Below are 57,671 nucleotides of genomic sequence, written 5' to 3'. Positions count from 1 at the left end.
ATGACAGCGAACTGGCATCGATTAAGCAGCGTTTAGGCATCAATACCGACACCGACAATAACGCGGCGGTGGCTGAGGCCGATGTGGTGGTACTCGCGGTGAAGCCGCAGATCATGCGCAACGTATGCGAAGCGTTGCGCGACAGCGTTCAGCGACAGAAGCCGTTGGTTATCTCGATTGCCGCTGGCCTGGATGCCGACACGATTGACCAGTGGCTAGGCGGCCAAAACGCCATGGTTCGCTGCATGCCCAATACGCCCTCGCTGGTCGGTTATGGCGCCAGCGGCCTCTACGCCAATGCCAAGGTCAGCGACGCTCAGCGCGACGTGGCGACCCAATTAATGGAAGCGGTCGGCATTGTCGAGTGGGTGGAAGAAGAAACTTTATTAGATGCTGTTACTGCCGTTTCGGGCAGTGCCCCAGCCTACTTCTTTCTGATGTTCGAAGCCATGGAAGAAGCCGCAGTTAAACTCGGCCTGCCTGCCGCCACCGCGCGCCGTCTGGCTATTCAAACCGCGCTGGGTGCCGCCACCATGGCACAGCAGAGCGATAAAGACCCGGCCACGCTGAAACAGAATGTCATGTCACCGGGGGGCACCACCGAACGTGCCATTCAGCATATGGAAGAGGCACAATTGCGCACCACCATTGCCGACGCCATGCAGGCCTGTGCCGATCGCGCCCAGGCCATGGCCAAGGAACTGAGCGGCCGTTAATACAGCTATTCGGCTAGCACCATCGTTCGGCTAACGCAGCCTTCCAGCAACGGATCATCAAGGAGACACACTAATGGGCAATGCAGGGTTAATGCTGATCAATACGCTGATCAATATTTATCTATTTTTACTGATGCTGCGTTTTTTGCTGCAGGCATCGCGAGCAGATTACTACAACCCGTTAAGCCAGTCGGTGGTCAAAATCACCCAGCCGGTGGTAGGGCTGTTCCAAAGCTTTTTAGGCCCCGTTGCCGGCCGTTTTGATCTTGCCACCCTGGCGGCAGGCTTTGTACTCAAAGTTGCCAGTATTATTGCTATCTTCATGATCTTTGGTTACGGCATGCCGCCCGTTCCGGGGTTACTCATCGCAGGTGTGGCTGCCTTGGCGAATGCGATTTTAAAGATCTACTTCTTCGCCCTGATTGTGATGATCATTTTGAGCTGGGTCGCGCCCAATGCCAGCCACCCGGGCGCGCTACTGGTGATGCAACTGGTAGAGCCGATTATGGCCCCGGTTAGAAAAGTCATTCCACCGCTGGGCATGATCGACCTGTCGCCAATCGTTCTGTTTATTGCTATTAACATCATTGACGGCCTGGTAGTGGGCGCCATGATTCGTGCTGCGGGCATGCCCGGCGCGCTGGTCGGTCTTTAATGCGCATTGCCAATCACTTGTTCCAGTGGATCGATTTAGCCAGATTCATTCAGCAGGACTCTTTCAGCCGGATTAGCAACTTCAATGCCTGATACAGATACGCTTGCGTTTGCAGACCGGCCGACGGACTCCGTCGGACTGGTGACGCCGCACGTGGCACGCTTCGACACACCGCTTTCCCTTGCCTGCGGTAAAGTGCTGCCTGCCTACGAATTGATTTACGAAACTTACGGTACTTTAAACGCTGAGCGCAGCAATGCGGTACTGATTTGCCATGCGCTCTCGGGCCACCATCATGCCGCTGGCTATCACAGCGAGGAAGACCGCAAACCCGGCTGGTGGGATGCCCATATCGGTCCCGGCAAAGCGATCGACACCAACCGTTTTTTTGTGGTGTCGCTAAACAATCTGGGCGGCTGTCACGGCAGTACCGGCCCGATTAACCACAACCCTGACACCGGCCGCCAGTGGGGCCCCGATTTCCCCATGGTGACCGTCAGCGATTGGGTTGCCAGCCAGGCGCGGCTTGCCGACCACCTGGGGATTGAACGCTGGGCTGTGGCAGTAGGCGGCAGTCTCGGCGGCATGCAGGTAATGCAGTGGACAATGACCTATCCGGAGCGGGTGGCTAATGCGGTGGTCATTGCCGCCACCCCTCGGCTATCGGCACAAAACATCGCCTTTAACGAAGTGGCCCGCCAGGCGATTCGCTCCGACCCTGAGTTCTTTGATGGCTGGTACGCCGAGCACGACACCGTGCCCAAGCGGGGGCTTAAGCTCGCGCGCATGGTGGGGCATATCACCTACCTGTCAGAAGACGCCATGGGCAGCAAGTTTGGCCGTGACCTGCGCAGCAATGATCTCAACTTCGGCTTCGATGTTGAGTTTCAGGTAGAGTCCTACCTGCGCTACCAGGGCGATACGTTCTCCACCGCTTTTGATGCCAACACCTACCTGCTGATGACCAAGGCGCTGGACTACTTTGATCCGGCGGCCACTCAGGGGGGCGATTTTGCCAAAGCCTTGGCGCCAGCTCAGTGCCCGTTTTTGATTGTCAGCTTTACCACCGACTGGCGATTTCCGCCCTCGCGCTCCCGCGAGCTGGTCGATGCGCTAACCCGCGCTGGCAAGGCAGTCAGCTATGCCAACATTGAGTCACCCCATGGGCACGATGCTTTCCTACTCTCGAACCCACGCTACGATGCCATCGTCAGCGCCTTTATGAATCGCGCTGCCCGCGAGCTTGATCTTGTTGAACCGGGCCTTGTTAAATTGGGCATAGAGGAGACGCCATGATGCGCGCCGACCTTGAATTAATTTACGACTGGGTGCCCGAAGGCGCGCACGTGCTCGACCTTGCCTGCGGCGACGGCGAACTGCTTGAGACGCTGGCGCGCAATAAGGCGGTGACCGGTTATGGCTTAGAGATCGACCATGACGGCATTAATGCCTGCGTGGAACGTGGCGTTAGCGTTATTGAGCACAATCTGGATGACGGCTTAAGCAGCTTTTGCGACAACAGCTACGATCAGGTGATCATGACCCAGGCCCTGCAGGCGCTGCGCCGTCCGGACAAGATGCTCGATGAAATGCTGCGTGTTGCCGAAGAGGGCATCATTACTTTCCCCAATTTCGCCTATTGGCGCCATCGCGTACATTTGGGTCTGCGCGGCTATATGCCAGTCTCCAAGTCGCTGCCCCACGCCTGGTACGACACGCCCAACATCCACCTCTCCACGTTCAACGACTTTGAGCACCTGTGCCGCGAAAAAGGCTTGGTCATTGTTGATCGTGCGGTGGGTGTGGGCGATCATCAAGGTCACTGGAAATCGCGGCTATGGCCCAACTTATTCGGTGAAATTGCCATTTTCCGCGTTCGCCGCCGCTAGTTTTTCGTTGCGTTTAAACGTAACCCAAGGAGTCACGCCATGTTACGCAGATTAATGATCAGCGCCGCCCTTATTGGCACGCTCTTAGCCTCTGCTGCTACCAACGCGGAACAGTTCGACCGGGTTGGCGATTACGAGATTCACTACAGTGCGGTGAACAGCAGTTTTTTAACGCCGGAAGTGGCCCAAGCCAACAACATTCAGCGCAGCGCCAACCGCGGCCTGATCAATGTAAGCGTGCGCGAGCGCCAGGAGGACGGCAGCACTCGTTCAGTTAACGCCAGCGTGCAAGGCCACGTTAGCGGCTTGACGGGCGCCCAGGAGTCGCTCAGCTTTCGCACCGTGCATGACGGCGATGCCACTTACCACCTAGCCCCTTTTACCCTACGCGACGACGAAAGCATGCGCTTTGAGTTAAGGGTGCGCTACGACCGCAACGCCGCCCCCGAACCGGTGAGCTTTATTCAGCGTTTTTATATTGATCGCTAAGCGCTATTTATATAAAGCTCGTGTGCCGCACAGGCAAATTGCGGGTTAACCGTACGCCAATGGGGCGTTCCTGCTCTCGCTCTACTGTCATACCATAGGCCAGCACTTCCACCCCGCTAGCCGATGCGTCGGCGAGGGCAGCCGCGTAAATCGCGTCAATATGCGCAGCGGCAGCTACGTCAGCAATGCCTTCGTGGGCGACACAAAACAGCAGCACCGCCCGTTCGCCCTGCTCTGCCAGCACTCGCAGCGAATGCAGGTGCTTGGTACCGCGCACGCTTACTGAGTCCGGGAAGTAGCCGTGGCCGTCCTGCTCTTTGAGGGTGACCTGCTTCACCTCGATATACGCCCGCCCCCGTTCGGGGTCGTCGAGCCTAAAATCGAGGCGGGCATCGGCCACTTTCACCTCTCGGCGCAGGGTGGCGTAGCCTGCCAACGGTGCCAACGCTCCCGCCTCCAGCGCCGCTTCCACGATGCGGTTAGCGCGGCCGGTATGCACCGAGGCGAGCGCCACCTGTCCATCCGCCTGGGGCAGCTCGATAAACTCCCACGTCCAAGCCAGCTTGCGCTTGGGGTTATCGCTAGGTGACAGCCACACTCGGCACCCGGGCACGTTCACTGCCTTCATTGAACCGGTATTGGGGCAGTGGGCGACGACTTCGCGGCCATCATCCAAACGCACATCGGCGAGAAAGCGCTTGTAGCGCTTGATCAGCGTGCCCGGCACCAGCGCCGGATAGACTAGCATCACAGCCTGCCCACAAAGCGTGTAATCCGTGCCACTGCCTCTTCCAGCCGGGCCACATCATTGGTGAAAGCAATGCGCACGTGGTGTTCGCCGCCACGCACGGCAAAATCAATGCCGGGGGTAATCGCCACGTTCTCCTCCTGCAATAAGCGTTCGCAGAAGGCCTGGCTATCACGGCTGTAGCGGGAGATATCCAGCCACAGATAAAACGCCCCTTGGGGCGGGAGATCCGGCGCCAGCCCCAAGCCTGCAAGGCCCTCAAGCAGCACCTGGCGGCGCTCTTTCAGGGTTTCACGGCGCTTTTCAAGAATACCCCGGCACTCAGGTGTAAACGCCGCCAGGGCGGCATGCTGCGACGGCGTCGCCGCGGCCAGAAACATGTTCTGCGCCAGCCGCGTTAATGGCTCCACGGCATGCTCTGGCGCCACCAGCCAGCCCAAGCGCCAGCCGGTCATGCCAAAGTATTTTGAGAAGCTGTTGACCACAAAGGCGTTGGCGGAGAGCGAAGTCGCCGACAGCGGCGCATCGTCGTAATTGAGGCCCTGATAAATCTCATCGACGATGACCTCGCCTTCGTGCTCAGCGACCGCTGCCAGCACGGCAGAGAGCTGTTGCGCGCTCAAGGTGTGCCCGGTGGGGTTAGAGGGCGACGCCAACATCGCAAGCCTCATGCCAATGCCGGGCGACCAGGGCAGCATCCAACTGCCAGCCGCTCTCGCGCCCCACAGAGATCGCATCTATCTCAGCGCCCGCCAGAGCCATAAAGTGGCGATTGCAGGGGTAGTTGGGGTCAGCCATCAGCACCCGCGAGCCGGATTCAACTAATAGTTGGCTGGCCAGCAGCAGTGCCCCCGACGCCCCTGGGGTTACCAAAATGCGCGCTGGGTCCACCGTAGCGTTAAAATGCTCTGCGTAATGCCCGGCGATTGCCTCGCGCAGCGCGGGGAGTCCCGCTGCGGGCGTATAACGAGTATGGCCACTGGCCAGCGCCTGCTGCCCGGCAGCGACAATCGGTGCTGGGGTAGCAAAGTCCGGCTCACCCACTTCCAGATGGATCACATCGTGACCGGCGGCTTCACGCGCTTGGGCCATCTCCAGCAAATGCATGACCCGAAAAGGGGCAACGTGATCGACACGCGAATTCCAGGCCATAATGGCTCCCTCATCTAATTCATTCTTGAAACTGGGTAAATATTGAAAAACTAACTAAAACATGGCGCTAGTCATATTTAAGGCCAAACAATCGTCGAAAGCGCACCATTATGCTTGCAACTCAGTCATTTTTCAGCTAAACAAGCATCCCTTTGGCGTGAGATCGTGACAATCGCTCATGGTCGATCAGTAGTCACATATGGAAGGGGGCAGTCCCATGCCAGTAGCAGAAAAGAAACCGGAAGCGTCCAAGTCCTTCACCCCCTATGAGCCAGCACCGGGTGAAGAGTATATGAACGATCAGCAGCTAGCGCACTTCCGACAGCTGCTGTTGGATTGGAAACAGGATCTCATGGAAGAGGTGGATCGTACCGTACGCCACCTGCAAGAAGATGCGAACAACTACGCCGACCCCGCCGACCGAGCTACCCAGGAAGAGGGCTTCAGCCTGGAACTGCGTACTCGTGATCGCGAGCGTAAGTTGCTCAAGAAAATTAACGAAACCATCGATAAAATCGATGATGATGACTATGGTTTCTGCGAAGCCTGCGGCGTTGAAATCGGCATTCGTCGCTTAGAAGCTCGCCCCACCGCCACACTCTGCGTGGACTGCAAAACCTTAGCGGAACTTAAAGAGAAACAGCTCGGCGGCTGAGTACTCGCAGCACGTTCGACTTGAACGCGGGCACCTTAGGGTGCCCGTTTTTGTTGACAGCGCTTGCCTGAACCACTGAGGACGACGCGACGATGAACGACTCTGTTGGCTACCGCGGACGCTTTGCGCCGACGCCCTCCGGCCCACTGCACTTTGGCTCTTTGGTCGCCGCCTTAGGCAGTTATTTAGATGCTCGCGCGGCTGGTGGGCAGTGGTTGGTACGCATTGAGGATATCGACCCACCCCGCTGTCCCGAAGGCACAGCGAGCACCATCCTGCGCCAGCTGGAGACCTTTGGCCTAGAGTGGGATGGCAGTGTCATGTGGCAGCACACCCGCGGCGTGGCTTACCAACACGCTTTAGACCAGCTTATTCAGCTAGACCTCGCCTACCCTTGCAGCTGTTCCCGCAAGCAGTGGCAAGGCTATGACATCTATCCCGGCTGGTGCCGCGATGGTGTTTGCGAGCCCCATAAACCGGTGGCTTGGCGGCTGCGCAGCGACCGTGGCGAGCGCCCCATCCGCTGGCAAGACCGGCTGTTTGGCGCGCAGCAATTTGACCCGGCTGAACTGGGCGATGTGGTATTAAAGCGCAAAGATGGCCTGTGGGCGTATCAACTAGCGGTGGTGGTTGACGACGCCGAGCAGCATATTACCGATGTGGTACGCGGGCTCGATTTGCTCGATAACACCCCCTGGCAGCGCCAGCTACAGAACGCCCTTCAGCTACCCCAACCGCGCTACCTGCACTTGCCGCTCATCGTCACCGCCGAAGGCCAGAAGTTGTCTAAGCAGAACCTGGCCCCATCCCTGGCGGAAGATGAGCGAGAAGTACGCCAGCAGCTCTTTCAGGCGCTGGCGGCGCTGGATCAAGCACCGCCTCAAGAACTTGCCTCAGAGCCCCCAGCGATTCAGCTACACTGGGCGGTAACCAACTGGTCGTTGGCGCGTTTAAGCCCAACAGCACACCGTTTAACCCCCTCTTTACCTCCAGCAGGAGACTGATATGTACGTCTATCGCATCATGCTGTTTTTGGTGTTTGGCGGCTACCTGCTCTCTCCGCTGCTGATGAACGGCTGGAGCGACCCCGAGGCCGCCTGGTACCGGCCGTTTGCGATTTGGGGCGGCTTGATAGCGCTAACCCTCTGGCTAGAGCAGAAGAGAAAGCTTGATGAGCGTTGAGATAATCGGGGTACTGTTGCTGGGGTTAGGCTACTTGGCGCTGCTGTTTGGCTGCGGTTTTGCCGTTGAGCGGGGCTGGGTGCCGGTGCGCATTACCCGCCACCCAATTGTCTATACCTTAGCGCTTGGGGTTTACGCCAGCGCCTGGGCAATTTACGGCAGCGTGGAAATGGCTGCCCACGCAGGGTTTGGCTACCTCGCTTACTACCTGGGCGCAGCAGGGGCCTTCTTGCTTGCTCCCGTACTACTGGTGCCCATCCAACGTATTACCCGCACCTATCAGTTAACGTCGCTGGCGGATCTGTTTGCCTTTCGCTTCCGCTCCCGTTGGGCGGGTACGCTGGTCACCCTGGTTAGCCTGCTGGCGGTGCTGCCGCTGCTCGGCATTCAAGTCCAAACCCTGAGCGAAGCCATCAATATCATCACCGCCAGCCAAGCGGGGTCCAGCGTTGCGCTGGTTTTTTGCGCCGTGATTGCCGCCTTTGCGGTCATTTTCGGCGCACGGCACAGCCAAACCTACGGCCGTCACGATACCCTGCTCAGCGCCATCGCGTTTGAATCTATCGTCAAGCTACTGGCCATGCTAGGGCTCGGCGCAGTCGCCATGTGGATGGTGTTTGATGGCCCTGGCGACCTGCAGCAGTGGCTGGAAGGGCCCGGCGCGGCCCTCCAGCAACAGACCCCAAAGCTGGACCCAGCCCAGTGGCGAACCCTGCTGCTACTGTTTTTCGCCGCCGCCTTTATGATGCCGCATCTGTTTCATATCAGCTTCGCGGAAAGCCTATCGCGGCATACGTTGCTGCAAGCGAGTTGGGCGCTTCCGCTGTTTCTGCTGTTGATGGCGCTGCCTGTGCCGTTGATTTGGTGGGCGGCTCAATCCGCCGCGCCGAATATTCCCCTCACGGCTTATGCCGCCTACCTGATGACCGAACACTGGTGGGTAGGGGCGCTGGCGTTTATCGGGGGGCTCGCCGCCGCCAGCGGCACCATGATTATGATTGCGCTGGCGCTCTCGGGCATGGTGCTCAATCATATTGTGCTGGTTGCCAGGCCCCCCGAGGCACGCAGCAACCTTTATGGCTGGCTACTCTGGCTGCGCCGTGGCTTAGTGGTCGCTGTGATTATCGGCGGCTGGGTATTTTATCAGTGGGTAGGGCGCCACCATGGTCTCATCGGCTTGGGGTTAGCCGCGTTTGTCGGCATGGCCCAGTGCCTGCCCGGCATGCTAGCGCTGCTCTACTGGCCGGGTGCTAACCGTAAAGGCATGATTATTGGCCTTAGCGCAGGCGTCGGCGTATGGCTATGGGGGCTATGGCTGCCGCTAATGCTCTCCCTACCCGTACCGACGCTGCCTTTTACACCGCTAACCGATACCGGTGCGCCAGTGTGGTACAACGTCACGCTGCTGTCGTTAGCGGTCAATATCCTGCTGTTGATTGTGGTATCGCTATTTACGCGTATCTCCGAAGGAGAAAAAACGGCCGCGGAAGCCTGTTCAGTCGATGCGGTGATTCGCTCCAAACGTTTTCCACTGGAAGCCGCCACAGCGAGCGATTTTTCTACTCACTTAGCCCACGCCCTTGGCGATGAGGCGGCAAGCCGTGAAGTGAACCGGGCCCTACAGGCGCTCAACTTAACGCCCCAGGAACGTCGCCCCTACGCGCTACGCAGGCTGCGCGACCGAATCCAGGCAAACCTCTCCGGTTTAATGGGTCCATCGGTGGCGCGGGACATCGTTGATCGCTACCTGCCCTATCGCCACGACGACGCCCCGGAAACCGACGACATTCACTTTGTTGAGAGCCGCTTGGAAGCCTACCGCTCGCGGCTAACGGGGCTGGCCCGTGAACTCGATGGCTTACGCCGCCATCACCGCCAGACCCTGGCTTATTTACCGGTTGGGCTTTGCGTTCTGGGCGATGATGATGAGTTGTTAATGTGGAATCAGGCGCTCTCTCAACTCTCGGGTATTAGTGGTGACAGCGTGATCGGCTCGCGCCGCGATAGCCTTCCCGCTCCCTGGCCAAGCCTATTGGGCAGCGTGCTAGACGCAACATCTGGCCCGCTCTACAAGCAAGCGGTGTCGTTGCACGGTAAAGACTACTTTCTGACCCTACACAAAGCCATTCTCAGCGGCCATGACAGCCGGGGCGGCAGCGTTATCCTGATTGAAGACCACACCGAAATGAAATGGCTAGAAGACGAACTGGTGCATGCTGCGCGCCTTGCCTCTATCGGCCAGCTAGCGGCAGGGGTCGCCCACGAAATCGGCAATCCGATGACCGGCATCTCATCACTGGCGCAAAACCTGCGCTACGACACCAACGATCCAGCGCTGTTGGAGACCGCCGATCAAATTCAACAGTTGACCCAGCGAGTGACTAAAATCGTCAATTCATTGGTCGGCTTTGCCCATGGCGGACGCCAGGCGGTAGCGCTGCCGGCCTCTCCCGTGTCACTTTCAGCTATTAGCGAAGACGCGCTGCACTTGATCCACCTAGCCCGATCGGGCGAGGATGTTAGTTTAACCAACGCGGTGCCCGCCGACCTGACCGTTCGCGGCGATGCCCAGCGGCTAACCCAAGTGATGGTCAACCTACTGAGCAATGCCCGCGACGCCTGCAACCAAGGCGGGCAAGTCCAGATTAGCGCAGGATGTCACGGGGAGCTTGCCTGGTGGCGAATAAGCGATAACGGCCCAGGGATTGACCCACGGGTGCGCGACCACTTGTTCGAGCCCTTTACCACCACCAAGCCCGCAGGCGAAGGTACTGGTTTAGGCCTTTCGCTGGCCTATCAGATTATCAATGAGCATCAGGGCAAAATAGACGTGGCCTCACCACCGCCCGGACAGCCTCGCGGCACTGCCATTACCCTCTGGCTGCCGCTTTACCAACAGGATGATCAGCCACCTTATGCCTAGCATTCTGATTGTTGAAGACGAAACGATTATTCGCAGCGCCTTAAAGCGCCTACTGGAACGCCATGACTATGCGGTTAGCGAAGCCGCCAGCGCGGAGGAAGCCAGCCAGCTTGAGCTCAGAGGGTTCGACCTGATCATTAGCGACCTGCGCCTGCCGGGCGAACCTGGCACAGCCCTGATTGCTGCTGCAGCGCCGGTGCCTGTCTTGATCATGACCAGCTACGCGAGCATGCGCTCCGCAGTGGAATCGCTCAAACAGGGCGCAGTGGACTATGTCGCCAAGCCCTTCGACCACGCCGAACTACTCGAAACCGTTGCACACATTCTGCAAAAACAGACGACGCCGCAAAGCCCACCGCCGGCTATTACCGATGCCGGAGGCAGCCGACAAACCATGATCGGCAACTGCGCTGCCATGCAGCAGGTTTACACACGCATTCGCAAAACTGCGCCGGCGGATGTCACCTTACTGGTACTGGGTGAGTCGGGCACTGGTAAAGAGCTTGTGGCGCGCGCGATTCACCAGCAAAGCAAGCGTGCCAACGCACCGCTGATTTGCGTTAACTGTGCGGCAATTCCTGAAACACTGATTGAGTCAGAGCTGTTTGGCCATGAGAAAGGCGCTTTTACCGGCGCCAGCGCTGCACGCACCGGCTTAGTTGAAGCTGCCGATGGCGGCACGCTATTTTTGGATGAGATTGGCGAACTGCCACTGGATGCCCAGGCGCGCCTGTTGCGCGTTCTTCAAGAGGGCGAAATCCGTAAAATTGGTTCGGTGGAAACTCGTCACGTGAATGTTCGCCTGATTGCAGCAACCCATCGTGACCTGCTTGCACTGTCAAAAACCGGCGAGTTCCGCCTCGACCTTTACTACCGGCTAAACGTGATGCAGATCGAACTGCCGCCTCTGCGCGAGCGTGAAGATGACGTACTTGAAATCGCCGATATTCTGCTCGACAAGGCGTGTAAACGCCACGAACGTACGGGGCTGCGCCTCTCCCGCGCGGCCCGCCAAGACCTGCGCGACTACCCTTGGCCAGGCAACGTGCGTGAACTAGAAAATGCCCTGGAACGCGGCGTCATCCTTGCCGAAGGGCATTTGATCCACCCGGATGATTTGGGCTTAGCACCCACCCCCGCTCGTGCCCATGCTGCACCCAACGCGACGACGCCAACCGCGAATGCCAGCCTGGATAAAGGCGCTGAAGAGAATGACGACGACCTTTCATTAGAAGATTACTTTCAGCACTTTGTGCTTGAGCACCAAGACCAAATGAGCGAGACCGAGTTGGCACAAAAACTCGGCATTAGCCGTAAAAACCTCTGGGAGCGGCGCCAGCGTCTAGGCATACCGCGTAAAAAAACGGCACGGCGCCCAGGTTAAGCGTCTGGGCATGCCTGGCCATTAGGCCTATCGCTTGCATCGCCTACGACCATTGTCTAATACACTGATTTAAATAAGAAATATCCCTACCTTTTGCCACTCATGCACTGTTACCTTCCCACACAAGCAAGCGCACAATCGGGCGCAAAAGCGGTAACACTTCTTGCAATGCCAAATTCCTCAACGCCACTAAAAACGCCAACCATCTGAAATTTATAAATTATCGAATAGATGGCACAGCGTCTGCAGTATTACTGGGTAAGAAAAACAAAATGGGCATAGCGGTAGGTCACCAACAAAAACAACATGACCTCGCCACAACCTGAGCCACAACAAAAACAATGGGGCCAGGTAGAGACAATGTACTAATAACAACAACAGGCTTGAGTCTCATGACTTGCTTGCGCAAGCGGTACAGGCGCAATCAACAAAAATAAAACAAGCAAGTAGCCCGAAAAGGACGCGACGTACGCCAGCAGCTTTGCATCCTAACAACAACAATAGCAGTCAGCGTGTACACCCCGGCGCCAACAACAATTCCCCGGGGGAGAAAAAGTTCGCGGTTGGATTATTGTTTTGAATACGAGGCGGTCGGAACTATCTTGATCCTCACGCCTACCGACTGCGGTGCGTATTCAGGGCGATGTGCCATCATGAAGAAAAAATAGCAGCACGGACGCTGATTTATTGCTTTATAGGGGAGGCTCTCTTAGCCTCCCCTTTCCGTGTTTGGTCACTTGAGTTCGCGCTAACCAGCGGCAAATGCTTTGCAAGCCTTAGGGTGTCGGATACACTCAGGTATTAACTGTCCATGTTAGGTACACATTTGTCCTGCTTTTACATAGACACGTTACCTATTTATAGGCTTTTTTTATGTACCCTGCGAGTTGAAATCGTCGCATGTTTAAAGGATTTACCCGTTTCCTACACAGCCCGGGAGAGCAATTGAAAACCTTGCTCGATCCCCAAGAGAGCACCACCCGCGCCCTCTCTCCGCGTAACATCCCTCGGTCAGAGCACCCTGTTTCTCGCCAGCATATTAGCGATGCCGCTTTAAAAGTGCTTTATCGCCTTAGCGGCGCAGGCTATGACGCCTATTTGGTGGGCGGCTGTATCCGTGATGCACTGCTTGGCAAAATGCCCAAAGACTTCGATGTAGCCACCGACGCTACTCCCGAGCAGGTGCGAGACCTATTTCGTAATTCGCGCCTGATCGGCCGCCGCTTTCGGATTGTACACGTGCGCTTTGGTCGCGAGGTCATTGAGGTCACCACCTTTCGTGGCAAGCCCCAGGACGAGCATGGCGATCATATTGCCCACCAGTCCGACGCTGGGCTGCTGCTCCGCGATAATGTCTGGGGCAATATCGAAGAGGACGCGCTGCGGCGCGACTTTACCATCAACGCGCTCTACTACAATATTGCCGACTTCAGCATTACCGACTTTGCTAATGGCGCCAGCGATATCCAGACGCGTACGCTGCGACTGATTGGCGACCCGGCCACGCGTTATCGCGAAGATCCAGTGAGGATGCTGCGGGCGGTGCGTTTTGCGGCGAAGCTCGACTTCACGATAGATCCCGCCACCGAAGCGCCGATGTACGACCAAGCCCCGCTGCTGTTGCAGATTCCGCCAGCGCGGCTATTCGACGAGGTGCTTAAGCTGTTTATGTCGGGCTATGGGCTAGTCACCTTCCGGCTGCTCAGCCACTACGGCCTGTTTGGCATGCTGTTCCCCGAAGCCGAAGAAGCCATGGCCGACGCTGCCTGGGCCGAAGAGCTAATCGAGCAAGCGCTGACCAACACCGACAAGCGCATCGCCGAAGAGCGCCCGGTCACCCCGGCCTTTTTGCTGGCAGCCTTCCTATGGGCGCCGGTCAAACAGCGCCAGGAAGTGCTGGAGCAGGAAGGCATGCCGCCCATTCCCGCCCTGCAAGCAGCCGCGCAGCAGGTGGTCTCGCGGCAGTTAGAGCACATCTCGATCCCCAAGCGCTTTGGTATTCCCATGCGCGAAATTTGGGAGCTACAGCAGCGCTTGCCCCAGCGGCGTGGTAAAAAAGCCTTTCAAACCCGCGAACATTCGCGTTTCCGGGCGGGCTATGACCTACTGCTGCTGCGTGAACAGGCGGGCGAAATACCGCGAGGGTTAGGCGACTGGTGGACCGCGTTTCAGCGCGGTGATGAGCACGAACAGCGTCGTCTACTGCAAAAAGTCGGCGGCGACCCCGCCAGCCAGGGCGATCGCCGTCGCAAACGGCGGCGTAAACCACCCAGCCCAGATTCAGAGTAGTCTTTAATGCCGATTCAAATCGCCTATATCGGCTTAGGCAGCAATCTTGAGTCGCCTATTGAGCAGGTTAGCGAGGCTCTTGATGAGCTGGCCACGCTGCCACTAACCCGGTTAGTGGCAGCGTCATCGCTTTACGCCAGCCGTCCGGTGGGGCCGCAGGATCAGCCTGACTTTATCAACGCGGTAGCCACGTTGGAGACCCGGCTCTCGCCGCTGGCGCTACTCGACCAGCTTCAGGCGTTAGAGCAGCAGCATCGCCGCCTCCGCCAGCGCCACTGGGGGCCCCGCACGCTCGACCTTGACCTGCTGCTCTACGCTAGCGACCACATCGACTCGCCGCGGTTACGCGTACCGCACCCGCAAATGACTGCCCGGGCCTTTGTACTGCTCCCCCTCGCAGAGGTCGCCCCCTCTCTCGATCTTCTCCAACAGCCGCTATCCATCTGGCTTGAACGTGTTGAAAACCAAGGCTTGGAACGCTTACCTAACGCCTAGTGTGCGGCTAACGCTACCATTTGACACAAATCTCGACACCGACACCCCATTCAGGTAACAATTGCCGGTTACGCCACTTCGCGCCTGCAGGGAAGCAGCATTAATAATGGTCGGCTGCCTATGTCGCAGCGGCCTCAAGTAAAACATGAGAGCACGCCATGAAAACCGTCACCCTAAGCACGCTGCAGGCCTATAAGCAGGCTGGCGAGACGTTCAGTTGTCTAACCGCTTACGACGCCTCCTTTGCCCATGCGGCAAGCCAAGCAGGCATTGATGTCCTGCTGGTCGGTGATTCGCTAGGCATGGTGCTGCAAGGCCATAACAGCACCCTACCCGTCACCATTGACGATATCGTTTACCACACCCGATGCTCGGCGCGTGGTAAAGGGCATAGCCTGCTGATGGTGGATCTGCCGTTTATGAGCAACGCCACCACCGAGCGCCTGCTGGAAGATGCCGGTGCCGTAATGCGCGCGGGCGCGGAGCTGGTCAAACTGGAAGGCGAAGCGTGGATGGCCGATGGCATCCGTGAACTCACCCGCCGCGGCGTACCGGTATGTGCCCACTTGGGCTTAACCCCGCAAACCGTGCATCAGCTAGGTGGCTATAAAGTTCAAGGGCGCGACGCCGCTCAAGCGGAACGCATCATTAATGACGCAAAAGTACTTGTCGAAGCGGGCGCCTCGGTGATTCTGCTTGAGTGCGTCCCTGCCAGCCTGGGCAAAGCGGTCACAGAAGCGCTGGATGTGCCGGTGATTGGCATTGGCGCTGGGCCGGATACCGATGGCCAGATACTGGTGATGCACGATGTGCTCGGCATTACCCACGGCCGCACACCCCGCTTTGTCAAAAACTTTATGGTCGAGGCGGACAGCATTCAAACCGCTTTCCAGAACTACCATGAAGCAGTTAAAACCCGTACCTTCCCGGCTCAAGAGCACTGTTTTTAAACCCCATTTTTGTTATCGACACGAAACGACTATGCGCACTTTGCGAGACATTGATCAGCTTCGCAGCACGCTGCGAGATTACCGCCAACGCGGCCAGCGTATTGCCCTGGTACCCACTATGGGCAACCTGCATGAAGGGCATTTAGCGTTGGTCGACTGCGCCCGCCAGCACGCCGATATCGTGGTGGCCAGCCTCTTTGTCAATCCTATGCAGTTTGGCCCTGGTGAAGACTTAGACGGCTACCCACGAACATTTAACGCCGACCAGACGCAGCTGGTCGAGGCTGGCTGCGATGTACTGTTTGCACCCACGGTAAGCACGCTTTATCCCAACGGCTTAGACGCCCAGACCCGCGTTCACGTGCCCATGGTAGGTGAAGGTTTATGTGGTGGCTCCCGACCCGGCCATTTTGATGGCGTCTCTACCGTGGTCAGCATGCTGTTTAATCTGGTACAGCCAGACGTCGCCTGCTTCGGCGAAAAGGATTACCAGCAGCTGGCGGTAATTCGTAAGTTGGTAGGCGACCTGCACATGCCCATCGAGATTATCGGCGTGCCCATCGTGCGCGCTGAAGATGGCCTGGCTCTGTCATCACGCAACGGCTATTTAAGTAGCGAGGAGCGTGCAATCGCCCCTGCGCTTTATCGCACGCTGTGTACGCTTCGCGATGCGCTGGAGCGCGGAGAACCTATCGAAAAGGTACTACATCAGGGCCACACCGCGCTGTATGATGCGGGCTTTACGCTGGACTACCTGGAACTGCGCGATGCGACGCTAGGCCCCGTTACCCTAGCGACCCGCCATGCGGTACTGCTCGCCGCCGTCAAGCTGGGCCCGGCGCGATTAATCGACAACCTCACTGTTCAACTCCCGGCCAGCGCTGCCACTACTGGCAGAGAATAAACAAACAACGGGCAAAAATAGGAACTCACATGCATACCATCATGCTCAAAGCCAAGCTGCACATGGCTCGCGTCACTCACGCGGTACTCAACTATGAAGGCTCCTGCGCCATCGACGGCGACCTGCTGGATATGGCGGGTATTCGCGAAAATGAGCAAATTCAGATTTATAATGTCGAGAACGGCGAACGCTTCACTACCTACGCCATTCGCGGCGAGGAAGGCTCCAAGTTAATCTCAATCAACGGTGCGGCGGCGCATCTGGCCGCGCCGGGCCACCGCATCATTATCTGCAGCTACGCTCACTACTCGGAGGCCGAATTGGACAACCACCAGCCCGCGCTGGTGTATCTCCAGGAAGGCAACCATGTTAGCCATACCAGCCATATTATCCCGGTGCAGCTGGCTTAGGCTGAGACCGTCTTGCCACTTTTTTTGCTAACGGGCCATTATGTGGCCCGTGTTTATTTGCCTATAAAGGTTTATTGCCGCAAAGCACTACCATCCCCTATGCTGAAGGGACAGCTGACAGAACACGAATAAAAGAGTACAGCTGCAGTACGCCTATCGGGCATCTGGCATCAGACTGTCTGTTAATTACTTCAGGAGTCATTTTATGCAAGAAGTAGTCATTGTTGCGGCACGCCGCACCGCTGTGGGCACTTTTGGCGGTTCACTGGCAGGTATTCCAGCGAGCGACCTCGGCGCTTTGGTGATCAAGGATATTCTCGCCTCCACCGGCGTTTCTCCCGATCAAGTGGACGAAGTACTACTGGGCCAAGTGCTTACCGCAGGCGCTGGCCAGAACCCGGCGCGCCAGGCATCCATTAAGGCAGGCCTTCCTGAGGCCGTACCGGCCATGACCATCAACAAAGTATGCGGTTCGGGCCTTAAAGCGCTGCACCTTGCCACCCAGGCAATTCGCTGCGGCGATGCCGAGCTTATTCTGGCTGGCGGTCAGGAGAACATGTCCGCCTCTCCCCACGTCCTGCCCAACTCGCGCACCGGTCAACGCATGGGGGACTGGAAAGCCATTGACTCAATGGTGCACGACGGCCTGTGGGATGCCTTCAATAACTACCACATGGGTATTACCGCGGAGAACTTAGCCGAAAAATACGGCATCACCCGCGAAGAAATGGATGAATTTGCCGCCGCGTCGCAGCAAAAAGCCGCTGCGGCGATTAAAGAGGGTAAATTCAAAAGCCAGATCGTGCCGGTGGAAGTTCCCCAGCGTAAAGGCGACCCAGTGGTGTTCGACACCGATGAAAACCCACGCGAAGTGACGGCGGAAAAACTCGGCGGTATGCGCGCTGCGTTCAAGAAAGATGGCACTGTGACGGCGGGTAACGCCTCAGGGCTCAACGACGGCGCCGCCGTGGTGATGATCTGCTCGGCAGAAAAGGCCAAGCAACTCGGCCTTGAGCCGTTGGCGCGTATTGCCGCCTACGCTAATGCAGGCGTTGACCCGGCGATTATGGGCATTGGCCCGGCTCCGGCCACCCGCCGCTGCCTGGAAAAAGCCGGCTGGAGCCTGGACGACCTTGACTTGGTAGAGGCCAACGAAGCCTTCGCAGCTCAAGCGCTTTCGGTTAATAAAGAGCTCGGCTGGGATGTCAGCAAGGTCAATGTCAACGGCGGCGCGATCGCCCTCGGCCACCCGATTGGCGCCTCTGGCTGTCGCGTGTTCGTAACGCTGCTCCACGAAATGATCGCCCGCGATTCGAAGAAAGGCCTGGCGACGCTGTGTATCGGCGGCGGCCAGGGTGTGGCGCTAGCGATCGAGCGTCCGTAAGCAACCCTACCGCTTGTTTAACTATTTGTAGAAAATTAGCAGAAAGCCCTCGTCAATTGACGAGGGCTTTGTCATTTTAGGAGATGCGCGCAGTAGACGAGTAGCAAATTTATCAGTACTCATAACAGGGTTACCTCACACCACGCAAAACTAATGTGCCAATACACAGGCGCGGTGACGACTGACCGGTGTTTTATAGCAAATTGCCATTCATAGCAATTTGCTATAAAATGAGATTAGAATTAAAGGGTTTCATTAAATGCACGTAATTACCCAAAAGCGAATATGGGAAGCTAAGGGAAGATATCCAGATACTGATACCGCACTTGACGCATGGTATCGCCTAATGAAGTCCAATGATCCAAAGGACTTCGCTGCCATGAAAAAAATTTTTCCCGCCACCGATAAGGTCGGGAATGTCCATGTTTTCGACATAGGTGGCAACAAGTTAAGGCTAATTGCTGTAGTTCAGTATCAAGCCAAGAAGGTTTATATCCGCCACATTCTTAATCACACAGAATATGACAAGGGTAAGTGGAGAAAGGAGTGATTATGCACGCTCTCGTTGAACAAGCTACAGAACACTGGGCCTTTATTTCCCCCCTGCTAAGCGACCCGACTACCGAAGCCGAATACGATATTCGAGTTGAGGCGCTGGATGAAATACTCGACCTAATTGGGGATGACGAAACCCACCCTCTCGCAAGCCTTGCGGGGCGCCTGGGTGATGTCATCGAGGCCTATGATGAGCAGCACCGGCCAATGCCAGACGTACCGCCAGCGGACGTTCTTCGCTACTTAATGCAGGAACACCAAATTTCGCAGAGCACACTACCGGAAATTGGCGCCCAATCGGTTGTTTCTGAAGTATTAAATGGCCGTCGCCACCTGAACTGGCGCCAAATTTGCGAGCTTTCAGAGCGTTTCGGAATCTCCACCGACACGTTTAAAGAGCCCCGGAAAAGGCTCAAAATCATAAGCTAATCAAAAGCCCGCTTGCGGGCTCTAACCTGCTGATAATGAAGTTCTCTTTTAAGCACTTACGTCAAAGATGATCGCTTTCATTAACCTCTCTTGTTTTAAGGTTACGATCAGCCCCAATAGCATCATGGCGATCAGCAGAATGATCCAGCGGTAACGGGTGTGGTTAGCCATCAGCATGGCAGTACTCATGAGATAGCCTCGCTTTATTTCATATTCTCTGAGCCCGTATATAACCATTACCTCTTTTACCGCTTTTATCAATTTGCAGCTCGGGTGTAACTAGTCAAGTCCGGCGCAGAACGCCTCCAACAGCGCCCAGCCATGGGGCCACTCCCTTAACTGACTAGCGGCATTGATATGTCCGCAGTTACCGACGTTAATAAAGCCTGCTTGCCAAGCCTGAGCCATTTCTTTAGCGGAGACAGTAGTGGCATAGGGGTCATCGCTGCTGGCAACGACCAATGCTGGAAACGGTAGTGGCCCTGCTGGAACGCATCGGAAGCTGCTCGCCTCAGGTGGAAAAGCATCTGAGGCAGGGTCTGGCGCAGCGACCAAAAACGCACCGCGGACTTTTGCCAATCGACGCGCCTTTTTATCGTCACATTCGGTCGCCAGCGCCCAATGTGCCACCAGCAGGCATGACAAACTGTGAGCAACGAGCAACATCGCCTCTCCTGCCTCATCAATGGCGGCGTCTAATGCCTTCAGCCAATCACTCAACATCGGGCTATCCCAGGAGCTAGGCTCAAAGCACCTGCTGGCCGGCAGCCGCTTTCGCCATAGCGTCTGTCAGTGGTCAGCATCAGAGTTACCCAGGCCGGGAAGAAACAGCAGGCGAGTAGCATTGTTATCAGCGCTCATAACAGAGTTCCTTAAGTGGTCGATGGCACAAGAAAGGCATAAGTATAGTTTACCTTTATCTTAGCGACGCCTCTCCCCCACAATGCGCGACTGTGTCCGCCATACCAGCATTGCCCCCAGCAGGAATAATCCCGATGCGGCCCACATGGCAATGGGCAGACTAGTGCCATCGACGATACGGCCACCCAACATGGCGCCAAGGCCAATGGACATATTGAAGGTAAACGCCATTAACGCCGTGGCGGCTTCGGTATTGGGTGCTGTGCGTAAAATCCAGGTTTGAATGCTGACCGATACGCTGCCAAACACCGCGCCCCACGCCATGAGCAACATGACACCGCTGCTAGGCTGAACACCTAACAGCGGGAAGCTGGCGACGACGATGAGCAGCAGGCTGGGAATCGCCAGCACTGCGCGGTAAGGGTGACGACCGGCAAACATGCCTGCCGCAATATTGCCCACAATGCCTGCCGCCCCGTAAAGCAGCAGCAGGCTGCTCACATGGCGCTGAGAAATACCGCTGATCTCTTGCAGGATGGGGCTAATAAAGGTGTAGGCGGCAAAGTGGCCCACCACCACAAAAGCCGTGGTTAAGACCGCGACTCGCACGCCACGATTACTAAACTGCTGCGCGAGTACCCGCAGGCGAACAGGCTCCCTCGGTGGTAGCGGCGGAAGCCAGCACCACAGCGCCACTGCCGTTAACAGGCTTAAACCACCCAGCGCCCCAAAGGCGACTCGCCAGTTGCTCAGATCCCCCAGCAGTGTGCCCAGTGGCACTCCAAGTACCGAGGCCGCCGCGACGCCACCAAAAATCATCGTCATCGCTTTTGGCACCTGCGCCTCCGGCACAAGGCGCGGGGCAATACTGCCCGCCACCGCCCAAAATCCACCAATACTAAGCCCTACCAGCACGCGGGCGGCGAGCAGTAGAATAAAGCTGCTGGCCATTGCCGAGAGCACGCTTCCCGCAACCATTACGCCCATCAATACCGTGAGCATAATGCGTCTGTCCAAGCGCCCCACGGCAACCGGTAACAGCGGGGCTGAGAAGGCAGCGACTACGCCCGGCACGGTGACCATAAGGCCTGCCGTGCCAGGCGTCACGTCCATGCTCGAGGCCACCTGCGACAGCAGGCCAATCGGCAGTTGTTCAGCGGTCACCAACAAAAAAATGCCGATCATCACGGCGACTACCGCCCACCAGCGCGGCGCTTGATCCTGCTCCATCTGTTGCTCCCTGGCTGACAAACTTACCGCTAAAAAAACGTCACCTAATAAACAACACCGCCCCCGCAGCCGAGGGCTACGAGGGCGGTGGCAGAAACCTTAACGAGCGACTTAAATCACACGCTTTAAATCGTTGTTTCGGTTTCAGCTTCTTCTGCGGCGAAAGCAGCTTTCTCTTCTTCGGTAATCTCTTTCATCGACAGCTTCACGCGGTTGCGGTTATCGATATCCAGCACCTTCACAATCACGTCATCGCCTTCGTTCAAGAAGTCGCGCACGTTGTTGACGCGCTCGGCAACGATCTGCGAGATGTGAACCAGGCCATCGGTACCCGGCATGATGTTAACGAACGCGCCGAAGTCGGCAATCCGCACGACCTTGCCTTTGTAAAGTTTGCCAATTTCCGCTTCAGCAGTAATCGCCAACACGGTATCAATCGCGCGCTTGGCAGCGGCTTTATCTTCCGCGTAGATGCGCACGGTGCCGTCGTCATCAAGATCGATAGAGGCACCGGTATCTTCGCAAATTTTACGAATTGTCGCGCCGCCTTTACCAATCACGTCACGGATCTTATCGGAATCGATTTTGATCGTCGCCATCGACGGCGCGTTGTCGGAGACATCGCTACGGCTCTGGCTGATCACGGTATTCATTTGCTCAAGAATACTCAGCCGCGCCGTTAGTGCTTGCTGAAGCGCGAGCTCCATAATCTCTTCATTGATGCCTTCGATCTTGATGTCCATCTGCAGAGCGGTGATGCCCTCTTCAGAACCGGCGACTTTAAAGTCCATATCGCCGAGGTGATCTTCATCACCCAGGATATCGGTCAATACCGCGAAGCCATCAGCATCTTTCACTAGACCCATGGCAATACCAGCGACCGGAGCCTTCAGTGGCACACCCGCATCCATCAAGGCCAACGAAGAGCCACATACAGAAGCCATTGAGCTGGAACCGTTGGATTCGGTAATCTCAGACACTACACGAATGGTATACGGGAAAGCGTCTTCAGCTGGCAACATGGCCTGTACGCCACGACGTGCCAAGCGACCATGACCGATTTCACGCCGCTTCGGACCGCCCATAAAGCCGGCTTCACCGACTGAATAGGGAGGGAAGTTGTAGTGCAGCATAAAGCGATCTTTACGCTCACCTTCCAGTGATTCGATGAGCTGTGAATCACGCAGCGTGCCCAGCGTTGCTATTGCAATCGCTTGGGTTTCACCACGTGTAAAGATCGCAGAACCGTGAGCTTTCGGCAGCACACCGACTTCGATGTCCAGCGGACGAACGGTCTGATTATCACGACCGTCGATGCGCGGCTCGCCTTTTACCACCCGCGAACGCACAACGCGCTTTTCCAAACCGGCAAAGGCACCTTTCACTTCGTCACGGCTAAATTTACCGTCGGTTTCTTCGCCTTCAGCGGCGGCCAGTTGCTCAATCGCCTGGCCTTTCAGCTCGGCCAGTGCATCCTGGCGCTGCATCTTATCGGTGATACGGTAAGCGTCGCCCACTTTAGCTTCAAAGGCATCGGCCATGGCGGCTTTAAGTATGGCGTTTTCTTCGGCTGCCTGCCATTCCCAGCGCGGCTTGCCTGCTTCAGCGACCAGCTCATTAATCGCGCTGATCGCGACCTGCATCTCTTCGTGCGCAAAGAGCACGGCGCCGAGCATTTCGTCTTCGAGCAGTTCTTTGGCTTCGGATTCAACCATCAGCACGGCTTTTTCGGTGCCGGCGACAACCATATCCAGCTCAGAGCTGGCGAGCTCTTCCACGGTGGGGTTGAGGAAGTAACCCTTCTCTTCGTTAAAACCAACGCGGGCAGCGCCAATCGGGCCACTGAACGGCACGCCGGAAATGCTTAACGCCGCGGAGGTGCCGAGCAGTGCGGCGATATCCGGATCGTGGTTACGATCAGTCGAAAGAACGGTACACACGACCTGTACTTCGTTCATAAAGCCCTTGGGAAAGAGCGGACGAATCGGGCGATCAATCAACCGCGAGGTCAGCGTTTCTTTCTCAGTGGGGCGCCCTTCGCGCTTGAAGAAGCCACCGGGAATCTTGCCGACTGCGTAGGTTTTCTCTTGGTAGTGTACCGAGAGTGGGAAAAAGGGTTGGCTCGGGTTCGCCTCTTTACGAGCCACCACGGTGCACAGCACAACGGTGTCATCCATTGTGACCATGACAGCGCCGGTGGCCTGACGAGCAATACGCCCGGTTTCGAGCGTGACGGTGCTACGACCGTACTGGAATGTTTTCTTTACCGGATTCACAGCGACTTCCTTCAGCATTTTCAATATCTACTTGTCTATTCGTTTAGGTCGTTTTTGACTCGTTACTATTCTAGGCGCTGGAGCGCGATAGGGCTACCAGTTCCCTCTCGCCGCGGACATGTACCATAAAAAAAACGGGCAGCCTTTGGGGCTGCCCGTTTTACATCGTTACTGCTAACGCTTAGCGACGCAGACTTAAACGCTGAATCAAAGACTGATAGCGTTCGAAATCTTTACGCTTTAGGTAGTCCAGCAGTTTACGACGCTGGTTAACCATGCGGATCAGACCACGACGCGAGTGGTGATCCTGTTTGTTGGTCTTGAAGTGGTCCTGCAGGCCATTGATGTTGGCGCTCAGCAGAGCAACCTGCACTTCAGGGGAACCGGTATCGTTATCGCCGCGGCCGTATTCAGTGACGATCTCGGCCTTCTTCTCAGCGGTTAAAGCCATCTGTCTCTCCAGTAAGCAATATGCCTAAAAATGAATGGGTGAGACCACGCATATTTGCAGTCTCAAGCTGCTATGTTCGACTAGCTAGTTTCCGATAGCCATCTTCTACTGACTATTTTCTCGCAGACGGCTGCATCCTTGCAACGCTGTTTTACGAGATAGCGACGGTGCTTAACAGCCGCTTAGGCGCTACTTCCTGGGCGCCTTTCACTACGCCAAGGCCAATAAACGTCTCGGCGTAGTAAAGTCTGGCCAGCTCATCCGGCGCTAACGTGCCAGTGGCTAGATGGGCAGGCTGACCATGGGCCAAACGGGCGTGGGCGGTGTCGTCGACCGTCAATAACGGCAAATGATCCACCAGCACATCCACAGGCATTAGCTCAGCCTCCAGTGCCGCTTGGTCAGCCAGTGCTTCCAAGGCCTCTAGCGTCCACATCGCATCGGCTAAAAAGGGCCCGGTTTTGAGCCTTCTTAGTTGACTGATGTGTGCACCGCAGCCAAGCGCCTTGCCAATATCTTCGGCTAACGTGCGGATGTAAGTGCCTTTACTGCAGCTTACTTCCAGCTCAAAAGCCGTGCCTTCAAACGACAGCAGGCGCGCATCATACACGCTTACGCGCCTTGCTGCACGCTCTACGTGCTTGCCTTCGCGGGCCAGCTCGTAAAGTTTTTTGCCTTGGTGCTTTAAGGCCGAATACATGGGCGGCACTTGGTCAATCTCACCGCGAAAGCGAGTGAGCACAGCTTCCACATCATCGACGCTTAAACTAGGAACCTCGTACTGCTCCATCACCGAGCCTTCCGCATCGCCGGTATCGGTAATCACACCCAATTCTACGCGGGTACGATACACCTTGTCGGCTTCCAGCAAGTGCGACGAGAACTTGGTCGCTTCGCCTAAGCAAATCGGCAATAAGCCGGTGGCCATCGGGTCTAGCGTGCCGGTGTGCCCGGCTTTTTGAGCTTGAAACAAGCGGCGGACTCGCTGCAGCGCATGGTTGCTGGAAACGCCCTTGGGCTTATCCAGTAGCAATACACCATCGACCGGCAAACCACGACGTTGACGCGCCACTAGCGAGTTTCCTCACTTTGCTCGGCGTCGGTGTCATCCTCATGGTCTTGATTACGTGCCCGATCAGTCGTCACGGCTTCTTCGATTAACGATGAGAGCTGCTGACCGCGTACTACACTTTCATCGAAATGAAAGCGTAGTTCCGGCACGTGACGCAGCTTGATACGCTTAGCAATCTGACTGCGTAGAAAACCGGCCGCACGCTTAAGTACTTGCAGATTCTCTTTAATACGCTCGGGCTCTTGCTCACCCAACAAGGTGACGTACACGTCGGCGTAGCCCAAATCACGGCTAACGGTGACACCACTAACCGTGACCATGCCCAGCCGGGGGTCTTTCACTTCTCGTTGGATCAACACCGCCAGCTCCTTTTGGAGCTGGTCGGCTACCCGGTCGGTACGCTTAAATTCGCGCATGTTTGTCTCCTCGCGGCCTTAAAGGCTGCGCTCGACCTTCACTTGGTCGAAGACTTCAATCTTGTCGCCGACTTGGACATCGTTATAGTTCTTCACGCCGATGCCACACTCCATGCCGTTGCGCACTTCCTGCACATCGTCTTTGAAGCGGCGTAGCGATTCGAGCTCGCCTTCGTAGATCACAACGTCATCACGCAACACGCGGATCTTCTTGTTACGATGCACGCTGCCTTCAACCACCATACAGCCGGCAATCGCACCAATCTTCGGCGCTCGGAAGACGTCGCGTACTTCGGCAATCCCAACGATCTCTTCTTTCCACTCCGGGGCGAGCCTACCGCTCATCGCCTGCTTGACCTCGTCGATCAGCTGGTAGATAACGCTGTAGTAGCGCAGATCCAAGCCTTCACGTTCGATAATCTCACGGGCGGCGGCATCAGCGCGGACGTTAAAGCCGACCACGATGGCTTCAGAAGCCAGTGCCAAGTTGGCATCGGTACCGGTGATACCACCGACACCCGAAGACACCACGGCCACTTCCACTTCATCGGTGGAAAGCTCTTCCAGGGCGCCTTTAATCGCTTCCAGTGAGCCTTGAACGTCAACTTTGAGGACGATATTGACCTTAGCCACTTCGTCTTGGCCCATCTGGCTGAACATGTTCTCCAGTTTGGCCTTCTGCTGACGCGCCAAGCGCACTTCACGGTATTTGCCCTGACGGAAGTTAGCCACTTCGCGGGCTTTCTTCTCGTCGGCGACGACCATGAAGTCATCACCGGCATCCGGTGTGCCGCCCAAGCCTTGAATCTCGACCGGCATGGCCGGGCCAGCCTCGTCGACTTGCTGGGCAAGTTCGTTGGTCAGCGCACGCACACGACCGTAGTGCAAGCCTGCCAGGACGATATCGCCCTTTTTCAGCGTACCGTTCTGAACCAGCACGGTAGCCACAGGACCACGACCCTTATCAAGACGAGATTCAACCACCACGCCTTTACCTGGCGCAGAAGGAACCGCTTTAAGTTCGAGTACTTCAGAGGCCAGCTGGATCGCTTCCAGCAGATCTTCCATACCTTCACCGGTCTTGGCAGACACGTGAACAAACTGAGTATCACCGCCCCACTCTTCGGAGATCACGCCATGCTGCGAAAGCTCATTTTTGAGGCGGTCAAGATCGATACCATCTTTATCGATCTTGTTGACCGCCACGACCATCGGCACTTCGGCGGCCTTGGAGTGTTCGATCGCTTCAACAGTCTGCGGCATCACGCCGTCGTCCGCTGCAACAACCAGAATGACCACGTCGGTCGCCTTGGCACCGCGGGCACGCATGGCAGTAAACGCCGCGTGGCCTGGGGTATCCAGGAAGGTGACACCGCCGTGGTTATCTTCCACGTGGTAAGCACCAATATGTTGAGTGATACCGCCGGCTTCACCGGTCGCTACTTTGGCTTTACGGATGTAATCCAGCAGCGAGGTTTTACCGTGGTCAACGTGACCCATAACGGTGACGACGGGCGAACGAGTGATTTCGTCACCTTCGTAGGAAATGCCTTCGAGCATTTCTGTTTCCAGCGCGTCATCTTTGACCAGCTTGACTGTATGGCCCATCTCTTCCACCACGATCGCAGCCGTATCCTGATCGATGGTTTGGTTGATGGTGACCGCTGCGCCCATGTTAAACATGGCCTTGATCACTTCGTTGGCTTTGATCGACATTTTGTCGGCCAATTCCGCCACGCTAATCGACTCTGGGATCGCTACTTCACGCACGATCGGCTGGGTCGGCTTCTGGAAGGCGTGCTTGCCGTTGCCGGCCTGGCTGCCACCGCGACGACCACCGCGACGCTGCTCGGCACGTTTGACCTTCTTACCGCCATTGCCACGCTTACGCTCTTCGCGATCACCACGATCTTCATCGTCACGCCGCCCTTTGGCCTTCGCCGCCACCTTTTTAGGGGGTGCGGTACGACGGTCAGTGCGGCCTTCTTTCGGCGGCGCTGGCGGCATATCATCACCTGAAGGCGCTTCTTCAACTTCAAGATTAGGCACTTCAAGGCTCGGCTTAGCCGGCGCTTTCGGGGTTGAAGGGGCGTGCGGCTTGGCTTCAGTTTCTTGCTTGTTAGCAGCCTCTTTCTGGCTAGCTGCTTCTTCAGCCGCTTTAGCCGCCTTTTCAGCCGCTCTAGCTTTCTGCGCCGCGGCTTTCTCTTCGGCTTCACGCGCATCAGACACTTTGCGCTCAGCTTCGGCTTCCGCCATGTCGCCGACTAGCTGGCGCGGGCCGGTATAGCTAGGCTCCGGCGCTTTCGGCTTCTCATCTTCAGCGCTTTTGACGTAGGTTTTTTTCTTACGTACCTGCACTTCAATGGTTTTGCCGCGCTCGCCGGTGTTGATACGGCTGCGGGTTTTGCGCGTCAGCGTGATGCGGTTCTTGCCTGCCTCAGCTGCTTCGCTACCGCCATGACTCTTCTTAAGAAAACTCAACAGCGTTTGCTTGTCTTCTTCAGACACTGCATCTTTTTCAGACGCGTGCTTTAAGCCCGCTTCTTTCATTTGCTCTAGTAGGCGGGGCACATCTCGGCCCACCTTTACTGCGAAATCTTTAACTGTCATATCTGACATATTGACCCTCCTCAGCCCGTGACCTGTTTACTGTGTGTTTGAATCCGGTATGTCTTCGTCTTCAAACCAGGGCGCACGGGCAGTCATGATCAGTGCCGCTGCGCGCGCTTCGTCCAACTCCTCGATATCGACCAGATCGTCGACAGACTGCTCGGCGAGATCTTCCATGGTGACAATGCCGCGACTGGCCAGAATGAAGGCCAGATGGCGCTCCATGCCATCCATTTCCAGCAGATCAGCGGCTGGTTGGGCACCGTCTAGCGCTTCTTCCGAGGCAATGGCCATCGTCAGCAGCTCGTCTTTCGCACGTGCGCGTAGCTGCTCTACCAAATCTTCATCAAACTCTTCGATTTCGAGCATTTCTTCCATCGGCACGTAGGCGACTTCTTCCAGCGTTGTGAACCCCTCTTCCACCAACAGGCGGGCAACGTCTTCATCCACTTCAAGGTGCTGGATGAAAGAGTCCACCAGGCTATCAATTTCTTGATCGCGCTTAGACTCGGCTTCCTCTTCGGTCATGACGTTAATCCGCCAGCCGGTGAGCTCCGAGGCCAAACGCACGTTCTGACCGCTGCGACCAATGGCTTGCGCCAAGTTATCTTGCGCCACCGCGACATCCATCGCATGGGCGTCTTCGTCCACTAGAATAGACCCCACATCGGCAGGCGCCATGGCGTTGATCACCAGCTGGGCAGGATTGTCGTCCCACAGCACGATATCAACGCGTTCGTTTTGCAGTTCCGAAGAAACTGCTTGAACGCGCGAACCGCGCATCCCCACACAGGCGCCCACTGGATCAATGCGTCGATCGTTCGTTTTTACCGCAATTTTAGCCCGCGAACCGGGGTCCCGGGCGGCACCTTTAATCTCAATCAACTGCTCAGCGATTTCAGGCACTTCAATTTTAAACAGCTCGATGATCAGCTCGGGGCACGTCCGCGATAGCTGAAGCTGGGCACCGCGAGCCTCGGGATCCACTTTGACCAACAGAGCGCGCACCCGCTCGTTCATGCGGTAACGCTCACCGTGAATCATTTCATTGCGCGGCAAAAACGCTTCCGCGTTATCGCCCAGGTCGATGATCAGGCCATCACGAGTGGTTTTTTTAACGATACCCGCTACTAATTCGCCTTCGCGATCAGCGTATTGGCGCACGACTTCAGCACGCTCAGCCTCGCGCACTTTTTGCACGATAACTTGCTTAGCAGTTTGCGCGGCAATACGGCCAAACGACGCATTTTCAATGCGTGTTTCAACCACATCACCCAGCTTTAATGGCGGGTCGCGCTGCTCGGCGATGCTCTGTTTAATTTCATAATCTGGCGTTTCGAATTCATCATCTTCTACGACTGTCCAGAAGCGGAAGGTTTCGTATTCACCAGTGCGGCGGTCAATATGCACGCGCACATTGGCTTCTTCTTGTTCAAAACGCTTGCGTGACGCGCTCGCGAGAGCGGCTTCAACCGCCTCGAAGATGACATCCCGGGGGACGCCCTTCTCATTGGAGATCGCGTCAACGACCATTAAAATCTCTTTACTCATGCGTATGCCTCGCCAGAAAACCTATCCTTATGTGCATCACCCCGGCAGCCTGCCGGCAGCGCCGCTACCCGGTTAATCGTCGAACTGCGGTACGATATGGGCAGAATCGATGCTCTCAATGGGAAAGCAGTACTCTTCGCCATCCATTTGTAGCAGCACCTCATCCCCCTCAACACCGACCAAGAGCCCTTGATACTTGCGCCGCCCGTCAAAGGCAGTGCGCAGCTTGAGCGCGACGTGATGACCTTGAAAGCGGGTAAACTGATCCAGGGAATACAAAGGGCGCGCCATGCCAGGTGAAGAGACTTCCAAGCGATATTCACCGGCAATGGGGTCTTCTACATCCATAACAGCACTAACTTGGCGGCTAATATCTGCGCAGTCTTCCACGCTGACACCACTTTCGCGCTCAATATAGATCACCAGCCGCGAATTTTTGCCCTGGGAAAGATGATCGATACCCCATAGCTCAAAACCCATGGAGGCAACGATAGGTTCTATCAGCGCGTGAAGCGCAGCGTGTTTAGTGGCCACAGACAAAGCTCCTATAGCCGTTGCATCAGGCACCTGGCCAGGAGTCATTAGTAAAGCTAGGTGGCTGATTGGCGTTACTCGGAAATGTGCCTCCGGCTTTCCGGTCGGCATCCGCTATTTAGATATTTGCATTAGCCAAAAGCAGGCATGACACATGCTCTTGCTAACCAAAAGCTGCTAACAAAAAGCCCCTTCACTGGAAGGGGCTTTTTGAAATAAACCTTAAGTACCATCTATCCTAGCAACACGTAACAGGCTTTACTTTAATAAGCCATTGTTTTCCGAACTCATTACCTGAAAAACAACTTAGTTACATGCTTACAAAAAATGGTAGCGGGGACCGGATTTGAACCGATGACCTTCGGGTTATGAGCCCGACGAGCTACCAGACTGCTCCACCCCGCATCAATCTAGGTCGACGATAATAGACACTTATGCTATTAACGTCAAGTACTTCTTGCTTCAAGAACGGCTTTTTTCGATTGCCCTCTACTTAAAGCTGTCTTTTTAACGTTAGTCACCAAACCTAGCTTTCTGGTAACAAAAAAGACATTCTGACAAGCTGGCGAGCCAGCCAAACAGATGGTGCCGAAGGCGGGACTTGAACCCGCACGACCATACGGTCACTACCCCCTCAAGATAGCGTGTCTACCAATTCCACCACTTCGGCAACAGGGGAGACTAAAGAACATCACAGCATCTAAATCATTAACTACTTAGTCGCTAACCACTTAGTCGCTGCTTTCCTCTAGCACTGGCGCGGCATTATCCACGTCTGCTGGGCCGTCGTCAAGCGTTGGAACGCTTTGCTGCTGCTCGATCAGGCGTGAATCCGGAATACCGGCTTCGGGGGCTTGGCCAGCCTGAGTGGCAAAATAAGCCAATGCCATAGAAGTGGCGAAAAAGCCCGCCGCCAAAATAGCCGTAGTACGCGACAGAAAATTACCGCTGCCTCGCGACCCAAACACCGTTTGCGAGGCGCCGCCACCGAAAGCCGCACCGGCTTCGGCACCTTTACCCTGCTGAAGCAGAATGAGTACCACCAGGGCGATCGCAATCACCACGTGAATCATAAGAATTGCAACTTGCATGGCGTTATCCTGCTGACTGACAAATGGTATAAAAATCATCGATCTTGAGTGAGGCTCCGCCCACTAGACCGCCGTCGATATCCGGCTGAGCGAGCAGCTCAGCCGCATTGCTTGCATTCATGCTGCCGCCATAAAGCAGACGCAGCTTTTCGGCGAGCTGTTTATCAAAGCCCGCCTGATAGGCACGAATACCAGCCATCACCTCTTGAGCCTGCTCAGGGCTAGCCGTGCGTCCTGTGCCAATCGCCCATACGGGCTCGTAGGCAATAACCACCTGCTGGCGCTGGTCTGGGTCTAAACGTGACATCACATAGCCCACTTGGCGAAGCACCACTTCCATGGTACGGCCTGCATCACGCTCCTCTAAAGACTCGCCCACACACAGAATCGGTTTGATCTCGACACTCAGGGCTGCCAAAAGACGCGCAAATATCTGTTCGTCGCTCTCGTTATACAGCTGACGCCGCTCCGAGTGCCCCACCAATACGTGGGAAACCGCAAACTCCTTAAGCATGCGGCCACTGACTTCACCGGTATGCGCGCCTGAGTGAATGGGGTTCAGCGTTTGCGCGCCAATTGACAGCACGGTTCCTTCAAACGCCTGGCGCGCCGCATCCAGATAGGGAAATGGTGGAATAATAACCACTTCCACACTGGTTGGCGATACGTCAGCTGCGAATGCCTGACCGAAATCATTAATCAACGCTACGGAACCGTTCATTTTCCAGTTGCCGGCAATTAAAGGCGTGCGCATCGACTGTCCTCACTCTAAGGTGGAGCGAAATGGTATAGGAGCGGCCTTGTCAAGACAACCGCTGTTGTAAACACTGTCTGGTTTGTTGAGCAAGCCTAGCTGAGCAGGGTAGTCACTTGCCCCGCCAAGGTACGCGCCAATTGATCCACGTCCAAATGGGCGCGCCCTTCCACCATTACTCGAATTAACGGCTCGGTGCCTGACGGCCTTAGCAGTACTCGACCATTATCGCCTAGCTCATGCTCCAAAGCAGCCACGGCTTTTTTGAGAGGCGCGGATTCCATCAACTCTTTGGCATTGGCGCCTGCGGGCAATCGCACATTGATGAGCACCTGCGGCACTTTTTCCAGCTCTTTAAGCAGAGTCGGTAGGCTTTTTTGCTCGCGCATCATCAAGGCCAATACCTGCAATGCCGAAACGATTCCGTCGCCGGTACTCTGAACATGGCCGCACACAATGTGCCCAGACGACTCGCCCCCCAGTTCCCAACCATTGGCGGCCATACGTTCAATCACAAAGCGGTCGCCCACTTTGGCTCGCTCAAAGGGAATGCCCAGCTTATCAAGTGCCATGGCGAGACCCAAATTAGACATCACCGTGCCTACTACGCCGCCTTCAAGCAAACCGCGCTCAAGGCGGTCGCGGGCAATCAAATAGAGGATGTCATCGCCATCCACCTCACGGCCATCGCCATCTACCATTAGCACACGATCGCCATCGCCGTCGAAGGCAATGCCTAAATCGGCTTTTTGCTGAATCACGGCAGCACGCAGCGCGGCGGGATGCGTTGAACCTACCTCCTGGTTAATGTTTAACCCATCGGGAGAAGCGCCAAGCGTAGTGACATAAGCCCCCAGTTCGCGAAATACGTTAGGTGCAATGTGGTAGGTGGCGCCGTGAGCACAATCCAATACGATGTTGAGGCCATGCAGGCTAAGCCGATCAGGCAGGGTCGATTTACAAAACTCAATGTAACGGCCGGCAGCGTCGTCGATGCGGGTCGCCTTGCCCAACTGCGCAGCTTCAGCCGTGGTGAGCGGTTCATCTAGCATCGCCTCAATCCGGCCTTCGATATCGTCGGGCAGCTTTTTGCCTTCGGCGGAAAAGAATTTGATGCCATTATCGTCATAAGGATTGTGTGACGCCGAAATAACAATCCCCGCATCAGCACGAAACGTTCGCGTTAGGTAAGCAATACCTGGGGTCGGCATGGGCCCGAGCAGCGACACATCAACGCCCGCGGCCGACAACCCTGCCTCTAAAGCGGACTCAAACATATAGCCTGAAATGCGTGTGTCTTTGCCAATCAGCACCCGCGTTCGACCACGGTCGCGGCGCAGCACTTGTCCAGTCGCCCAGCCCAATTTGAGCATAAAATCGGCGGTAATCGGTGACTGGCCGACCGTTCCACGAATACCATCCGTCCCAAAATAGCGCCTTGTCATGCACCTCACTCCTCAATGTAGCGGCGGCTCGCCACCTTCTTGTAGTACTGCCCAGGTCATATTGACGGCATCGATCGTTGCAGCGACATCGTGAACGCGCAAAATATTCGCCCCCCGCTCCACCGCCATCGCGGTGAGCGCTAACCCCCCCGAGAGGCGCTCCTCCACCGGGCGACCCAATACTTTACCAATCATACTTTTGCGTGACATACCGACCAGCAGCGGCAGCGACAGCGTTTGTAGCGACTGCATGTACTTCAGTAAGCGTAGATTGTGTTCGACGCTTTTGCCGAAACCAAAGCCAGGGTCAATTAACAAACGGTTTCGGCGTAGCCCCGCCGCTTCACACGCGGCGATCCGACGCGCTAAATAGTCAGCGACCACCTCTTCAACCGGCTGCTGATAGCTAGGCGCCTGCTGCATATTTTGCGGCTCACCCTGGCGATGCATCAAGCAGACGGGTAGGCCGCTACCGGCCGCTGCCAACAATGCCCCTTCGCGCTCTAAAGCGCGCACATCGTTAATCATCCCGGCCCCTAACCCACCCGCCTCGCGCATCACCGCCGGGCAGCTGGTATCCACCGAGACCAGCGCATCCAACTCGCGCACCAAGGCTTCCACCACCGGCGCCACGCGATCCAGCTCCTGCTGAGAGCTGACAGGGGTCGCGCCCGGGCGTGTCGACTCGCCGCCCACATCAATGATTGCGGCACCCTCGGCCAGCATTCGCTCGGCATGACGCAAGGCGTCATCTAACGCCACGTGCTGACCACCATCAGAAAAAGAGTCGGGGGTAACGTTTAAGACTCCCATAACGCGAGGGAAGGATAAGTCTAGCAGGTGTCGCCCACAACGCAGCTGGAAAGCGTTCTCAGCGGCCTGCGTAGAAGAAATGTCCAGAAGTGATCTCATGCTGCTGCCTGGTCAAAAAAGAAACATCGCCGTGGTAAGTACACAGAAGTAGGTACACAGCATAATAAATAAGGCGCCCCATCATGGGACGCCTTTGGCTCATACGGGGCTTAGCGCTTAGGGGCCAGCCGGGCCACCTAATGGGTCAGAAGGACGCCGACGCGGCTCATCATCCTCTTCTTCATCGGCTTTAGCCTGTGGCGTGTCGTCGCCAACGGGCGTACCGCCGCCGGGTGAGTCACCATCATTCCAACCTTCAGGCGGGCGCGGATCACGTCCGTCCATGATGTCCTTCAACTGGCTGGCATCAATAGTTTCGTACTTCATCAAGGCTTCGGCCATCGCATCGAGCTTATCGCGATTGTCGGTCAAAATCTGACGCGCTTGCTCGTAACAACCGTCGATAATCTTGCGCACTTCCTTATCCAGACGCGTGGTCGTTTCGCCCGACTTCATCTTGTTGCCACCTTGACCCGGGCCGCCCAGGAACTGATGCGACTCGTCTTCGTCGTACATGATGGGGCCCATTTCGTCTGACAAGCCCCATTTAGCGACCATGTTATGAGCAAGCTCAGTGGCGCGCTTAATGTCGTTTGAAGCCCCGGTGGTTACGCCGTTAGGGCCTAGCGTCATTTCTTCGGCAATACGGCCACCAAACAGCGAACAGATTTGGCCGATAATTTGCTGACGCGAGAGGCTGTAACGATCCTCTTCCGGCAGGAACATGGTGACACCCAGCGCACGGCCACGAGGAATAATCGTTACCTTATAGACAGGATCATGGGAAGGCACGACCAGACCAATGATGGCGTGACCCGACTCATGGTAAGCGGTATTGAGCTTCTCTTTGTCGGTCATGACCATCGATTTGCGCTCAGCGCCCATCATGATCTTGTCCTTGGCAAGCTCAAGCTCTTCCATGCTTACCAAGCGCTTGTTACGGCGCGCAGCAAACAAAGCGGCTTCATTGACCAAGTTAGCCAAATCTGCGCCGGAGAAACCCGGTGTACCACGAGCAATCAATTGAGGCTTTACGTCATCCGCCAGCGGCACCTTGCGCAGGTGAACACCCATAATATGCTCACGACCACGGATATCCGGCAGACCAACCGTCACTTGGCGGTCAAAACGGCCAGGGCGCATTAGCGCAGGGTCAAGAACGTCAGGACGGTTAGTCGCAGCAATCACGATAACGCCTTCGTTTTCTTCAAAACCGTCCATCTCAACCAGCAGCTGGTTCAGTGTCTGCTCGCGTTCATCGTTGCCGCCGCCCATGCCAGCACCACGCGAGCGACCGACCGCGTCAATCTCGTCAATGAAGATAATGCAGGGAGCCTGCTTCTTGGCCTGTTCAAACATGTCGCGTACACGAGAGGCACCGACACCAACGAACATCTCAACAAAGTCAGAGCCAGAGATCGAGAAGAACGGCACCTTAGCTTCGCCTGCAATCGACTTGGCCAACAGCGTTTTACCCGTACCTGGCGGACCCACCATTAATACGCCACGAGGGATGGCGCCACCTAAGCGCTGGAATTTAGTCGGTTCACGCAGGAAGTCGACCAACTCCTCCACTTCTTCCTTGGCTTCATCACACCCAGCCACGTCGGCAAAAGTGGTTTTGATTTGATCTTGAGAGAGCAGCTTGGCTTTCGACTTGCCAAAGCTCATCGGACCGCCTTTACCGCCACCGGAACCGCCCTGCATCTGACGCATAAAGAACATAAAGATGCCCAGAATCAGCAGGATCGGGAAGCTGGCAATAAGCAGTCGCGTCCAGATACTTTGCTGCTCCGGCTCTTTACCCACCACGGTCACATCATTGCTCAACAGGTCGTCCATCAGCTTCGGATCTTCCGCCGAGGGGCGGATTGTCTGAAACTGAGAGCCGTCCGAACGCTCACCACTGATGGTGTAACCATCAATGGTCACGCTACGTACCTGCTGATTTTGCACCTGCTCCACAAACTGGGAATAGTTCATGGTTTGCGGTGCGCTTTCGGTACTGAAGTTGTTGAACACTGTCAGTAGGACGGCCGCGATGACCAACCACAGAATCAGGTTCTTCGCCATATCGTTCAAGGGGCTACCCTCATTACAAGAATCCGTCAGTTAAATCCTGATGCTTAATAAAGCCTGCTACTAATACATCTAGTTTTGGACATTACACCAGCATCAAGCGTTCAACCATTGCCAAAGCGTCTTATGCCTCGGGCCATCTGTGTCACGCGCGTTCATCGCGTAATGTGACACACGTGCGCTTACCTGTCTGGCAATCGCGCTGATAAATCTTGGCTATGAACCATAGGTTCAAATGCCCAACCATACGGATAGTCATCAAGGCTCACCGTTCGTTACTCGCAAGTAACAACTGCCTGGGAATAACAGCTACTTGCTAATAACTAATGGCTAATAACTACCCGCGAAATCCTTCGGCGAGGAAGTAGACTTCACGCGAGCGAGCTCGCGATGCATCCGGCTTCCGAGTGACGACTTTACTAAAGTTGCTACGCAGCTCTTTCAAGTAGGCGTCAAACCCCTCACCTTGGAATACCTTAGCTAAAAATCGACCACCAGGCGACAATGTATCGCGAGCTAATTCTAACGCTAACTCTACTAAGTACATCGCCTGAGGCTGATCAATCGCCGCCATACCACTCATATTGGGGGCCATGTCCGACATCACAAGGTCTACGCGCCGATTATCTAGGCGTTTCAGTATCGCCTCAAGCACAGCCTCTTCAGTAAAATCCCCCTGTATAAAATCGACGCCAGCTAGCGCATCCATCTCCAGAATATCGGAGGCAATGACCACCCCTTCAGGCCCCACTTTCTCGGCGGCAATTTGACTCCAGCCACCGGGCGCGGCGCCTAGGTCGATCACCGTCATACCAGGGCGTAGCAGCTTATCCTTTTCATCCAACTCGATCAGCTTGTAGCTGGCGCGGGAGCGATAGCCATCTTGCCAGCTCTGCTTCACGTATTGGTCGTCAAAATGCTCCTTCTTCCAATTACTACTGGTTTTACTGACTGAATGTTTACGGTTTGGAGGCTTTTGCTGCATGTGGGAATCTAACGCTGGAATAAGAGATGGGCGCTTTCACGCGAGTGCTTTCACTCGATGACGTTTCACCGTAAGATGGAGCGTTAAGCGCTAACCGGGATACCGCAAGATACCATGAGCTTGTCACAGGCACAAAAGAAAGCATTTCGTAGCATTGGCCACCATCTTAACCCAGTGGTCACCGTTTCTGAGAACGGCGTCTCCGAAAATCTGCTCGCAGAACTTAACCGCGCGCTCACCGATCACGAACTGATCAAAGTGAAGCTCGCTCTTCCTGAGCGAGATGACCGCGCTGCCATAATCGCCGAACTAACTGCCAACAGCCGTGCCGACCTTGTGCAAGCCATTGGCAAAATGGCGTTGTTGTACCGCAGAAACCCAAAGGTGAACCCAAAACTGTCTAATGTCACCCGCTTTGAGAACCACCATGGCCGGCATTAACCGCTAGCTTGAAAGCATTCTAAGCACTTGTTTTATACAGTCTCACTTAAGACAGAGCACCGCTTAAGACAGAGCGGCGCTACACTAAAACGCCCCTCAATCGACCTAACATGGGTCAATTGAAGGGGCGTTTTTTGTTACACGTACTCGACGCTACCTATCTCATACTCCACGTCACCACCGGGGGTTTTGACCACCACGACATCGCCCTCTTCTTTGCCAATCAGCGCACGCGCGATCGGCGAGGTGACCGAAATACGCCCGGACTTAATATCCGCCTCATCTTCACCGACAATGCGATACGTGACTTCCGCATCGGTATCCAGATTCATTAACGATACGGTGACCCCAAAAATCACTTTACCCGTGTTGGGTAGCTTAGTGACGTCAATCACCTGGGCGACGGAGAGCTTACTTTCGATCTCCTGAATACGCCCCTCAATAAACCCCTGCTGTTCGCGAGCGGCATGATACTCAGCATTCTCTTTCAGATCGCCGTGCTCACGCGCTTCGGCGATGGCCGCGATCACCTGCGGACGCGCTTCGCTTTTGAGGTGATCGAGCTCTTCACGAAGGCTTCTCTCTCCCGCCACTGTCATCGGGACCTTGTTCATTGACTTGCTCCTGCATGCAGATCCTGAAGGCGCCGCACCGTAATCTCCCTACCGTACTCAAGCGCCATGCAAACAGCATTAGCGCCCGCCAAGGTGGTCGCATAGGGCACCTTGCGCGAGAGAGCAGTACGGCGAATGACCGAAGAGTCGTTAATAGCCTGACGACCTTCGGTAGTGTTCACAATGTAGGCGATTTCGTCGTTCTTAAGCAGATCGACGATATGGGGACGACCTTCGTAGACTTTATTGACGTGCTCCACGGCAAGCCCGGCAGCTTCCAAAGCAGCCGCAGTTCCCCGTGTTGCACATAGCGTAAAGCCTAATGTTAGCAGAGAACGGCCCACTTCGATAATCCCCGCCTTATCCGGCTCGCGCACGGAAAGAAACGCTTTACGCTCACCCGTCAGCGCAGGAATGGCCTCGCCTGCTCCCAGCTGCGCCTTGAAGAAGGCTTCAGCAAAGGTCTCGCCCGAGCCCATCACTTCGCCGGTGGACTTCATTTCCGGCGACAAAATCGGGTCGACTCCGGGGAATTTATTGAACGGGAAAACTGCCTCTTTAACACTATAGAAGTGCGGCACGATCTCCTTCTCAAAACCCTGCTCAGCCAGAGTTTTACCGGCCATGCAGCGGGCCGCAATCTGCGCCAGCGAGGTGCCGATGCACTTGGACACAAAGGGCACCGTACGCGAGGCGCGTGGGTTAACCTCGATCACGTAGATCTCGCCATCCTGCCAGGCCAGTTGCACGTTCATTAAGCCTTTAACGCCCAGTTCAACGGCCATCTGCTTAACCTGATTGCGCATCTCGTCCTGCACGTCGGCAGGTAGCGAGTAAGGCGGCAGCGCACAGGCGGAGTCACCGGAGTGAACGCCCGCTTGCTCTACGTGCTGCATGATGCCGCCGATCACCACCTGCTGACCGTCTGACACTGCATCGATATCGATCTCGATTGCCGCACTCAAGAAGTGATCCAGCAGCACCGGTGAATCGTTAGAAACTTTCACCGCGTGAGTCATGTAGTTTTCAAGCTCGGAGGCGTCGTAGACGATCTCCATGGCCCGGCCGCCCAACACGTAACTGGGGCGCACCACCAGCGGGTAGCCAATCACTTCGGCTTTATCGAAGGCTTCGGCAAAGCTGCGCGCGGTGGCATTGGGCGGCTGCTTCAGGCCCAGCTTTTCGATCATCACCTGGAAGCGTTCACGATCTTCTGCGCGGTCGATAGCATCCGGCGTGGTACCAATGATCGGCACACCGGCAGCCTCTAGCTCACGGGCCAGTTTCAGCGGCGTCTGACCACCGAACTGAACGATCACGCCCACCGGCTTCTCTTTATCGGCGATTTCCAGCACGTCTTCCAGCGTTACCGGCTCGAAATAGAGACGATCAGAGGTGTCGTAGTCGGTAGAAACCGTTTCTGGGTTGCAGTTGACCATGATGGTTTCATAGCCGTCGTCGTGCATGGCGAAGGCGGCGTGAACGCAACAGTAGTCAAATTCGATACCCTGGCCGATACGATTGGGGCCACCGCCCAGTACCATAATTTTCTGACGATCAGTAACATCCGCCTCGCACTCCTCTTCATACGTGGAGTACATATAAGCGGTGTCTGAAGCAAACTCAGCGGCACAGGTATCAACACGCTTATAAACAGGACGAATACCCGCCGCTTGACGGTTTTTGCGGAACGCTTTTTCTGTCACTCCCAGCAACTTGGCTAGGCGCGCATCGCCGAAGCCTTTGCGCTTGAGCTGATAGATCTCACGAGCGGAGAAGTCGGCTAGCGAACGTTTAGCGACGGCGTTTTCAGTCAGCACCAGATCTTCTAACTGCACCAGGAACCAAGGATCGATATTGGTCAGCGCGAAGACGTCGTCGACGCTCATACCTGAGCGGATAGCGTCCGCCACGTAGAAAATACGCTCGGCACCGGCGGCCTGCAGTTCGCCCTGGATAATCGCCATGTTATCTGGCGTGAAATCGGTAATGATCGGATCAAGACCATCGTTACCGGTTTCCAGGCCGCGCAGCGCTTTCTGCAGCGACTCTTGGAAAGTACGCCCAATCGCCATCACCTCACCCACCGACTTCATCTGGGTGGTCAGGCGGTCGTTAGCCTGGGGGAATTTCTCGAACGTGAAGCGTGGGATCTTGGTGACCACGTAATCAATAGACGGCTCAAACGAGGCTGGGGTGCGGCCACCCGTAATATCGTTCTGCAGCTCGTCGAGGGTATAGCCCACCGCCAATTTCGCGGCGATTTTAGCAATTGGGAAACCGGTCGCCTTTGAGGCCAGCGCCGAAGAGCGCGACACCCGCGGGTTCATCTCGATAACCACCAAGCGCCCGGTCTTAGGGTCCATACCAAACTGGACGTTGGAACCACCGGTCTCTACACCAATCTCGCGTAGTACCGCGAGGCTGGCGTCACGCATGATCTGATACTCTTTATCGGTCAGCGTTTGCGCCGGGGCTACGGTAATGGAGTCACCGGTATGCACGCCCATGGGGTCGAAGTTTTCAATCGCACAGACAATGATGCAGTTGTCGTTTTTATCACGCACAACTTCCATCTCGTACTCTTTCCAACCCAGCAGCGACTCATCGATGAGCAGCTCGTGGTTGTTGGAGAGCTCGAAACCGCGGGTACAGATCTCCTCGAACTCTTCCTTGTTGTACGCCACGCCGCCGCCGGAACCGCCCATGGTGTAGGAAGGACGAATAATGGTCGGAAAACCCAACTCGGCCTGAATTTCCCAGGCTTCATCCATGCTGTGCGCCACTTTCGCCTTCGGGCACTCTAAACCAATGCGCTTCATGGCCTGATCGAACAGGTCGCGGTCTTCGGCCATGTTAATAGCATCGGCATTGGCACCGATCATCTCGACACTGAACTTCTCCAACACGCCATGCTTTTCAAGCTCGAGCGCGCAGTTCAGCGCGGTCTGGCCGCCCATGGTGGGCAGAATCGCATCCGGGCGCTCGGCTTCGATGATTTTTTCCACCGTCTGCCAGGTGATCGGCTCGATGTAAGTAGCATCGGCCATGGCCGGATCAGTCATGATGGTAGCGGGATTGGAGTTAACCAAAATAACCCGGTAACCCTCCTCGCGCAGCGCTTTACACGCCTGGGCGCCGGAGTAGTCGAATTCGCAGGCCTGGCCGATCACAATCGGGCCAGCGCCAATGATCAAAATACTGTTGATGTCGGTACGCTTAGGCATAACGGTTCCCGCAAAAAATGGTGACGATTAGCGACAAAAGGCGGCGATACAGTGATGCAACAGGACGCGTTAGCGACGCACTTGCATCATGGTCACGAAACGATCAAACAGCGGCGCCACATCACGCGGGCCGGGGCTCGCTTCTGGGTGGCCTTGAAAGCTGAACGCTGGTCGGTCAGTAAGCTCAATCCCTTGCAACGTGCCATCAAACAGCGAGCGGTGCGTTGCGCGCACATTCGCAGGCAGGGTCGCCTCATCCGCCGCAAAGCCATGATTTTGGCTGGTAATCATCACAGTGCCTGTAGCAAGGTCCTGCACTGGGTGGTTGGCGCCATGGTGACCGAGGTTCATTTTGACTGTCTTCGCCCCTGCCGCAAGCGCCAGCAGCTGGTGGCCCAGGCAGATACCAAACATCGGAATGTCGGTTTTCAGCACTTCCTGAATCGCCTTGATAGCGTAGTCGCAGGGCGCCGGGTCGCCGGGGCCGTTGGCTAAAAACACACCATCGGGATTCATCGCCAGCACCTCAGCAGCAGGTGTTTGCGCGGGCACGACCGTCAAGCGGCAGCCGCGCGCGGCTAGCATGCGCAAAATGTTAAATTTCACGCCGTAGTCATACGCCACCACATGGTAAGGGCGCTCGCTTTTAGAAGCATCAGCGTAGCCTGCACCCAGTACCCACTCGCCTTCCGACCACTCGTAGGACTCTTTGCACGACACTTCTTTGGCCAGATCCATACCTTTCAGGCCAGGGAATGCCTTGGCGGCTTCCAGCGCCCGCGTGACCGCGTCGTCCCCTTCTGCATCGGCACCCGCTAAAATTGCCCCTTTTTGCGCCCCTTTGTCGCGCAAAATACGCGTAAGGCGGCGGGTATCGATATCGGCAATCCCGAGCACGTTCTGGCTTTTCAGGTAGTCCGACAGCGATTGCTCAGAGCGAAAGCTACTGGCCATGAGTGGCAGATCACGAATCACCAAGCCCGCCGCGGCAATTGAGGCGGATTCCACGTCTTCGCCGTTAACGCCGGTATTGCCGATATGGGGATAGGTCAGGGTCACGATTTGGCGGGCATAGGAAGGGTCGGTGAGGATTTCTTGATAGCCGGTCATGGCCGTATTGAACACCACTTCACCGCTTGTTAGTCCGTCCGCGCCAATCGCGGTGCCATGGAACACGCTGCCATCTTCCAGAGCCAATATGGCGGGTTTGCTCAATGCGGGGTTATTCAAAACAAGATTCTCCCATGCTGGTGGGAGCCTGTGGGGCGCAGGCTCAGCAATTTTTTCATCGTTCACGGCGCATCGTGATAAAACTTTTATCATCAAAATAAGGGCCGTAAAAAAGCGGGACGAAGCCGATAAAAAGAATCGGTTTCATCCCGCTTGTTGTTTGATGCCCTTCAGAGCCGCTTAGCTTATTAACTTAATAACAGCAAACTCAGGGGGCAGGCTTTGGGGCTGACCAACGCAACAAGCGCGCCTTTTAAGATGCCACCCGGCCAAAATTTTTGGAATGTTACAGGAATTTTTGGCCGAAGACTACCCCTTGATGGCAGGGTTGCTCTAGCGCCCTGCTCAAGTAGTGACAGACAAGCTCTTACGCTAGTCCCAATACATCCTGCATGTCGTAACGGCCGTTATCTTTGTCAGCGACCCAGCGCGCAGCGCGTACGGCACCTTTGGCAAAGGTCATGCGGCTGGAAGCCTTGTGAATGATTTCGATGCGCTCGCCTTCGGTGGCAAACATCACCGTGTGCTCGCCGACGATATCCCCCGCACGAACGGTGGCAAAGCCGATTTCTTTGTCAGTGCGCGGGCCGCACTGGCCAACACGCTCAAATACGCCGTGATCTTTCAAGTTACGCCCCAGGCTGTCGGCAATCACTTCGCCCATTTTGATTGCCGTACCGGAAGGCGCATCGACCTTGTGACGATGATGGGACTCTATGACTTCAATATCGTAACCTTCATCACCCAGCGCTTTGGCAGCGGTTTCGAGCAGCTTCAGGGTCAAATTAACCCCGACGCTCATGTTAGGCGCAAACACCATCGCCACCTTATCGCGGTAGCTATCAAGTTGGTTGAGCTCGTCGTCACTCATCCCGGTAGTGCCAATCACAATGCGCTTACCGTGCTGCGCACAAAAGGCCAGATTCGCCAGAGTGACCTGCGGGGCAGTGAAATCAATCAGCACATCAAAGTCGTCAACAATCGCTTCGAGTGAATCGACCGCAACGACACCACGCTTACCTACACCGGCAAGCTCGCCGATATCAGCACCGGCCAATGAACTACCTGGCTCCACGATCCCACCGGCTAGCGTCGCCTCAGCTGCTTGCTCGACAGCATTGACTAACGTGCGGCCCATACGACCAGCCACCCCCACAATCGCAATTCGGGTCATGCGAACTCCTGTGCTCTGCGCTTGGCGCCAAAAATAGACGAATCAATAACTGCTGCGATTATAGCAGACGCGCCGAGGCATTCGGTGCCCTGCTCTTTTTTACGAAGAGGCTTTGCTTAGCTCTCTTAAACAACTTAGCTCTCTCAAAACATTAGTCCTCCCAGACAATTTAGTTCTCCCAAACAACTATCAGCTCTTCATCACCCGCCATGCGAATCAAGTGGCGCTCAATCACGCCTTCGAGCTCATCTAAATGCCCCTCTTCTAGGGTTTCGATGGCAACCACCAACATATCGGGCGCAACGCTCATTAAACAAGCGCCCGTCGGAAAGGTGATTTTGGTTTGCTGGTCAGTTTGCTCAACTTCCAGCTTATGCGCCCAGTGTTTGCTTAGACGATTAATCAAACGCTCGGCAGAAGGCGTAACAACTTCAGCACGGGATAACGGCATAATGACTCTCCAACAACGTAAGCACTTGCTAACTGTAAAAGGCGACAACGATAGCAGGCCGCGAACTCCAACACGTGCTACCAGCCACCATGGCGATAGTGCGTAAGGCAACGTAACAAGCCTAGCAGGTAGCTTATAAAACACCGCAAGACGGTAATGCCACCCAAACGATAATCAGTTACAATAGCAACTCGGTCGCCATGCTGTCATCGGCAACCTTAGCGGTGGGCAACGCCAGCTTGTCAGCGCCGCACAAGCGCTGGTGCAAGAGCCCGATATATTGATGCTGGATGAACCTACTTCAGCGCTCGATCTCAATCGTCAGATCAATCTGCTGACCGTGCTGCGCCGTCTGGCCGACGAGCGCAATATGCTGATTCTGGTGGCTTTGCATGATCTTGGCCACGCGCTACGTTTTACCGACGCCTCAATGGTGCTCGAAAACGGACGCCTGATCGCCTGCGGCCCCACGGCGGAAGTGATTACCCCTGCGCTCCTGCGCCAGGTGTATAAAGTCACCGCTCGCATTGAGTCGTGCTCGAAGGGGCGGCCTCAGCTTATTGTCGAAGAGGCCGTTTAAGCCGTCGCCCTTCCATGGCCGCTAGCGCTACCCCGCTTAACATCAGCGGTAGCGCTAGCAAAAACCCACTGGAAACGGGAATGCCAAACAGCACCCAATCAGCGAGTACCGGCCATACCAAGGCAATATATTCGAAAGGCGCCAAACGCGACGCCTCAGCGTAGCGTAAGGCGAGCGTCATCGCGATATGCGCAGCACCGCCAAACAACCCCGATAACACTAAAAGTGCAAACTCCACTTGGGTAAGCGCCGCCCAACCCAGCGGAAGCGTTGCCAGCCCGGCCAACGCAGCCACCAGGATAAAGTAGAAGGCGATTGAGGCCGCCGTTTCTGTTCGCGAAATCCGCCTGACAGTGAGTAGCGCCCCGGCAGTTAACAGCGCACTCAGCGCTCCTAGCGCGTATCCGACAGCTTGGCCGTTACTCGAACTGGCATTAAGCCCGGGTAAAATCAGCACTGCGACCCCGGCAAGCGCCAGCACCACGCCGCCCGCGCGATTAAGCGAGAAGCGCTCCCCCAGAAGCAGCACGCCCCCCAGCGCCATAAAGACCGGCGTCAACTGGGCGAGCAGGGTTGCCTCGGCGACGGGCAATAGCGCCACCGCGGCAAAAGAGGCAAACATCGCCGCCGCCCCCAACCCAGAACGTAGCACGTGCCCCAGCGGGCGGCGCGTGGCCAGCCCCCTGGGGAACTCTCGCCGCAGCAGAAGGAAAACGACAATCGGCAGTAGCGCAAACAGCGAGCGGAAAAACACCGACTGCCCTACCGGGACTTCGTCACTCACGGCTTTAATGCACACCAGCATGCCTGTAAACAGTGCACCGGACAGTACGCGTAGCCAGATGCCTAAGCCAAGCCGTTCGTCGCTACCCACCATTACGTCTTATTCCCTTATAAAAAAATAACCCCTTACAGAGCAAGGGGTTATTGTCAACTTACAGGTAACAGAGTACCACTGAAAGCATCCTTTAAAGCGCTATATTACGACTTTATGTCTTCAAAGAAGCTCTTCACGCTATCGAAGAAACCGGTTTTCTTCGGCGAGTGGCTGTGGCTGTTGCTACCGTCGAAGCTCTCTTGCAGCTGGCGCAGTAGGTCGCGCTGCTCGTCGTTAAGCTTCACCGGTGTTTCCACGACTACTTTGCATAGCAGATCACCCGGCATGCCGCCGCGCACAGGCTTCACGCCTTTGCCACGCAGACGGAACAGCTTACCGGTTTGGGTTTCCGGCGGAATTTTCAACTTCACACGGCCATCGAGTGTCGGCACTTCAAGTTCACCACCCAGCGCTGCATCAACAAAATTGATCGGCACTTCGCACTGCAGGTGCCTACCGTCGCGCTCAAAGATGTGGTGCGGCTTAATAGCCACCTGCACATAAAGATCACCGGGCGGGCCACCGTTAACGCCGCTTTCACCTTCAGCGTTCAGGCGGATACGGTCGCCGGTATCCACACCGGGCGGAATCTTAACGGAAAGCGTCCGCGTTTCACGCACACGCCCATCGCCGTTGCACTTGTGACACGGCACCTTGATTTGTACGCCGGTACCGTGGCAAGTGGGGCAAGTCTGCTGCACCGCAAAAAAGCCTTGCTGCATGCGCACTTGACCGTGGCCGTGACACGTAGGGCAGCCTTCTTTTGTGGTACCGGGCTCAGCACCATCACCATCGCAACGGTCACACTCGATATGCCTCGGCACGCGGATGTCTACCGTAGTACCTGAAACGGCGCTTTCTAAATCCAGCTCTAGGTTATAGCGCAAGTCAGACCCGCGCGCTGGCGAATTAGGCCCACGACGGCGACCGCCGCCTCCGCCAAAGATATCGCCAAACACATCGCCGAAAATGTCGCTGAAGTCGCCAGCACCGGCGCCACCGAAACCACCACCGCCGCCGCCACCTTGGCCATCAACGCCGGCATGACCAAACTGGTCATAGGCAGCGCGCTTTTCGCCGTCGCTCAGCACTTCATAGGCTTCGGACACTTCGCGGAATTTTTCCGCCGAGGTTTTATCGTCCGGGTTTCGGTCAGGGTGGAATTTTTGCGCCAGACGGCGATAGGCCTTTTTGATCTCTTTCTGATCGGCCCCTTTTTCGACACCCAGGACTTCGTAATAATCGCGTTTGGACATAGGCCCTACGCCTCCTGGTTAGCTACGCATTCAACTTTAGGCGTCTCGGCTGCGGAAACAGCAACGCGGGAGTTAGCTCCCGCGTCACCACTTTCCTTGGCAGAAAGAGGTTAATTACTGCTTTTTCTGATCGTCGTTAACTTCTTCGTACTCGGCGTCAACCACGTCATCTTCCGGCTTGGAGCTTGTGCTCTCAGCGCCTTCACCGCCCTCTTGCTGAGCTGCTTCGGCTTGCTCGGCATACATTTTCTGAGCTAGCTGACCAGAGGCTTCGGTTAGCGTATCCAGTTTCTTCTGGATCTCATCGGCATCGTCACTTTTCACTGCTTCTTCCAGCTCGGTGATGGCCGTTTCAATCGACTGCTTTTCGTCGTCAGTGGCTTTATCGCCCGCTTCTTCTAGCGTTTTGCGCGTGGCGTGAATCATGCCATCGGCTTGGTTACGCAGCTGAACCAGCGTTTCGAACTTTTTGTCCTCTTCAGCGTGAGCTTCAGCATCGCGCACCATCTGCTCGACTTCTTCCTCTGACAAGCCGCTAGACGCCTTAATGACAATCGACTGCTCTTTGCCAGTGGCCTTGTCTTTCGCCGAAACGTTCAAGATACCGTTGGCATCCAAATCGAAGGCGACTTCAATCTGCGGCACGCCGCGCGGTGCGGGCGGAATGTCGGCGAGATCAAAACGACCCAGCGACTTGTTCTGCGACACTTGCTTACGCTCACCCTGTACGGCGTGGATGGTCACCGCCGTTTGGTTGTCATCCGCGGTTGAGAAGGTTTGGGTCTTCTTGGTCGGGATGGTGGTGTTCTTTTCGATCAGCGGCGTCATCACGCCACCCAGGGTTTCGATGCCCAAGGTGAGCGGGGTCACGTCGAGCAACAGTACGTCTTTAACGTCGCCGCCAAGTACGCCGCCCTGAATCGCAGCACCAACGGCTACCGCTTCGTCCGGGTTAACATCTTTGCGCGCTTCTTTACCGAAGAAGTCTGCGGCATTCTTCTGCACCATCGGCATGCGTGTCTGACCACCGACCAGGATCACTTCGTCGATTTCAGACGCGGACAGGCCAGCGTCTTTCAGTGCCACTTTGCACGGCTCAAGCGAGCGTTGGATCAGGTCTTCAACCAGCGATTCCAACTTGGCACGGGTCACTTTCACGTTCAGGTGTTTCGGGCCGGTGTTATCGGCTGTGATATAAGGCAGATTAACATCGGTCTGTTGGGCGCTTGATAGCTCGATCTTGGCTTTCTCAGCGGCTTCTTTCAGGCGCTGCATGGCCAAGTTGTCACCCGACAGGTCAATGCCGCTGTCAGACTTGAACTGGTCAACCAGATAGTTGATCAACGCCAGATCGAAATCTTCACCGCCCAGGAAGGTGTCACCGTTAGTGGCCAACACTTCAAACTGGGTTTCGCCATCAACATCGGCAATTTCGATGATAGAGATATCGAAGGTACCGCCACCTAGGTCATAAACCGCGATGGTTTTGTCGCCGCGGGTTTTATCCATGCCGTAGGCCAGTGCAGCAGCGGTCGGCTCGTTGATAATACGTTTAACTTCAAGCCCCGCGATGCGACCGGCGTCTTTGGTGGCCTGACGCTGGCTGTCGTTGAAGTAAGCCGGCACGGTAATAACGGCGTCGGTCACTTCTTCGCCGAGGTAGTCTTCGGCGGTCTTTTTCATTTTCTTCAGCACTTCCGCACTCACCTGCGGCGGCGCCATCTTCTTGCCTTTTACTTCTACCCAGGCATCGCCGTTGTCGGCTTCGGTGATTTTGTACGGCACCATTTTAATGTCTTTCTGGACAACGTCGTCTTTAAAACGACGGCCGATTAGACGCTTGATGGCGTACAGGGTGTTTTCGGGATTGGTTACCGCTTGACGCTTGGCCGCCTGGCCTACCAACGTTTCACCATCATCGGTGTAAGCGATGATGGAAGGCGTGGTACGGCCGCCTTCAGCGTTTTCAATAACCTTAGCGCTGTCTCCATCGAGCACGGCCACACAAGAGTTAGTGGTGCCCAGATCGATACCAATAATACGTCCCATAGCAAATACCTCGAATTCGGTTGTTACAAAACTGAAAATTTAGCTTTTAAAGCTTTTTGCGGGATGTCCCGCAGGGTTACCCCTTATTTGGGGGCCGCTGCTAGCTTTTCAAGGCTTTTTTCACACCTTGTGCGCCATTGGCTTAACTGGCTTTCTGACTCACCACCACCATGGCCGGGCGCACCAAGCGTCCATTGAGCAAGTAACCTTTCTGCATCACTTCCATGACGGTGTTTGGCTCCAGGTCCGGATTCGGCACCATGGTCATCGCCTCGTGCACTTGAGGGTCAAACGGCTCGCCGTGGGGCTCAATGCTTTCAACCCCAAACTTATTGAGGACATCCAGCTGCATCTTCAAGGTCATGGAGACACCTTCACGATGAATTTCTGAGGCGCCTTCTTGCATGGTCTCAAGCGCTTTTTCCAAGCTATCCACCACTGGCAACAGCTCTTTGACAAATTTTTCCAAGGCAAACTTGCGCGCTTTTTCAGCGTCTTGTTCAGCACGGCGGCGCACGTTTTGCGCTTCAGCAGCGGCGCGCAATGCCTGATCTTTGGCTTCAGCCAAGCTTTGCTCCAATTCTTCGACCTTTTCAGCCAGCACTTCCGCTTCGGGATTGCCTACGCTGCCTTCTAACGACTCTTCGTCATTGATCAAGCCTTCTAACTCACCTTCTGCCAAGCGCTCTTCTGCGGCTTGCTCAGCCGCCTGCTCGGCGCCATCCGCTTCTTGCTCTTGGCGAGCCAGCTCGTCATCCAACGGAGTTTGCGGTTCTTTTGCCATGTTGTGCTCCTAAAAAGATAAGGCGCTGCCACACCGGGCGACGCACAAAAAATAAGGCTTTAGCTAACTATCCACGCTATATGGGGGCCATAAATGTCATCTCAAGAGGGCGCATTGAAGTGAGTTATTAACTACTGTATAAAACAACAACTATTGGATAAGTATCCAGCTTCTGTGCCGTACCGCCTCAGGAGGCGCCATGCTCACTCAGCTCGCTATTCAAGATTTCGCCATCGTCGATCATTTAGAACTCGACTTGACCGGTGGTATGACCGCGATTACCGGGGAGACCGGGGCAGGAAAATCTATCCTGCTAGGCGCCCTTGGGCTATGTCTGGGCGAACGCGCAGATGCCGGCAGCGTACGCCACGGCCGCGAACGCACGCACCTCTCCGCACGCTTCGACATCCAGCACCTGCCTGCCGCCGCCAAATGGTTAGCGGCTCGCGACCTCCCTGCAGAAGAGTGCTTGCTGCGCCGAGTCGTCACCGCCAACGGCCGCTCCAAAGCGTGGATTAACGGCCACCCGGCGACCATTTCAGATCTCAAGTCACTCGGCGAACAGCTGATTCAGGTCCATGGGCAACATGCCCATCACGCTTTAATGCGCGAAGAGACCCATCTAACATTGCTTGACGATTACGCCGGGCTTGGCGATACCGCGACGCAATTAGCCGAGACATTTCGCGAGTGGCGCAATGCGCGCCGTCAATTGAAGAAGCTGAGCGAAGCGGGCAGCGAAGTAGAAGCCAAGCGTCAGCTGTTGCGCTACCAGGTTGAAGAGCTTGACCAGCTCGGTTTGGCAGAAGGCGAACTGACCACGCTGGAAGAAGAACAGCATACCCTTGCCCATGCCGAAGAGACGCTACGCGAAACCCAGTTTGCCGCCGACTGCTGCGCTGGCGATGAGGGTGGCGCGCTTTCGTTACTCAACCAAGCGTTCGCCCACCTAAGCGCCCTGCCGGGTAGCGACAAGGGCACTCTAGCCAATACGCTCGCCATGTTGAGCGATGCGCGTATCCAAGTCGAAGAGGCCTCCAGCGAGCTTAACCGCCTCGCGAGCACCACCGAATTAGACCCAGAGAGGCTGGCCTGGGTGGAAGAGCGCATGACCGATGTGCACCGGATTTCTCGCAAGCACCATGTTGCTCCTGAAGAGCTCTGCGCTCTGCATGCCAATTTACAGCGGGAAGTCGCGCAACTCGAAGAGGGAGGCAACGACCTTGAGGCACTTGGCGCCCAAGTGGTCGAGTACCGCGAGCGCTACCGCCAAGCCGCTAAGAAACTCAGCGATAAACGCCAAAAAGCCGCGCTACGCCTGGGCAAAGAGGTACAGCAGCAGCTGGGCTATTTGGCCATGGGCAAAGCGCGCTTTGAAGTGGAAGTGACCGCGAAAGACGCGCCTTCTCCTGAAGGGCTTGATCGCGTGCAGTTTTTGATTAGCGCCAACCCCGGGCAACCCGCACGCCCGCTGACCAAAGTCGCCTCTGGGGGTGAATTATCGCGGATTAGCCTGGCGATCCAAGTCGTCGCGGCAACGCATTCGACGGTGCCCAGCTTGGTGTTTGACGAAGTGGACGTCGGCATCTCAGGTGCCACCGCCGAAATAGTCGGGCAGCTCCTGCGCAAGCTGGGCGAAAACGGCCAAGTCATGACCGTAACCCACCTGCCCCAGGTGGCGGCACAGGCGCACCAGCACTTACATATCGAGAAACAGGCGAAACGCGATACCACCCTGACGCAAATGGCACTACTCGATGAACAAGGCCGCGTCAGCGAGCTAGCGCGCATGCTGGGCGGTGTAACGCTTTCGGACCAAACGCTCGCCCACGCGCGCGAGATGCTGCACGCTAGCCAACGCCCACCGCACTGACGGGAGCGCCTCTCAGCGCTTGCAGACCGCTATACGTACAACAAAAAAGTTATGCTTAGAAACAACAAAAACGCTCCTGACTACTCAGCCAATTTCACCGGCAGTGAAATCAACTAGGTAGTGCAGGAGCGCTTACTGTTGCGACCCACGATGTTTACTTTCTATTCGTAGGCCCGCTGTCTTGCCGGGTTACGTCAGACCCACGCGGGCGGACGTAAAGCACCAAGGCATGATCCACTAGTTCGTAGCCATGCTCTTCAGCGATTTCTTGCTGACGACGTTCAATGATTTCATCGACAAACTCAATGATTTCGCCGCTTTCAAGGCACACCATGTGGTCATGGTGATCCTCTTGGGTCATCTCAAATACCGCATGACCACCGTCAAAATTATGACGTATGACCAAGCCTGCTGACTCGAACTGAGTCAGTACGCGGTAGACAGTCGCTAGACCAACATCTTCGCCAGCGTCAATCAGTGTTTTATACACTTCTTCAGCGCTAAGGTGGTGTTGGCCCGAAACATTTTCGAGAATCTGCAGTATCTTGACGCGCGGCAGGGTCACTTTTAGACCGGCTTTGCGTAATTCATGGTTCTGATCGGCCATGGTCGCTCTTCGCAGTAACTGGTTAGGTCGGGTATGATCAACCGAAACCACGATAGTGAAGAATAGGCCCAAATGCAAAAATTGACTCAAATCATCACGCTTTCCGTTGCCCTTACCGTTGTTAGCGGCTGCAGCTACGTTGGCGTGTACAAGCGCGATATCCCCCAAGGCAACTTGATCACCCAGACAATGGTCAGTCAGCTGGAACTTGGCATGACCCAAGAGCAGGTTACTTACGTGATGGGCAGGCCACTGCTGGAAGCGCCCTTTGACGCCAGCGAATGGGACTACGTGTTCCGTCTCGACGAGGCGTATGGCGATGTAGAGCAGCGTCGCGTCACGCTTACTTTCGACCCCCAAGGGCGCTTAGCGAACATCGAAAAAGAAGGCGATTTTTCCGAACCGCTGCCACTCGATGGCGAGAACAGCATAGGGCCAGCAGCAGAGGGAGCTGACCCCCTTGATGCCCTGCCTGAAGAGAGCACAGAGACGCCTATACCGCCAAGCGCACAACCCATTTCGCAACCTTAACCGGTTTTAGAAACGGATTTAGCGCCCCTGATCGCTTGCTTGGCGTTTTGCACGCGCTAAGCGAGCGACCTTGGGGTCGACGGCCAGCGGTCGATATACCTCTACTCGATCACCTTCACGCAATGCATGTGTCTCGGGGTCGCGTAGCGCTTTACCGAAGATACCCAGCACCGCCTGAGCAAAAGTGTCACTGGGCAACTCGGGGAACAGCGCAGGCAAATCGGCCAGCGTCACAGCTTGGCGCGCAGTGGTGCCTTCAGGCACCCTCAACGCCACGATGCGCTGTTTGTGCGGCAGGGCGTAGGCAACCTCGACAGCAAGCCTTTCAGCGGCCATACAGGTCGTTGGCGCGCTTAGTGAAGGCATCGACTAACTGCCCGGCTATCTGCTGAAAGAGCTTCCCGAAGGCCATGCCGAGCAGGCGATTGGCAAATTCAAACTCCATTTCCAGGCTGACTTTGCAAGACCCCTCCCCCATGGGGATAAACAGCCAGCGTCCTTTCAGTCGCTTGAAGGGCCCTTTGACGAGCGACATCTCAATGCGCTCGGGCGCAAAAAGGTCATTGCGAGTCGTAATGGTTTGCTCGACCCCGGCGCGCCCCAAGGTCATTTCACCGATGAGATGCACCTCATCATGTTCGAGCAAACGCGCCTGACGACAGCCGGGCAAAAATTCGGGGTAGCGTTCGAAGTCGTTAACCAAATCGAACATTTTTTGGGGGGTATGCCGCACTAAGGCGGAACGATTGACGGTTGGCATTGACCTCTCCGCTGACTTCACAGTACCCAAAGCGTATCATGGGGAACAATTTTTTAGACCTTAAATGGTATCACGCCTCCCCAAATAACGAAGGGGATGCCACTGACAGATTAATGATGAGGTTCCATGGCCACAAAGAAAGGTAAAAGCAAAGGTCCCGGCAGCAGCGTTATCGCCCAGAATAAAAAGGCGCGGTTTGAGTACCATATTGATGAAACCTTCGAGGCTGGGTTATCACTCGCTGGCTGGGAAGTGAAAAGCTTGCGCGCTGGCAAAGCGCAGCTCACCGATACCTATATTTTAGTACGCAACGGCGAAGCGTTCCTGCTGGGCAGCCATATCATGCCGCTCAATACCGCGAGCACCCATGAAATTGCTGACCCGACGCGCACTCGCAAACTGCTGCTGCATCGCAAAGAGATCGCCAAAATCTTTTCGATTACCCAGGACAAAGGCCACACCTGTGTGCCTCTCAAGCTGTACTGGAAGCGCAATAAAGTGAAGTGCGAGCTGGCGCTAGTTACCGGCAAACAGCAGCATGACAAGCGCGCGACAGAAAAAGATCGCGATTGGAGCCGTCAAAAAGGTCGAATTATGCGGGAACATAACAAGGCATAACTGGTCAATCAGTTGTGAGCACGTTAGAATACGTACTTGTAATAAGGGGGCGACATGGTTTCGACGCCGGTAACAACCCTTGCGGTGCATGCCGAGAGCGTGATGTATCTCGTAAATCCCACATCACGAAAAATAGTCGCAAATGACGAAAACTACGCTCAAGGCGCGCTAGCAGCTTAAACACTGTTAGCTTCTTGTCTGGCCCCAAGGTGATGTGCCTATTCATCACTGAGGGGATACGAGCTAAAGCTGATAGGATCGCGTTTGGTGGTGTCTTCTCGCCAAGCGTTAAACTTTAGAAGACTCGCGTGGCTGAATCCTGATCGTCGGAGTCAGTCGCGTTAAATCAAATGACGAAATCTAAGCATGTAGAGCCAATAGGCGCGTGCTGGCGGACGCGGGTTCAATTCCCGCCGCCTCCACCACCTTACTATACAAATCAAGCACCTATGGGTGCTTTTTTTGTGACTGCGGGCTGAAAAGCGCCTGTTTCGGCATAGCGTGGTCAACTTTTTGGCTAGCCTTTTTCCTAGATATCTTCAGCCAGGCTGGGTTAATCAGCTTGTTACTCTACCCATTCTGCCGATTTATTGGCCACTGTGCTTGCGGCCCATATCGTTTTCGGCATTGCATGTGGCGCTAGAGACTACGGTCGATTTTTGAAGGCAGCTTTCGGCCAAGAGCGGCCTTTTAGGAGCCACTGATATAGCGCTTTAACGCTGCGCTAATGGGAGGCAACGGAGCAGCGCGTAGTTGGCGTCCCGTTGAGCGCTTGGTTAGATTCTTGTCCGAAGTTTCACACTCTGAACAACTGCTTCGACTGCCTCATGGAAGGCCTCCAAGTACGGCTGATACAAAACGTTAAATTCTTCACTATCGTAGGTTTCAACCCACTTCGCCTTATCCTCAAGGCGAGCTTTTGCGTTCTCATATTGAAATTGGACAATCGGTACAAGAGCCCGATTAATTTTTGCTAAAGCCGACGATAAATCTGGGAAGTACAGCTCTTGAATGGCTGAAGCCCTATCCAGCGGCGAGGGCATTTCAGGTGATTCTGCACCAAATACAAGGCGGCTATTCTGATCACTCAACCAGTCTCGGTGATCATAGAGGGCCGAAATAAACTCCTCTGCTTTTTGCCTAATCAGTTTTTCCCTTTCTCGACGGGCGGAGAGCCAGTGCGTCACGACCTGTGCTGCTACACCACCACCGATGGCGAGCAAGCCACCTACCAAAACTGGGATGATTTTTGGAAGCTCAATAATCACAAAGACAAAGTCCCTATTAATCTAACAGCGTATTAGACGGCGCGTTTTATGATCGAATGAACGAACTGTCACTTTTTTCCGGCAAATGCAGCTTGCCAGGCCCTTCCAAGGCTATGATTCTTTGAACTATTAACTTCCACTAGGCCGTATAATCAAAACTCGCGCGCCTGCTGCATTTTCCGGAATGTACACTCAGGGTCGATTGCCACCAGCAGCCATCCGCCATACTCTTTCAGCCTAGCACATGAGGATTAAGCCAACTGAGTTTTGTATGCTCGAGCTTTCAACGACAAAGTCGCCAAACAAGCAGGAACTGCTATGGATAAAACCCACTAAGGAGAGCGACATTTGCACCAAGTTCATTAATCTTACGCAGGAGAAAACAAGGTGAGGGATTCAAACGCAGATTAGCGAAGAGGCGATTTTCACTGCTAGCCAGCTATGAAAAAAGAAGGGCTTATAGATACTTCAAAGCGGTCTTCCGGCAGATAGGGCTCATAAGGCCGCCAGGGGAAGTACTTACGGTAGGCAGCCTACTCGCTCACCACGGGCAGCTTAAATCCCCTTCTTCGCAGCTAGCATGCTCCTGCAATCTTTCCGTACGCGCTTTTGTCTGCGCGGTCAGGCACCCATTACGCACCATGGGCTGTGCGCTACCGCCTTCAACAGCGCTACTTTCAAACGCGCACTCGGCATCACGAAAATTGATCCACGCCCGCTGGGCCTCTCTGAGCTTTTCAAGCGACGCTGAATTATTGTCCAACTTGCTAACCAATACCCGATAAGCCTCGTTAAGCTCGTCATCGGCCACCTGGTACCCCTGCGCCGTGCATTGGGTTAGCTCGGCTTGTGTGTTGGCGTTATCGCACGCCTCGTTTGCGGTGACAAAACCGCTAGAGAGCAAAAGTCCGACGCCAATAGATAGAACTGATAACCGCATCGTTTTATCTCCTGAGAACGAGTAAACATTAAACGGAACCACTAGGCACCTACCCCCACACAGCTCTGGGCACAGCCTTATAAAAGCAAAGCGCTGGCCTCTCGGCCAGCGCTTTGTGATAAATTGAACACACTAATAGTGTTTTTTCTTTGGCTGTTGCGATTAATGCGCGATCATTTCCTCAACAATTTCTTCACCATCCATCGCCGATGGATAGTAAGTCGGCCAGTTAGTCACTTCTTCTAGCAGCGCCTCGCGATCATCGCCCCAGTAGCGGTGGAAATGGTTCGCATCGGTAGGATAAATATCGTGATCGCTGAACTGGATATACTGAGGAAGCTCATCAAAGTCACCTTCCAGTTCGAAAATAAACCGTACACCGCGATTGCCCGCTTGGTAGGTTAAAATTTCATAGCCATCGTATTGGTATTCGCCGGTTTTCTCTTCGCCGTTCTCATAAAAGGTGACGTCGCTTCCTTCAATAACGATACGCTCTACATCGGTTTGGTACCCCGTATCGTAATACGCTCTGTATTCCTCAGCTGTTTTATCGCCTTGGGCTGCTTTGTGCGCAAACACTTCATCTAGCGTGCCATCTTCTAGATAAGGGTAGACGGATTGCCAATCACCCGCCCAGTCGGAAAGCGGGCGGTCCTCGACCTGTTCGTCTTCAAAATAACCTGCATAAATATCGCTATCGTGATCGTGATCGTGATCGTGATCGTGATCGTGATCGCTATGAGTATGGTCATGCTCATGACCATGGTCATTGGCACTAACGCCTTGAATCCCCGTCAGTATCAAAGCACTCAATGCAAGTGCAGTAACGCCTTTAAGTCTGAGGGATCCCCACGAATATTTTCAATAAAATCAGCGTGTAATGTTGAAGGAGCCTGCATGGGTCGGCATGTTGTT

54 protein-coding genes, 2 tRNA genes, 1 other RNA gene and 2 pseudogenes (1 of these 59 running past the window's edge) are annotated in these 57,671 nt (G+C 55.5%); 24 read left to right on the top strand and 35 right to left on the bottom strand.

The genetic code is table 11. The features are described from left to right. The 5 genes from proC to RZA33_RS16550 form a co-directional block, all read left to right on the top strand. Positions 1-716, top strand: partial view of a pyrroline-5-carboxylate reductase gene (gene proC / locus RZA33_RS16570; RefSeq protein ID WP_317508805.1) — the 3' portion only. Its footprint begins 109 nt before the window's first position; only the last 716 of its 825 coding nucleotides appear in the window; its start codon lies off the left edge, out of view; the stop codon is at positions 714-716. 73 nt (positions 717-789) lie between these two features. Then, complete coding sequence (locus tag RZA33_RS16565) at positions 790-1,371, top strand: YggT family protein (protein ID WP_317508804.1); 582 nt, start codon at positions 790-792, stop codon at positions 1,369-1,371. Between the two features lie 84 nt (positions 1,372-1,455). After that, on the top strand, positions 1,456-2,667 hold the full coding sequence (metX, locus tag RZA33_RS16560; RefSeq protein WP_317508803.1) for a homoserine O-succinyltransferase MetX: 1,212 nt from the start codon (positions 1,456-1,458) through the stop codon (positions 2,665-2,667). Next, positions 2,667-3,260, top strand: coding sequence for a methionine biosynthesis protein MetW (metW, locus tag RZA33_RS16555; protein ID WP_317508813.1), 594 nt, complete (start codon positions 2,667-2,669; stop codon positions 3,258-3,260). Before metX ends, metW begins: the two co-directional genes overlap by 1 nt. Before the next feature lie 39 nt (positions 3,261-3,299). Next, positions 3,300-3,749, top strand: a complete 450-nt coding sequence (locus RZA33_RS16550; protein WP_317508802.1) for a DUF4426 domain-containing protein — start codon at positions 3,300-3,302, stop codon at positions 3,747-3,749. A 7-nt stretch (positions 3,750-3,756) separates the two neighbouring features. Here the strand turns inward: RZA33_RS16550 and sfsA are convergent, their stop codons facing one another. Both sfsA and RZA33_RS16540 read right to left on the bottom strand, forming a co-directional pair. Then, positions 3,757-4,497, bottom strand: coding sequence for a DNA/RNA nuclease SfsA (gene sfsA, locus RZA33_RS16545; RefSeq protein WP_317508801.1), 741 nt, complete (start codon positions 4,495-4,497; stop codon positions 3,757-3,759). Next, positions 4,497-5,649, bottom strand: a pseudogene (locus tag RZA33_RS16540) (aminotransferase class I/II-fold pyridoxal phosphate-dependent enzyme). Before RZA33_RS16540 ends, sfsA begins: the two are co-directional and overlap by 1 nt. A gap of 217 nt (positions 5,650-5,866) precedes the next feature. Between RZA33_RS16540 and dksA the strand changes: the two are divergent. The 13 genes from dksA to RZA33_RS16475 all read left to right on the top strand — a co-directional run bounded on the left by dksA (position 5,867) and on the right by RZA33_RS16475 (position 19,209). Beyond that, the gene (gene dksA, locus RZA33_RS16535) at positions 5,867-6,304 is read left to right on the top strand and encodes an RNA polymerase-binding protein DksA (RefSeq protein WP_317508800.1); all 438 of its coding nucleotides are present in this window, start codon (positions 5,867-5,869) and stop codon (positions 6,302-6,304) included. A gap of 92 nt (positions 6,305-6,396) precedes the next feature. Then, positions 6,397-7,308: a tRNA glutamyl-Q(34) synthetase GluQRS gene (gene gluQRS, locus RZA33_RS16530; RefSeq protein WP_317508799.1), complete on the top strand. Its 912-nt coding sequence runs from the start codon at positions 6,397-6,399 to the stop codon at positions 7,306-7,308. Position 7,309: 1 nt separating this feature from the next. Further along, positions 7,310-7,486 (top strand): hypothetical protein, encoded by a 177-nt coding sequence (locus RZA33_RS16525; RefSeq protein ID WP_007111811.1) that lies wholly within the window; start codon positions 7,310-7,312, stop codon positions 7,484-7,486. Continuing rightward, the gene (locus RZA33_RS16520) at positions 7,476-10,409 is read left to right on the top strand and encodes an ATP-binding protein (protein ID WP_317508798.1); all 2,934 of its coding nucleotides are present in this window, start codon (positions 7,476-7,478) and stop codon (positions 10,407-10,409) included. Before RZA33_RS16525 ends, RZA33_RS16520 begins: the two co-directional genes overlap by 11 nt. After that, positions 10,402-11,793 (top strand): sigma-54 dependent transcriptional regulator, encoded by a 1,392-nt coding sequence (locus RZA33_RS16515; RefSeq protein ID WP_317508797.1) that lies wholly within the window; start codon positions 10,402-10,404, stop codon positions 11,791-11,793. The genes RZA33_RS16520 and RZA33_RS16515 overlap by 8 nt, the downstream gene beginning before the upstream one ends. Positions 11,794-12,693: 900 nt before the next feature. After that, positions 12,694-14,082 (top strand): polynucleotide adenylyltransferase PcnB, encoded by a 1,389-nt coding sequence (pcnB, locus tag RZA33_RS16510; protein WP_317508796.1) that lies wholly within the window; start codon positions 12,694-12,696, stop codon positions 14,080-14,082. 6 nt (positions 14,083-14,088) lie between these two features. After that, positions 14,089-14,577 carry a 2-amino-4-hydroxy-6-hydroxymethyldihydropteridine diphosphokinase gene (gene folK, locus RZA33_RS16505; protein WP_317508795.1) on the top strand — a complete coding sequence of 163 codons (489 nt, stop codon included), beginning with the start codon at positions 14,089-14,091 and terminating at the stop codon, positions 14,575-14,577. Positions 14,578-14,735: 158 nt separating this feature from the next. Next, a complete protein-coding gene (gene panB, locus RZA33_RS16500; protein WP_317508794.1) occupies positions 14,736-15,527 on the top strand; it encodes a 3-methyl-2-oxobutanoate hydroxymethyltransferase in 792 nt (263 codons plus the stop codon). A 31-nt stretch (positions 15,528-15,558) separates the two neighbouring features. Next, positions 15,559-16,431, top strand: coding sequence for a pantoate--beta-alanine ligase (gene panC, locus RZA33_RS16495; protein ID WP_317508793.1), 873 nt, complete (start codon positions 15,559-15,561; stop codon positions 16,429-16,431). Positions 16,432-16,460: 29 nt separating this feature from the next. After that, positions 16,461-16,841, top strand: a complete 381-nt coding sequence (panD, locus tag RZA33_RS16490; RefSeq protein ID WP_290829439.1) for an aspartate 1-decarboxylase — start codon at positions 16,461-16,463, stop codon at positions 16,839-16,841. 205 nt (positions 16,842-17,046) lie between these two features. Next, positions 17,047-18,225, top strand: a complete 1,179-nt coding sequence (locus RZA33_RS16485) for an acetyl-CoA C-acetyltransferase (protein ID WP_317508792.1) — start codon at positions 17,047-17,049, stop codon at positions 18,223-18,225. Between the two features lie 259 nt (positions 18,226-18,484). After that, positions 18,485-18,775 carry a type II toxin-antitoxin system HigB family toxin gene (locus RZA33_RS16480; RefSeq protein ID WP_317508791.1) on the top strand — a complete coding sequence of 97 codons (291 nt, stop codon included), beginning with the start codon at positions 18,485-18,487 and terminating at the stop codon, positions 18,773-18,775. Positions 18,776-18,777: 2 nt separating this feature from the next. After that, positions 18,778-19,209: a transcriptional regulator gene (locus RZA33_RS16475; RefSeq protein ID WP_317508790.1), complete on the top strand. Its 432-nt coding sequence runs from the start codon at positions 18,778-18,780 to the stop codon at positions 19,207-19,209. Between the two features lie 48 nt (positions 19,210-19,257). Here the strand turns inward: RZA33_RS16475 and RZA33_RS16470 are convergent, their stop codons facing one another. The 18 genes and pseudogenes from RZA33_RS16470 to rlmE form a co-directional block, all read right to left on the bottom strand. Further along, a complete protein-coding gene (locus RZA33_RS16470; protein ID WP_317508789.1) occupies positions 19,258-19,398 on the bottom strand; it encodes a hypothetical protein in 141 nt (46 codons plus the stop codon). Between the two features lie 90 nt (positions 19,399-19,488). After that, positions 19,489-19,986: pseudogene (locus tag RZA33_RS16465) on the bottom strand (RBBP9/YdeN family alpha/beta hydrolase); the annotation flags it as partial. Between the two features lie 144 nt (positions 19,987-20,130). Beyond that, positions 20,131-21,300, bottom strand: coding sequence for an MFS transporter (locus RZA33_RS16460; protein ID WP_317508788.1), 1,170 nt, complete (start codon positions 21,298-21,300; stop codon positions 20,131-20,133). Between the two features lie 125 nt (positions 21,301-21,425). Further along, positions 21,426-23,594 carry a polyribonucleotide nucleotidyltransferase gene (gene pnp, locus RZA33_RS16455; protein ID WP_317508787.1) on the bottom strand — a complete coding sequence of 723 codons (2,169 nt, stop codon included), beginning with the start codon at positions 23,592-23,594 and terminating at the stop codon, positions 21,426-21,428. A gap of 163 nt (positions 23,595-23,757) precedes the next feature. Further along, positions 23,758-24,027, bottom strand: coding sequence for a 30S ribosomal protein S15 (gene rpsO / locus RZA33_RS16450; RefSeq protein ID WP_101145692.1), 270 nt, complete (start codon positions 24,025-24,027; stop codon positions 23,758-23,760). Between the two features lie 151 nt (positions 24,028-24,178). Beyond that, positions 24,179-25,099 carry a tRNA pseudouridine(55) synthase TruB gene (truB, locus tag RZA33_RS16445; protein WP_317508786.1) on the bottom strand — a complete coding sequence of 307 codons (921 nt, stop codon included), beginning with the start codon at positions 25,097-25,099 and terminating at the stop codon, positions 24,179-24,181. Then, the gene (gene rbfA / locus RZA33_RS16440; RefSeq protein ID WP_317508785.1) at positions 25,099-25,515 is read right to left on the bottom strand and encodes a 30S ribosome-binding factor RbfA; all 417 of its coding nucleotides are present in this window, start codon (positions 25,513-25,515) and stop codon (positions 25,099-25,101) included. Before rbfA ends, truB begins: the two co-directional genes overlap by 1 nt. Positions 25,516-25,533: 18 nt before the next feature. Next, positions 25,534-28,134 carry a translation initiation factor IF-2 gene (gene infB / locus RZA33_RS16435; protein WP_317508784.1) on the bottom strand — a complete coding sequence of 867 codons (2,601 nt, stop codon included), beginning with the start codon at positions 28,132-28,134 and terminating at the stop codon, positions 25,534-25,536. A 27-nt stretch (positions 28,135-28,161) separates the two neighbouring features. After that, positions 28,162-29,676 carry a transcription termination factor NusA gene (nusA, locus tag RZA33_RS16430; protein WP_317508783.1) on the bottom strand — a complete coding sequence of 505 codons (1,515 nt, stop codon included), beginning with the start codon at positions 29,674-29,676 and terminating at the stop codon, positions 28,162-28,164. 72 nt (positions 29,677-29,748) lie between these two features. After that, on the bottom strand, positions 29,749-30,210 hold the full coding sequence (rimP, locus tag RZA33_RS16425; protein WP_317508782.1) for a ribosome maturation factor RimP: 462 nt from the start codon (positions 30,208-30,210) through the stop codon (positions 29,749-29,751). Positions 30,211-30,538: 328 nt separating this feature from the next. After that, positions 30,539-30,615, bottom strand: a tRNA-Met gene (locus tag RZA33_RS16420). Between the two features lie 178 nt (positions 30,616-30,793). Continuing rightward, positions 30,794-30,880 (bottom strand) — tRNA-Leu (locus tag RZA33_RS16415). Between the two features lie 61 nt (positions 30,881-30,941). Continuing rightward, the gene (secG, locus tag RZA33_RS16410; RefSeq protein WP_317508781.1) at positions 30,942-31,301 is read right to left on the bottom strand and encodes a preprotein translocase subunit SecG; all 360 of its coding nucleotides are present in this window, start codon (positions 31,299-31,301) and stop codon (positions 30,942-30,944) included. A 4-nt stretch (positions 31,302-31,305) separates the two neighbouring features. After that, positions 31,306-32,055, bottom strand: a complete 750-nt coding sequence (tpiA, locus tag RZA33_RS16405) for a triose-phosphate isomerase (protein ID WP_317508780.1) — start codon at positions 32,053-32,055, stop codon at positions 31,306-31,308. Between the two features lie 95 nt (positions 32,056-32,150). Next, positions 32,151-33,500 carry a phosphoglucosamine mutase gene (gene glmM / locus RZA33_RS16400; RefSeq protein ID WP_317508779.1) on the bottom strand — a complete coding sequence of 450 codons (1,350 nt, stop codon included), beginning with the start codon at positions 33,498-33,500 and terminating at the stop codon, positions 32,151-32,153. A 12-nt stretch (positions 33,501-33,512) separates the two neighbouring features. Beyond that, positions 33,513-34,412, bottom strand: a complete 900-nt coding sequence (gene folP / locus RZA33_RS16395; RefSeq protein WP_317508778.1) for a dihydropteroate synthase — start codon at positions 34,410-34,412, stop codon at positions 33,513-33,515. Between the two features lie 117 nt (positions 34,413-34,529). Beyond that, on the bottom strand, positions 34,530-36,494 hold the full coding sequence (gene ftsH, locus RZA33_RS16390; protein ID WP_317508777.1) for an ATP-dependent zinc metalloprotease FtsH: 1,965 nt from the start codon (positions 36,492-36,494) through the stop codon (positions 34,530-34,532). 334 nt (positions 36,495-36,828) lie between these two features. After that, positions 36,829-37,476, bottom strand: coding sequence for a 23S rRNA (uridine(2552)-2'-O)-methyltransferase RlmE (rlmE, locus tag RZA33_RS16385; protein WP_317508776.1), 648 nt, complete (start codon positions 37,474-37,476; stop codon positions 36,829-36,831). A gap of 114 nt (positions 37,477-37,590) precedes the next feature. Between rlmE and yhbY the strand changes: the two genes are divergently transcribed. Continuing rightward, entirely contained in the window at positions 37,591-37,917 is a 327-nt protein-coding gene (gene yhbY, locus RZA33_RS16380; protein ID WP_317508775.1) for a ribosome assembly RNA-binding protein YhbY, read from the top strand. Between the two features lie 137 nt (positions 37,918-38,054). Here the strand turns inward: yhbY and greA are convergent, their stop codons facing one another. The 5 genes from greA to RZA33_RS16355 form a co-directional block, all read right to left on the bottom strand. After that, entirely contained in the window at positions 38,055-38,531 is a 477-nt protein-coding gene (gene greA, locus RZA33_RS16375) for a transcription elongation factor GreA (protein ID WP_317508774.1), read from the bottom strand. After that, positions 38,528-41,758: a carbamoyl-phosphate synthase large subunit gene (gene carB / locus RZA33_RS16370; RefSeq protein ID WP_317508773.1), complete on the bottom strand. Its 3,231-nt coding sequence runs from the start codon at positions 41,756-41,758 to the stop codon at positions 38,528-38,530. The genes greA and carB overlap by 4 nt, the downstream gene beginning before the upstream one ends. 69 nt (positions 41,759-41,827) lie before the next feature. Beyond that, positions 41,828-42,973, bottom strand: coding sequence for a glutamine-hydrolyzing carbamoyl-phosphate synthase small subunit (carA, locus tag RZA33_RS16365; protein WP_416337880.1), 1,146 nt, complete (start codon positions 42,971-42,973; stop codon positions 41,828-41,830). Between the two features lie 382 nt (positions 42,974-43,355). Further along, positions 43,356-44,162 (bottom strand): 4-hydroxy-tetrahydrodipicolinate reductase, encoded by an 807-nt coding sequence (gene dapB, locus RZA33_RS16360; protein ID WP_317508771.1) that lies wholly within the window; start codon positions 44,160-44,162, stop codon positions 43,356-43,358. A gap of 169 nt (positions 44,163-44,331) precedes the next feature. Next, a complete protein-coding gene (locus tag RZA33_RS16355) occupies positions 44,332-44,613 on the bottom strand; it encodes a DUF2218 domain-containing protein (protein ID WP_317508770.1) in 282 nt (93 codons plus the stop codon). A 208-nt stretch (positions 44,614-44,821) separates the two neighbouring features. Here RZA33_RS16355 and RZA33_RS16350 point away from each other — a divergent pair, with 208 nt between their 5' ends. After that, complete coding sequence (locus RZA33_RS16350) at positions 44,822-45,193, top strand: ABC transporter ATP-binding protein (RefSeq protein ID WP_317508812.1); 372 nt, start codon at positions 44,822-44,824, stop codon at positions 45,191-45,193. Here the strand turns inward: RZA33_RS16350 and RZA33_RS16345 are convergent. The 4 genes from RZA33_RS16345 to grpE all read right to left on the bottom strand — a co-directional run bounded on the left by RZA33_RS16345 (position 45,171) and on the right by grpE (position 50,159). Next, entirely contained in the window at positions 45,171-46,070 is a 900-nt protein-coding gene (locus tag RZA33_RS16345) for a DMT family transporter (protein WP_317508769.1), read from the bottom strand. The genes RZA33_RS16350 and RZA33_RS16345 overlap by 23 nt on opposite strands. A gap of 104 nt (positions 46,071-46,174) precedes the next feature. Next, complete coding sequence (dnaJ, locus tag RZA33_RS16340) at positions 46,175-47,326, bottom strand: molecular chaperone DnaJ (protein ID WP_317508768.1); 1,152 nt, start codon at positions 47,324-47,326, stop codon at positions 46,175-46,177. Positions 47,327-47,440: 114 nt separating this feature from the next. Beyond that, positions 47,441-49,375: a molecular chaperone DnaK gene (dnaK, locus tag RZA33_RS16335; RefSeq protein WP_317508767.1), complete on the bottom strand. Its 1,935-nt coding sequence runs from the start codon at positions 49,373-49,375 to the stop codon at positions 47,441-47,443. 142 nt (positions 49,376-49,517) lie between these two features. Next, positions 49,518-50,159: a nucleotide exchange factor GrpE gene (grpE, locus tag RZA33_RS16330; RefSeq protein ID WP_317508766.1), complete on the bottom strand. Its 642-nt coding sequence runs from the start codon at positions 50,157-50,159 to the stop codon at positions 49,518-49,520. A 199-nt stretch (positions 50,160-50,358) separates the two neighbouring features. On the opposite strand from grpE, the gene recN reads away from it, so the two are divergent. Next, on the top strand, positions 50,359-52,032 hold the full coding sequence (gene recN, locus RZA33_RS16325; RefSeq protein WP_317508765.1) for a DNA repair protein RecN: 1,674 nt from the start codon (positions 50,359-50,361) through the stop codon (positions 52,030-52,032). 154 nt (positions 52,033-52,186) lie between these two features. Here recN and fur read toward each other — a convergent pair whose 3' ends face one another. Continuing rightward, positions 52,187-52,639, bottom strand: coding sequence for a ferric iron uptake transcriptional regulator (gene fur / locus RZA33_RS16320; protein ID WP_096276274.1), 453 nt, complete (start codon positions 52,637-52,639; stop codon positions 52,187-52,189). A 72-nt stretch (positions 52,640-52,711) separates the two neighbouring features. Between fur and RZA33_RS16315 the strand changes: the two genes are divergently transcribed. Continuing rightward, positions 52,712-53,170, top strand: coding sequence for an outer membrane protein assembly factor BamE (locus RZA33_RS16315; protein ID WP_317508764.1), 459 nt, complete (start codon positions 52,712-52,714; stop codon positions 53,168-53,170). Between the two features lie 18 nt (positions 53,171-53,188). Here the strand turns inward: RZA33_RS16315 and RZA33_RS16310 are convergent, their stop codons facing one another. Together RZA33_RS16310 and RZA33_RS16305 are read right to left on the bottom strand one after the other, a co-directional pair. Beyond that, complete coding sequence (locus tag RZA33_RS16310) at positions 53,189-53,506, bottom strand: RnfH family protein (protein ID WP_317508763.1); 318 nt, start codon at positions 53,504-53,506, stop codon at positions 53,189-53,191. After that, complete coding sequence (locus RZA33_RS16305) at positions 53,496-53,930, bottom strand: type II toxin-antitoxin system RatA family toxin (protein ID WP_317508762.1); 435 nt, start codon at positions 53,928-53,930, stop codon at positions 53,496-53,498. The genes RZA33_RS16310 and RZA33_RS16305 overlap by 11 nt, the downstream gene beginning before the upstream one ends. A gap of 126 nt (positions 53,931-54,056) precedes the next feature. Between RZA33_RS16305 and smpB the strand changes: the two genes are divergently transcribed. Further along, the gene (gene smpB / locus RZA33_RS16300; protein ID WP_317508761.1) at positions 54,057-54,548 is read left to right on the top strand and encodes an SsrA-binding protein SmpB; all 492 of its coding nucleotides are present in this window, start codon (positions 54,057-54,059) and stop codon (positions 54,546-54,548) included. Between the two features lie 45 nt (positions 54,549-54,593). Beyond that, positions 54,594-54,973, top strand: a transfer-messenger RNA (tmRNA) gene (gene ssrA, locus RZA33_RS16295). 351 nt (positions 54,974-55,324) lie between these two features. On the opposite strand, the gene RZA33_RS16290 is transcribed toward ssrA, so the two are convergent. The 3 genes from RZA33_RS16290 to RZA33_RS16280 form a co-directional block, all read right to left on the bottom strand. Next, a complete protein-coding gene (locus tag RZA33_RS16290; RefSeq protein WP_317508760.1) occupies positions 55,325-55,816 on the bottom strand; it encodes a hypothetical protein in 492 nt (163 codons plus the stop codon). Between the two features lie 541 nt (positions 55,817-56,357). Next, positions 56,358-56,756 (bottom strand): lysozyme inhibitor LprI family protein, encoded by a 399-nt coding sequence (locus RZA33_RS16285; RefSeq protein WP_317508759.1) that lies wholly within the window; start codon positions 56,754-56,756, stop codon positions 56,358-56,360. 162 nt (positions 56,757-56,918) lie between these two features. Further along, positions 56,919-57,569, bottom strand: coding sequence for a metal-binding protein ZinT (locus tag RZA33_RS16280; RefSeq protein ID WP_317508758.1), 651 nt, complete (start codon positions 57,567-57,569; stop codon positions 56,919-56,921). Positions 57,570-57,671: the final 102 nt, after the last annotated feature.

Origin of the sequence: Halovibrio sp. HP20-59 (assembly GCF_033052795.2) — a bacterium.
In the GTDB taxonomy this organism is placed as follows: Bacteria; Pseudomonadota; Gammaproteobacteria; order Pseudomonadales; family Halomonadaceae; genus Vreelandella.
This window is presented reverse-complemented; position numbering and strand designations above follow the sequence as displayed.

Coding starts and splice junctions, on each gene's coding strand:
- gluQRS (WP_317508799.1), top strand. CDS start 6,397: ATGAACGACTCTGTTGGCTACCGCGGACGCTTTGCGCCGACGCCCTCC.
- RZA33_RS16310 (WP_317508763.1), bottom strand. CDS start 53,506: ATGGCCGCTGAAAGGCTTGCTGTCGAGGTTGCCTACGCCCTGCCGCAC.
- RZA33_RS16285 (WP_317508759.1), bottom strand. CDS start 56,756: ATGCGGTTATCAGTTCTATCTATTGGCGTCGGACTTTTGCTCTCTAGC.
- rlmE (WP_317508776.1), bottom strand. CDS start 37,476: ATGCAGCAAAAGCCTCCAAACCGTAAACATTCAGTCAGTAAAACCAGT.
- carB (WP_317508773.1), bottom strand. CDS start 41,758: ATGCCTAAGCGTACCGACATCAACAGTATTTTGATCATTGGCGCTGGC.
- pnp (WP_317508787.1), bottom strand. CDS start 23,594: ATGCTGAAGGAAGTCGCTGTGAATCCGGTAAAGAAAACATTCCAGTAC.
- RZA33_RS16485 (WP_317508792.1), top strand. CDS start 17,047: ATGCAAGAAGTAGTCATTGTTGCGGCACGCCGCACCGCTGTGGGCACT.
- RZA33_RS16520 (WP_317508798.1), top strand. CDS start 7,476: ATGAGCGTTGAGATAATCGGGGTACTGTTGCTGGGGTTAGGCTACTTG.
- folK (WP_317508795.1), top strand. CDS start 14,089: ATGCCGATTCAAATCGCCTATATCGGCTTAGGCAGCAATCTTGAGTCG.
- yhbY (WP_317508775.1), top strand. CDS start 37,591: ATGAGCTTGTCACAGGCACAAAAGAAAGCATTTCGTAGCATTGGCCAC.
- dksA (WP_317508800.1), top strand. CDS start 5,867: ATGCCAGTAGCAGAAAAGAAACCGGAAGCGTCCAAGTCCTTCACCCCC.
- RZA33_RS16515 (WP_317508797.1), top strand. CDS start 10,402: ATGCCTAGCATTCTGATTGTTGAAGACGAAACGATTATTCGCAGCGCC.
- fur (WP_096276274.1), bottom strand. CDS start 52,639: ATGGCCGATCAGAACCATGAATTACGCAAAGCCGGTCTAAAAGTGACC.
- RZA33_RS16550 (WP_317508802.1), top strand. CDS start 3,300: ATGTTACGCAGATTAATGATCAGCGCCGCCCTTATTGGCACGCTCTTA.
- sfsA (WP_317508801.1), bottom strand. CDS start 4,497: ATGCTAGTCTATCCGGCGCTGGTGCCGGGCACGCTGATCAAGCGCTAC.
- metX (WP_317508803.1), top strand. CDS start 1,456: ATGCCTGATACAGATACGCTTGCGTTTGCAGACCGGCCGACGGACTCC.
- grpE (WP_317508766.1), bottom strand. CDS start 50,159: ATGGCAAAAGAACCGCAAACTCCGTTGGATGACGAGCTGGCTCGCCAA.
- rbfA (WP_317508785.1), bottom strand. CDS start 25,515: ATGCGCGAATTTAAGCGTACCGACCGGGTAGCCGACCAGCTCCAAAAG.
- pcnB (WP_317508796.1), top strand. CDS start 12,694: ATGTTTAAAGGATTTACCCGTTTCCTACACAGCCCGGGAGAGCAATTG.
- infB (WP_317508784.1), bottom strand. CDS start 28,134: ATGTCAGATATGACAGTTAAAGATTTCGCAGTAAAGGTGGGCCGAGAT.
- nusA (WP_317508783.1), bottom strand. CDS start 29,676: ATGAGTAAAGAGATTTTAATGGTCGTTGACGCGATCTCCAATGAGAAG.
- secG (WP_317508781.1), bottom strand. CDS start 31,301: ATGCAAGTTGCAATTCTTATGATTCACGTGGTGATTGCGATCGCCCTG.
- panC (WP_317508793.1), top strand. CDS start 15,559: ATGCGCACTTTGCGAGACATTGATCAGCTTCGCAGCACGCTGCGAGAT.
- RZA33_RS16345 (WP_317508769.1), bottom strand. CDS start 46,070: ATGGTGGGTAGCGACGAACGGCTTGGCTTAGGCATCTGGCTACGCGTA.
- RZA33_RS16305 (WP_317508762.1), bottom strand. CDS start 53,930: ATGCCAACCGTCAATCGTTCCGCCTTAGTGCGGCATACCCCCCAAAAA.
- RZA33_RS16460 (WP_317508788.1), bottom strand. CDS start 21,300: ATGGAGCAGGATCAAGCGCCGCGCTGGTGGGCGGTAGTCGCCGTGATG.
- RZA33_RS16525 (WP_007111811.1), top strand. CDS start 7,310: ATGTACGTCTATCGCATCATGCTGTTTTTGGTGTTTGGCGGCTACCTG.
- tpiA (WP_317508780.1), bottom strand. CDS start 32,055: ATGCGCACGCCTTTAATTGCCGGCAACTGGAAAATGAACGGTTCCGTA.
- glmM (WP_317508779.1), bottom strand. CDS start 33,500: ATGACAAGGCGCTATTTTGGGACGGATGGTATTCGTGGAACGGTCGGC.
- dnaK (WP_317508767.1), bottom strand. CDS start 49,375: ATGGGACGTATTATTGGTATCGATCTGGGCACCACTAACTCTTGTGTG.
- metW (WP_317508813.1), top strand. CDS start 2,667: ATGCGCGCCGACCTTGAATTAATTTACGACTGGGTGCCCGAAGGCGCG.
- RZA33_RS16475 (WP_317508790.1), top strand. CDS start 18,778: ATGCACGCTCTCGTTGAACAAGCTACAGAACACTGGGCCTTTATTTCC.
- dapB (WP_317508771.1), bottom strand. CDS start 44,162: ATGACCCGAATTGCGATTGTGGGGGTGGCTGGTCGTATGGGCCGCACG.
- dnaJ (WP_317508768.1), bottom strand. CDS start 47,326: ATGTCCAAACGCGATTATTACGAAGTCCTGGGTGTCGAAAAAGGGGCC.
- folP (WP_317508778.1), bottom strand. CDS start 34,412: ATGAGATCACTTCTGGACATTTCTTCTACGCAGGCCGCTGAGAACGCT.
- rpsO (WP_101145692.1), bottom strand. CDS start 24,027: ATGGCTTTAACCGCTGAGAAGAAGGCCGAGATCGTCACTGAATACGGC.
- RZA33_RS16480 (WP_317508791.1), top strand. CDS start 18,485: ATGCACGTAATTACCCAAAAGCGAATATGGGAAGCTAAGGGAAGATAT.
- RZA33_RS16565 (WP_317508804.1), top strand. CDS start 790: ATGGGCAATGCAGGGTTAATGCTGATCAATACGCTGATCAATATTTAT.
- RZA33_RS16315 (WP_317508764.1), top strand. CDS start 52,712: ATGCAAAAATTGACTCAAATCATCACGCTTTCCGTTGCCCTTACCGTT.
- recN (WP_317508765.1), top strand. CDS start 50,359: ATGCTCACTCAGCTCGCTATTCAAGATTTCGCCATCGTCGATCATTTA.
- RZA33_RS16355 (WP_317508770.1), bottom strand. CDS start 44,613: ATGCCGTTATCCCGTGCTGAAGTTGTTACGCCTTCTGCCGAGCGTTTG.
- panD (WP_290829439.1), top strand. CDS start 16,461: ATGCATACCATCATGCTCAAAGCCAAGCTGCACATGGCTCGCGTCACT.
- RZA33_RS16470 (WP_317508789.1), bottom strand. CDS start 19,398: ATGAGTACTGCCATGCTGATGGCTAACCACACCCGTTACCGCTGGATC.
- greA (WP_317508774.1), bottom strand. CDS start 38,531: ATGAACAAGGTCCCGATGACAGTGGCGGGAGAGAGAAGCCTTCGTGAA.
- smpB (WP_317508761.1), top strand. CDS start 54,057: ATGGCCACAAAGAAAGGTAAAAGCAAAGGTCCCGGCAGCAGCGTTATC.
- panB (WP_317508794.1), top strand. CDS start 14,736: ATGAAAACCGTCACCCTAAGCACGCTGCAGGCCTATAAGCAGGCTGGC.